The 57,671-nt window shown below is 59.2% G+C and carries 40 protein-coding genes (2 of these 40 only partly in view); 23 read left to right on the forward strand and 17 right to left on the reverse strand.

Annotated features, from left to right (window positions below; genetic code table 11):
- The 7 genes from JAO77_RS16610 to JAO77_RS16635 all read left to right on the forward strand — a co-directional run.
- Window positions 1–381 carry the 3' portion of a MarR family winged helix-turn-helix transcriptional regulator gene (locus JAO77_RS16610; RefSeq protein ID WP_198991531.1) on the forward strand. The gene continues 96 nt to the left of window position 1, outside the view, so the window shows 381 of its 477 coding nt (coding positions 97–477); its start codon lies beyond the left edge, outside the window; the stop codon is at window positions 379–381.
- 127 nt (window positions 382–508) lie between these two features.
- Window positions 509–2,914, forward strand: a complete 2,406-nt coding sequence (locus tag JAO77_RS16615) for a 3-hydroxyacyl-CoA dehydrogenase/enoyl-CoA hydratase family protein (RefSeq protein ID WP_198991532.1) — start codon at window positions 509–511, stop codon at window positions 2,912–2,914.
- Between the two features lie 123 nt (window positions 2,915–3,037).
- The gene (locus tag JAO77_RS16620; RefSeq protein ID WP_198991533.1) at window positions 3,038–4,225 is read left to right on the forward strand and encodes an acetyl-CoA C-acyltransferase; all 1,188 of its coding nucleotides are present in this window, start codon (window positions 3,038–3,040) and stop codon (window positions 4,223–4,225) included.
- 45 nt (window positions 4,226–4,270) lie between these two features.
- Window positions 4,271–4,573: a DUF3861 domain-containing protein gene (locus JAO77_RS16625; protein WP_198991534.1), complete on the forward strand. Its 303-nt coding sequence runs from the start codon at window positions 4,271–4,273 to the stop codon at window positions 4,571–4,573.
- Window positions 4,574–4,669: 96 nt separating this feature from the next.
- Window positions 4,670–5,029, forward strand: coding sequence for a putative immunity protein (locus JAO77_RS24570; RefSeq protein ID WP_370550230.1), 360 nt, complete (start codon window positions 4,670–4,672; stop codon window positions 5,027–5,029).
- Entirely contained in the window at window positions 4,998–5,390 is a 393-nt protein-coding gene (locus JAO77_RS24205) for a 50S ribosome-binding protein YggL (RefSeq protein ID WP_286192473.1), read from the forward strand. Before JAO77_RS24570 ends, JAO77_RS24205 begins: the two co-directional genes overlap by 32 nt.
- A 172-nt stretch (window positions 5,391–5,562) precedes the next feature.
- Window positions 5,563–7,350 (forward strand): acyl-CoA dehydrogenase FadE, encoded by a 1,788-nt coding sequence (locus JAO77_RS16635; RefSeq protein ID WP_198991537.1) that lies wholly within the window; start codon window positions 5,563–5,565, stop codon window positions 7,348–7,350.
- Between the two features lie 211 nt (window positions 7,351–7,561).
- Here the strand turns inward: JAO77_RS16635 and JAO77_RS16640 are convergent, their stop codons facing one another.
- On the reverse strand, window positions 7,562–9,031 hold the full coding sequence (locus JAO77_RS16640) for a hypothetical protein (RefSeq protein WP_198991539.1): 1,470 nt from the start codon (window positions 9,029–9,031) through the stop codon (window positions 7,562–7,564).
- A 346-nt stretch (window positions 9,032–9,377) separates the two neighbouring features.
- On the opposite strand from JAO77_RS16640, the gene JAO77_RS16645 reads away from it, so the two are divergent.
- A complete protein-coding gene (locus JAO77_RS16645; RefSeq protein WP_198991540.1) occupies window positions 9,378–9,608 on the forward strand; it encodes a hypothetical protein in 231 nt (76 codons plus the stop codon).
- Between the two features lie 56 nt (window positions 9,609–9,664).
- Here the strand turns inward: JAO77_RS16645 and recG are convergent, their stop codons facing one another.
- From recG to mutY, 4 genes are all read right to left on the reverse strand, one after another.
- Entirely contained in the window at window positions 9,665–11,761 is a 2,097-nt protein-coding gene (gene recG / locus JAO77_RS16650; protein ID WP_198991542.1) for an ATP-dependent DNA helicase RecG, read from the reverse strand.
- Between the two features lie 108 nt (window positions 11,762–11,869).
- Window positions 11,870–12,463, reverse strand: coding sequence for a gliding motility lipoprotein GldD (gene gldD / locus JAO77_RS16655; RefSeq protein ID WP_198991543.1), 594 nt, complete (start codon window positions 12,461–12,463; stop codon window positions 11,870–11,872).
- 119 nt (window positions 12,464–12,582) lie between these two features.
- Window positions 12,583–13,005, reverse strand: a complete 423-nt coding sequence (locus tag JAO77_RS16660; protein WP_198991544.1) for a single-stranded DNA-binding protein — start codon at window positions 13,003–13,005, stop codon at window positions 12,583–12,585.
- Between the two features lie 149 nt (window positions 13,006–13,154).
- Window positions 13,155–14,261, reverse strand: a complete 1,107-nt coding sequence (gene mutY, locus JAO77_RS16665; protein WP_213019417.1) for an A/G-specific adenine glycosylase — start codon at window positions 14,259–14,261, stop codon at window positions 13,155–13,157.
- 93 nt (window positions 14,262–14,354) lie between these two features.
- Here mutY and JAO77_RS16670 point away from each other — a divergent pair, with 93 nt between their 5' ends.
- From JAO77_RS16670 to JAO77_RS16680, 3 genes are all read left to right on the forward strand, one after another.
- The gene (locus JAO77_RS16670; protein ID WP_198991545.1) at window positions 14,355–14,795 is read left to right on the forward strand and encodes an HU family DNA-binding protein; all 441 of its coding nucleotides are present in this window, start codon (window positions 14,355–14,357) and stop codon (window positions 14,793–14,795) included.
- A 122-nt stretch (window positions 14,796–14,917) separates the two neighbouring features.
- Window positions 14,918–15,853: a tetratricopeptide repeat protein gene (locus JAO77_RS16675; protein WP_198991546.1), complete on the forward strand. Its 936-nt coding sequence runs from the start codon at window positions 14,918–14,920 to the stop codon at window positions 15,851–15,853.
- 440 nt (window positions 15,854–16,293) lie between these two features.
- A complete protein-coding gene (locus JAO77_RS16680; RefSeq protein WP_198991547.1) occupies window positions 16,294–17,910 on the forward strand; it encodes an Rne/Rng family ribonuclease in 1,617 nt (538 codons plus the stop codon).
- 182 nt (window positions 17,911–18,092) lie between these two features.
- On the opposite strand, the gene JAO77_RS16685 is transcribed toward JAO77_RS16680, so the two are convergent.
- The gene (locus JAO77_RS16685) at window positions 18,093–18,785 is read right to left on the reverse strand and encodes a porin family protein (protein ID WP_198991548.1); all 693 of its coding nucleotides are present in this window, start codon (window positions 18,783–18,785) and stop codon (window positions 18,093–18,095) included.
- A gap of 85 nt (window positions 18,786–18,870) precedes the next feature.
- On the opposite strand from JAO77_RS16685, the gene JAO77_RS16690 reads away from it, so the two are divergent.
- The 6 genes from JAO77_RS16690 to JAO77_RS16715 all read left to right on the forward strand — a co-directional run bounded on the left by JAO77_RS16690 (window position 18,871) and on the right by JAO77_RS16715 (window position 24,531).
- Complete coding sequence (locus JAO77_RS16690) at window positions 18,871–19,893, forward strand: gliding motility protein GldB-related protein (RefSeq protein WP_198991549.1); 1,023 nt, start codon at window positions 18,871–18,873, stop codon at window positions 19,891–19,893.
- 53 nt (window positions 19,894–19,946) lie between these two features.
- Window positions 19,947–21,164 carry a glycosyltransferase family 4 protein gene (locus JAO77_RS16695; RefSeq protein WP_198991550.1) on the forward strand — a complete coding sequence of 406 codons (1,218 nt, stop codon included), beginning with the start codon at window positions 19,947–19,949 and terminating at the stop codon, window positions 21,162–21,164.
- A gap of 248 nt (window positions 21,165–21,412) precedes the next feature.
- Entirely contained in the window at window positions 21,413–21,910 is a 498-nt protein-coding gene (locus JAO77_RS16700; RefSeq protein ID WP_198991551.1) for a YciE/YciF ferroxidase family protein, read from the forward strand.
- A gap of 180 nt (window positions 21,911–22,090) precedes the next feature.
- Window positions 22,091–23,188, forward strand: coding sequence for a glycosyltransferase (locus JAO77_RS16705; protein ID WP_198991552.1), 1,098 nt, complete (start codon window positions 22,091–22,093; stop codon window positions 23,186–23,188).
- Between the two features lie 127 nt (window positions 23,189–23,315).
- A complete protein-coding gene (locus JAO77_RS16710) occupies window positions 23,316–24,224 on the forward strand; it encodes an LEA type 2 family protein (RefSeq protein WP_198991553.1) in 909 nt (302 codons plus the stop codon).
- Window positions 24,225–24,273: 49 nt separating this feature from the next.
- Window positions 24,274–24,531 carry a hypothetical protein gene (locus JAO77_RS16715; protein WP_198991554.1) on the forward strand — a complete coding sequence of 86 codons (258 nt, stop codon included), beginning with the start codon at window positions 24,274–24,276 and terminating at the stop codon, window positions 24,529–24,531.
- 858 nt (window positions 24,532–25,389) lie between these two features.
- Here JAO77_RS16715 and JAO77_RS16720 read toward each other — a convergent pair.
- From JAO77_RS16720 to JAO77_RS16760, 9 genes are all read right to left on the reverse strand, one after another.
- On the reverse strand, window positions 25,390–27,585 hold the full coding sequence (locus JAO77_RS16720) for a bifunctional alpha,alpha-trehalose-phosphate synthase (UDP-forming)/trehalose-phosphatase (RefSeq protein ID WP_198991555.1): 2,196 nt from the start codon (window positions 27,583–27,585) through the stop codon (window positions 25,390–25,392).
- 73 nt (window positions 27,586–27,658) lie between these two features.
- Window positions 27,659–28,498: a cyanophycinase gene (locus JAO77_RS16725; RefSeq protein ID WP_198991556.1), complete on the reverse strand. Its 840-nt coding sequence runs from the start codon at window positions 28,496–28,498 to the stop codon at window positions 27,659–27,661.
- Window positions 28,499–28,750: 252 nt separating this feature from the next.
- Complete coding sequence (locus JAO77_RS16730; RefSeq protein WP_235998480.1) at window positions 28,751–29,662, reverse strand: isoaspartyl peptidase/L-asparaginase family protein; 912 nt, start codon at window positions 29,660–29,662, stop codon at window positions 28,751–28,753.
- A complete protein-coding gene (locus JAO77_RS16735; RefSeq protein ID WP_198991557.1) occupies window positions 29,659–30,075 on the reverse strand; it encodes a hypothetical protein in 417 nt (138 codons plus the stop codon). The genes JAO77_RS16730 and JAO77_RS16735 overlap by 4 nt, the downstream gene beginning before the upstream one ends.
- A 227-nt stretch (window positions 30,076–30,302) precedes the next feature.
- Window positions 30,303–31,886 carry a PQQ-dependent sugar dehydrogenase gene (locus JAO77_RS16740; protein ID WP_198991558.1) on the reverse strand — a complete coding sequence of 528 codons (1,584 nt, stop codon included), beginning with the start codon at window positions 31,884–31,886 and terminating at the stop codon, window positions 30,303–30,305.
- A gap of 219 nt (window positions 31,887–32,105) precedes the next feature.
- Window positions 32,106–32,393, reverse strand: coding sequence for a hypothetical protein (locus JAO77_RS16745; RefSeq protein ID WP_198991559.1), 288 nt, complete (start codon window positions 32,391–32,393; stop codon window positions 32,106–32,108).
- Window positions 32,394–32,657: 264 nt separating this feature from the next.
- Window positions 32,658–35,813 carry a T9SS-dependent M36 family metallopeptidase gene (locus tag JAO77_RS16750; protein ID WP_198991560.1) on the reverse strand — a complete coding sequence of 1,052 codons (3,156 nt, stop codon included), beginning with the start codon at window positions 35,811–35,813 and terminating at the stop codon, window positions 32,658–32,660.
- 75 nt (window positions 35,814–35,888) lie between these two features.
- The gene (locus tag JAO77_RS16755) at window positions 35,889–36,056 is read right to left on the reverse strand and encodes a hypothetical protein (protein ID WP_198991561.1); all 168 of its coding nucleotides are present in this window, start codon (window positions 36,054–36,056) and stop codon (window positions 35,889–35,891) included.
- Between the two features lie 190 nt (window positions 36,057–36,246).
- Window positions 36,247–37,221 (reverse strand): AAA family ATPase, encoded by a 975-nt coding sequence (locus JAO77_RS16760; protein ID WP_198991562.1) that lies wholly within the window; start codon window positions 37,219–37,221, stop codon window positions 36,247–36,249.
- Window positions 37,222–37,488: 267 nt separating this feature from the next.
- Here JAO77_RS16760 and JAO77_RS16765 point away from each other — a divergent pair, with 267 nt between their 5' ends.
- Together JAO77_RS16765 and tamL are read left to right on the forward strand one after the other, a co-directional pair.
- On the forward strand, window positions 37,489–42,747 hold the full coding sequence (locus JAO77_RS16765; RefSeq protein ID WP_198991563.1) for a translocation/assembly module TamB domain-containing protein: 5,259 nt from the start codon (window positions 37,489–37,491) through the stop codon (window positions 42,745–42,747).
- Between the two features lie 115 nt (window positions 42,748–42,862).
- Window positions 42,863–45,208 carry a translocation and assembly module lipoprotein TamL gene (gene tamL / locus JAO77_RS16770; RefSeq protein ID WP_198991564.1) on the forward strand — a complete coding sequence of 782 codons (2,346 nt, stop codon included), beginning with the start codon at window positions 42,863–42,865 and terminating at the stop codon, window positions 45,206–45,208.
- A gap of 88 nt (window positions 45,209–45,296) precedes the next feature.
- On the opposite strand, the gene JAO77_RS16775 is transcribed toward tamL, so the two are convergent.
- Together JAO77_RS16775 and JAO77_RS16780 are read right to left on the reverse strand one after the other, a co-directional pair.
- Window positions 45,297–48,101: a TonB-dependent receptor gene (locus JAO77_RS16775; protein ID WP_198991565.1), complete on the reverse strand. Its 2,805-nt coding sequence runs from the start codon at window positions 48,099–48,101 to the stop codon at window positions 45,297–45,299.
- A 3-nt stretch (window positions 48,102–48,104) separates the two neighbouring features.
- Window positions 48,105–48,926, reverse strand: a complete 822-nt coding sequence (locus JAO77_RS16780) for a hypothetical protein (protein WP_198991566.1) — start codon at window positions 48,924–48,926, stop codon at window positions 48,105–48,107.
- Window positions 48,927–49,062: 136 nt separating this feature from the next.
- Between JAO77_RS16780 and JAO77_RS16785 the strand changes: the two genes are divergently transcribed.
- The 4 genes from JAO77_RS16785 to JAO77_RS16800 form a co-directional block, all read left to right on the forward strand.
- Window positions 49,063–50,583, forward strand: coding sequence for a sensor histidine kinase (locus tag JAO77_RS16785; protein WP_198991567.1), 1,521 nt, complete (start codon window positions 49,063–49,065; stop codon window positions 50,581–50,583).
- A 161-nt stretch (window positions 50,584–50,744) separates the two neighbouring features.
- A complete protein-coding gene (locus JAO77_RS16790; protein WP_198991568.1) occupies window positions 50,745–51,434 on the forward strand; it encodes a response regulator transcription factor in 690 nt (229 codons plus the stop codon).
- Between the two features lie 232 nt (window positions 51,435–51,666).
- Window positions 51,667–53,769 (forward strand): M13 family metallopeptidase, encoded by a 2,103-nt coding sequence (locus JAO77_RS16795; RefSeq protein ID WP_198991569.1) that lies wholly within the window; start codon window positions 51,667–51,669, stop codon window positions 53,767–53,769.
- Between the two features lie 366 nt (window positions 53,770–54,135).
- Window positions 54,136–57,671 carry the 5' portion of an endo-1,4-beta-xylanase gene (locus JAO77_RS16800; RefSeq protein ID WP_198991570.1) on the forward strand. Its footprint extends 40 nt past the window's final position, so 3,536 of the gene's 3,576 nt are visible here — the first part of the coding sequence; it begins with the start codon at window positions 54,136–54,138; its stop codon lies off the right edge, out of view.

Here is a 57,671-nt window from a genome sequence, read left to right on the forward strand (position 1 = left end):
ACCAGCATTGGCTTCGTGCTCCTGAACATCGACCAGGAGCTGGGCACGCCAGCCACCAAAATAGCGCCCCTGCTGGGTCTCGAAACCCGCTCGCTCACGCGCATTTTGCGCAGCATGGAGGAAAAGGGCCTCATTTACAAGCAGGCCGACACCCTGGACAAGCGCTCGGTGCGCATCTTCCTGACCGACCTGGGGCTGGAAAAGAAGGAGGTTTCGCGCCAAACGGTGCGGCACTTCAACCAGAAGATGCGCGGCAAGATTCCGCAGGGCCAGCTAGATACCTTCTTCAAGGTAGCCGGCCAGATTACGAGCATGATTGAGGGCAAAACGCTATTTGATGACTTCGAGCTGAAGCCGCTGCGCAAGGAGATACAGCCGTAAAAACGTTTGTCATGCTGACGAAGGAAGCATCTTATCACGGCTACTTTCTCAGCTATTATTTCCCACCCAACCCAGGCGCGGCGAGCGTGATAAGGTCCTTCGCTGCGCTCAGGATGACAAGTATTTTATGAAACGAGTAATCAAGAAAGTTGCCGTGCTGGGCTCCGGCGTCATGGGCTCGCGCATTGCCTGCCACTTCGCCAACATCGGCGTGCCGGTGCTGCTGCTCGACATTGCCCCCAAGGAGCTGACGGCCGATGAGGAAAAGAAAGGCTTGAAGCTGGACGCGCCGGCGGTGAAAAACCGCATCGTGAACGCTGCCCTGCAAGCCACCGTAGCGGCCAACCCCTCGCCGCTGTACCGCAAAAGCGAGGTGAACCGCATCACGACCGGCAACTTCGACGACAATCTCAAAGACATCGCTACCTGCGACTGGGTGATTGAGGTGGTAGTGGAGCGCCTCGACATCAAAAAGAGCCTCTACGAGCGCGTAGAGCAGTTTCGCAAGAAGGGTACGCTCATCACGAGCAACACCTCGGGCATCCCCATTCGGCTGCTGAGCGAAGGGCGCTCCGACGACTTCCGGCAGCACTTCTGCGGCACGCACTTCTTCAACCCGCCGCGCTACCTCAAGCTGCTGGAGATTATTCCGGGCCCGGAAACGCTGCCCGAGGTGCTCGACTTTGTGCAGCACTACGGTGACCTGCACCTAGGTAAGACGGTAGTGCTGGCCAAGGACACGCCCGGCTTCATTGCCAACCGCGTGGGTGTGTGGGCGCTGCTCGATGCCATGCACACCATGCAGAAGCTCGGCCTGACGGTGGAGGAAACCGACAAGCTGACCGGGCCGGTTATCGGCCACGCCAAGTCGGCCACGCTACGCACTTCCGATGTGGTGGGCCTCGACACGACAATCAACGTGGCCAATGGCCTGGCTCAGGGCGTGCCCAACGACGAAGCCAAGGACGTGTTCGCGCTGCCCGAGTTTGTGCAGAAGATGAGCGAGAACAAATGGCTAGGTGACAAAACCGGCCAGGGCTTCTACAAGAAAGTGAAGGGCGAAGGCGGCAAGTCCGAGATTCAGGCGCTGGACTTGAACACGCTGGAATACAAGCCCTCGCAGAAAGTGAAGTTTCCAACCCTGGAGCTGACCAAAACCATTGATAAGCTAGCCGACCGCTTCAAGGTGCTGGTGAGCGGCAAGGACAAAGCTGGCGAATTTTACCGCCTGAGCTTCGGCGGTCTGTTCGCCTACGTGAGCAACCGCGTGCCCGAAATTGCTGACCAGCTCTATAAGATTGACGACGCGCTACGCGCCGGCTTCGGCTGGGAACTCGGGCCGTTTGAAACCTGGGACGCCCTAGGGGTGCCCGCGGGCGTAGAATTGGCCAAGGCTGCCGGGCGCACCGTGGCGCCGTGGGTAGCGGAAATGCTGGCCGCTGGCAACCAGACCTTTTACAAGGTCGAAGGCGGCGTGCGCCAGTACTACGACCAGACTACCAAGAGCTACCAGCCCATCGCGGGCGTCGAGAACTTTATTATTCTCGATAACCTGCGCGCCAGTGGCAAGGTGCTGTGGAAGAATGCCGGCGCCTCGGTTATCGACCTCGGCGATGGCATTCTAAACGTGGAGTTCCACTCTAAGATGAACTCCCTAGGTACCGATGTTATCCAGGGCTTGTTGAAAGGTGTGGAGATGGCCGAAAACGGGTACCGCGGCCTGGTAGTGGGCAACGATGCGCCCAACTTCTCGGCTGGCGCCAACCTGGGCCTGGTGTACATGCAGGCGCTGGAGCAGGAGTTTGACGAGCTGAATATGATGATTCAGCAGTTCCAGCAGGCCATGATGCGGATGCGCTACAGCAGCATTCCGGTGGTGGGCACGCCGCACGGCCTCACCCTAGGGGGCGGCTGCGAGCTCAACCTGCACTGCGACCGCGTGGTGGCCTCGGCCGAGTCGTACATCGGCCTCGTCGAGTTTGGCGTGGGCCTGATACCCGGCGGCGGTGGCACTAAGGAAATGACCCTGCGCACGGCGGCCAAATACGAGGAGGGCGACCCCGAGTTCAACCTGCTGCGCAACACGTACATGACCATCAGCACGGCCAAGGTGTCGACCTCGGCAGCCGAGGCTTTCGACCTAGGCTTCCTGCGCCGGGGCGACGAAATCGTGGTGAATTCGAACCGTGTGATTGCCCAGGCTAAGGCCGCCGCTATTGAGTTGGCCGATGCTGGCTACACCCAGCCCACGCAGAAAAAGAACATCAAAGTGCACGGGCGCGGCGCACTGGGCATGTTTATGAGCGGCGTGTACGCCATGAAAGCGGGCAACTACATTTCGGAGCACGACCAGAAAATTGCCAATAAGCTGGCTTATGTGATGTGCGGCGGCGACCTCTCCTCCCCCACCGAGGTAAGCGAGCAGTACTTGCTGGATTTGGAGCGCGAGGCCTTCCTGAGCTTGTGCGGCGAGCGCAAGACGCTGGAGCGGATTCAGTCTATCCTTACCACCGGCAAGCCCCTGCGCAACTAACTGTGTGTCATGCTGACGAAGGAAGCATCTTATCACGCTGCCTTCGTCAGAAACCAACTTCCCACCCGAGCCTTGCGAACCTGATAAGATGCTTCGCAAGCTCAGCATGACAGAAACAACCAAATGTCTTCCCAACAAGCATATATCGTGGCCGGCTACCGCACGGCCGTCGGCAAGGCACCTAGGGGCGTCTTCCGTTTCACCCGGCCCGATGACCTAGCGGCCGAGGTTATCAAGCACCTTGTGGCCTCGGTGCCCGCCCTCGACCCGAGCCGCGTCGATGACGTCATCGTGGGCAACGCCGTGCCTGAGGCCGAGCAGGGCCTGCAAATGGGCCGCCTTATCTCACTGCTGGCGCTGCCCATCAACGTACCGGGCCTCATCGTGAACCGCTACTGCGGCTCGGGCGTGGAAACCATCGCGATGGCGGTGGGCAAAATCACGGCTGGCATGGCCGACTGCATCATCGCGGGCGGCACCGAAAGCATGAGCATGGTGCCCACCGTGGGCTGGAAAACCGCGCCCAACTACAAGCTCGCCACCCAGCACCCCGACTACTACATTGGCATGGGCCTAACGGCCGAGGCCGTGGCTAAAGACTACAACGTGTCGCGCCAGGACCAGGACGAGTTTTCGTATAACTCGCACCAAAAGGCCATTAAGGCCATCGCAGCTGGCAAATTCAAGCAGAGCATCGTGCCTATCACGGTAGAGGAAACCTACCTCGACCAGGCTACTGGCAAGAAGAAGACCCGCTCTTACGTGGTAGATACCGACGAAGGCCCTCGCGCCGACACGTCGCTCGAAGCGCTGGCCCGCCTGCGCCCCGTATTCGCTGCCAATGGCTCGGTCACGGCTGGCAACTCGTCGCAGACCTCCGACGGAGCAGCGTTTGTGCTGGTAATGAGCGAGAAAATGGTGAAGGAACTGAATCTAGAGCCCATCGCCCGCATGGTGACTTACGCCAGCGAGGGTATCGACCCGCGCATCATGGGCATGGGACCAATAAAGGCTGTACCGAAAGCCCTGCGCCAAGCTGGTATGAAGCTTGAAGACATCGACCTGATTGAGCTAAACGAAGCCTTCGCCTGCCAGTCGCTGGCGGTAGTGCGCGAACTCGGCATCGACATGGATAAGCTCAACGTGAACGGCGGCGCCATTGCACTAGGTCACCCGCTGGGCTGCTCGGGCGCCAAGCTCTCGATTCAGCTCTTCGACGAGCTACGCGCGCGCGGCCAGAAATACGGCATGGTTACCGCCTGTGTAGGCGGCGGCCAGGGCGTGGCGGGTATCTACGAACTGCTAAAATAAAGCCGGCACCCGCGCGTCTAGCAGGACAACCTTTCGTAGAGACCCATGAGCAAACGCGCTTATAAATACCACCTGCGCCTGGAGCAGGTGGCCGGTATCGCTCCCGACAGCCCCCAGCACGCGCCGCTGGAACTGGACTTTGAAAACCACGACGACATTTTCAGCATCGTGGAGCGACTGCAAAGCCGCCAGCTATTTGCCGAGCCGGGCCAATCGACCGAGTTCGCCATTGGTCTGAAGCTGTTCAGCGAGGTGATGCTTAAGAACCGGCAGCATCCGCTGTTCGAAGAATTGGCCCCGGCTTTCAAGACCTTTATGCAGCGGCTAAAAGCGCCGAGTCAGGAGTAATTTTTATGCAAGAAGCCCCGTGAAATCGCGGGGCTTCTTTTTTGGTTTTGGGTAGCTAGTCGTATCATGCATCAGCGTTTGCATACTAACATACGAATGGGTAGCCCTGCTAAAAAGCCGTTTGCTAATCCGCCCTTACCCGTTCACCACGCGCTGGCGCTGGAGGCAGCAGCTTGTGCCGAGCAGGTTCTGCCTTTTTTTGAACAGAACTATCCACAGGATGCTCGCCCTTGCTACGCAATAGCCACCTTGCGCGCATGGGTAGCTGGACAGGCTAGCATGGTAGCGTGCCGACAAGCTGCTTTTGGCGCCCATGCTGCCGCCCGCACTGCCAGCGAACCCGCTGCTGTGGCCGCCGCCCGTGCCGCTGGTCAAGCAGCAGCAGTCGCACACATGTACACGCACGCTCCTCACACGGCGGCCTATGCTGCTAAAGCACGTGCGTTGGCAGCGTAATAATTGCTCACGCTTGGCTGAAAATCTGATAATACAAGCAATAAGAAAACGACTACGCAAGAAGCTACGGCTTCGAGAGTTTCAAGAAATGGGTTTCCACGTCGATTTCAAGGTGGATATTCCTGCTAACTCGGAAGTCGAAGATGCTTTCTTCGATAAGCTCTTTGACTTTGTGGACGAGCGAGAGCTATCTATCGGGGGCAACATGAGCAACTTCTACGTAAGCCGCGGCGAGCGCAATTCCACTACTGACGCTGACCGGGAAGCCTTGAGTCATTGGCTTCAACAGCAGCCGGAGGTTTCGGCCGTGCGAGTGTGGCCGCTGGATGATACCTGGCACGGACCTTTCAAGTGGCTGTAAGCTGGCTGCTGCGCTAGAGCTGCCCCGAAATAATCGGGGTTTTCTTTTCATTAAATACTCGGCACGCCTAACATTTTTTTCTTATCTTGCAACACCAAAACGCCCGGCGCGTTGTTGCCTAAATACTCGGCTAGCCTAACAGTTTCAATCCCACTCAACCGCATAGTTCATCATGGAAGTATCCAACAAAACCGCTCCCAAGGGCGGCGAATTCATCATCAAAGCCACGGAGGCCCAAGACGTATTCACGCCCGCCGACTTTTCGGAGGAGCAGAACATGATGTACCAGACTTGCCTCGACTTCGTAGAAACCGAGGTGCGCCCGCTGGTAGAGCGCCTCGATAACCACGAGGAAGGCCTCATGCGCGGCCTGATGGAGAAAGCTGGTCAGCTCGGTCTGTTTGGGGTGAGCGTGCCGGAGGAGTTTGGCGGCCTGAATATGGACTTCCCGACCGCGCTGCGTGTGACGGAAGGCGTGGGCGGCGGCAACTCGTTTCCGGTGGCGTTTGCGGCGCACACGGGTATCGCCCTGCTGCCGATTCTATATTTCGGCAACGATGCGCAGAAGCAGAAGTACATCCCCGGCCTCACCGATGGCACGCTGATGGGTGCTTACTGCCTCACCGAGCCCGGCTCGGGCTCTGATGCCTTAGGTGCCAAAACCAAGGCCGTGCTCAATGCAGAGGGCACGCACTACGTGTTGAACGGCCAGAAAATGTGGATTACCAACGCCGGCTTTGCCGACGTGTTTATCGTGTTTGCCAAGATTGACGGCGAGCAGTTCACGGGCTTTATCGTGGACAAAGACACGCCCGGCCTGAGCCTCGGCAACGAGGAGCACAAAATGGGCATCAAGGGGAGCAGCACCCGCCAGGTGTTCCTGACCGATGCGCTAGTGCCCAAGGAAAACGTACTGGGCGAGATTGGCAAAGGCCACCTCATCGCGTTTAACGTGCTGAATATCGGCCGTATCAAGCTGGCTGCTGCCTGCCTAGGTGGCGCCAAAGCCACCGCTACGCAAAGCGTGAAATATGCCAACGAGCGCGTGCAGTTCAAGCTGCCCATCTCGAAGTTTGGCGCTATTCGCTATAAACTGGCGCAGCAGGCCATCCGGATGTACGCCGTAGAGTCGGCCATCTACCGCGCCGGCGAGGACATTTACCGCAAAGAGCAGGAGCTAATGGCCAGCGGCATGGGTACCAACGAAGCACTATTGGGCGCCGCCCGCGAGTTTGCGGTGGAGTGTGCCATGCTGAAAGTAGAAGGCTCGGAGGTACTTGACTACGTGACCGACGAGGGCGTGCAGATTTATGGTGGCTACGGCTTCTCGGCCGACTATCCCATGGACCGCAACTACCGCGACTCGCGCATCAACCGGATTTTCGAGGGCACCAACGAAATCAACCGGATGCTGGCCGTGGACATGATTTTGAAGAAGGGTCTGAAAGGCGAAATCGACCTAATGGGTCCAGCCCAAGCCGTGCAGCAGGAACTCATGGCCATCCCGAGCATGGGCGAAAGCGACGACTCGGCCTTTGCTGCTGAAAAGAAAGCCATCGCCAACCTCAAGAAGGCTACCCTCATGGTGGCCGGCACGGCCGTACAGAAGTACATGAACTCGCTCGCCAAAGAGCAGGAAGTACTGATGAACATCGCTGACATGGCCATCAAAACCTACGTGGCCGAAAGCACGCTACTGCGCGTCGAAAAGGAAATTGCCGCCAAAGGCGAAGAGGCGCTGGCTCAGCAGCTCGATATGGCCCGCGTATACCTCTCCGACGCCATTGACCTGGTCGAGAAATCAGGCCGCGAAGCCATCGCTAGCATGACTGAGGGCGACGAGCAGCGCCTGATGAGTATGGGCCTCAAGCGCTTCACTAAGCCCGACCTCTTCAACGTGAAGGATGCTCGCCGCCGCGTAGCTGCCAAGCTCATCGAAGCCAACGAGTACATCTATTAATCGCAGATTGTAACGGATTTAACGGATTACGCAGATACGCCCGCCTTCGGCAGGCTGACTATCTGGCTTCCTCAGTACAAACAGAGAAGGCTGCTCTCACGAGCAGCCTTCTCTGTTTGTAGCTAGTACTAACGAGTTTTCCGATAACTTAGTCAGCCTGCCGAAGGCGGGCGTATCTGCGTAATCCGTTAAATCCGTTACAATCTGCGATTTATTTGAGCTTCACTTCGTTCAGCTGCAGGGCCGCTGATTTTTTGCTGGGGCGGCTGACGCCGATAATTTCCTTGGGCCCGAGCCATGTGGTGAAGTCTTTTACATAAGCCAGTTGTTGGTCGTTGGCTACGTTGAGTTTGAGGCGCTGCAGGGTACCTAGGAAGCCGTTGCGTGCTTGTATATGGCGCAGGTAAAGGTCCGACTTCCCACCAATGGTTTCTAGCGTTAGCAGCTGCACATCTTCGCCAAAGACAGCTGCCCGAAAGCCGATGCCGGTGTAGCTATCAATAGCTGGTGCTACTTGTTCTTTGGGCACTACTAGGTGCCAGGTAGGCGTCACGAATGCGCTGTAGCCGAAGACGTGAAGCTCGCGGGCATGCACTGGCTGGTCGGGGCCGCCTTCCTCAAAATGCCGCTCAGCAATGATGACTAAGTTCTTATTTTCCGATAGGAGCATATCGGCCAAATAGATATCCTCCAGTCGTTTCGGCTCGGTGCCTGTGGCTTTGCCCACTTCGGCGAGGTAAGTAGGGGCAAAGGGCAATTCAGGCGCCAGCTTGAGGCTTTTGTTCTCAAAGTCGAAACGTACTACTTTCAGGCCAGTCAGCTCGCCGGTGTCGTAATTGGCGCACAGCGCGGCGGCGTACAACTGCCCATCGGGCAGCAAGCTGAATTTGGCATCGCGAATAGTAATGGGCTTGCCCTCAAACACGCCGCCCACCGGTGCGCCTAGTACTGGCACGGTAGTAGACGCGCTGGGGCGGTCGGGTGTAGCCGGGTAGCGCCGCACGGTGAGCTTGCGCATGGCATCGCCGAGCAGCGTCACGTATTGCGTGCCATCGTTGGCCAAAATGATATTGGGCGAGAAGAAGTCGCCCTGGTCGCGAAAATCATAGGTGCGGTCCATGATTTTCGTCAGCTTCTGGTCGTAGAGCGAGCCCACCAAGCTGCGTACTTGCTCCTCGCGAGTGGCGTAGCGATAAGCCAGTAGCCGGGTGCCGTCGGGCGAGAGGCGCACGCTGGGCCGGCGCTCGCTGGCACCAGCTGTCACTAGCACTGCAGGGCTGCCTTTTTGGCCACCGGCCAGGGCCACGGGCTGCACGGTCAGGTTCTGGCCATTTTCGTCGGTATGATGAAGCACCACCCAGGCCTGCTCAGCGCTGCGGCCGAAGGCCTCCACCGTTTCGCCGGGCGCAATAGGCAAGGTTGTGCTCCACTGCTTTTTAAGATCGGCGCTGTAGCGCTCGACGGCATAAGCACTACCACTTTGATGAGCTAGAATAACAAACCCGCTGCCATCGGCCAGGGCCAGCGTTTTGTGGGGCACGCGCTGGTTGTAACGGTCCTCCCCTTGCTCCGGCAAGTAGCTAAACGGCGCTGATTTTACTTTCTGCGCGTGGGCCGAGAAGCCAGTGCCTATTAGCCCACCCACCATTAGGGTAAGGGCAACTGTGAAACGACGCATCATGTTAAAATTAAAAATCACCTACCTAGGAGCCCTAGGTATTTCTACTGCCCAAAAGTACCTCCTAAGGCCTTTGTGCAACGCCACTCGTGCCAGCCTCAACCAAGCTACCTAGGCCAAAGGATAATCTTGCGACAATATTTTTCGCTTTATATCAGTTACTTTTGTAATAGAATACGGCTCGCCAAGCAACCTTATTGCCGAGCAGTCGTTTAATCGCCGCGCTGCTCAAGCAGCACTGTATATACTCTATCCTTCTTCTCTCCCACCCACTCTTTAGCTCCCGATAGTTTAGAAAAATCACTTTAAACCCGCTGCTCTCTACCACCCTTCCAGCAGCGCTTCATTCATGAAATCTTTCGCTAAAATCAGCTCGCTCTTCGCGCTTATCATCATTGGGCGCTATTTGCAGCCGGCGGCTATCGCCCCCCTAGCGACGACTCGTCCGTCTACTCCTACCGTGCAAGCCTTGCCTTTGGCGCTCGCTCGCTACACGTCCACTCCGCTGCTCAAGCCGAAGCCCATTCCTGAGCAGGCTCAAACAGCTCAGTCACAGGCTTCGCGCGGCTATTTCTTATAATTCAGCAAGCGGCTTCTTAAAGAGCCGCTTTTTTATTGCACTTACCGGCCAAAAACTTAGCTTATCCGGCTCCAGTTCACGGCCGTAGCAGGCAAGCTCTCGATGTGGCGCCGAATGTTGCCGTGCTCGGGGCGTGCTAGGTCGGGGTCGTTGTTTAGGATGGCCTGCGCGGCGGCCCGGCTTTCGGTGAGGATGCGCCCATCTTTGGCCAGGTCGGCAATGAGCAAGTCGAGCACGCCGCTCTGCTGCGTGCCCATCAAATCGCCTGGGCCGCGCAGCTTCAGGTCGATGTCGGCTATTTCGAAGCCATTGTTGGTGCGTACCATTGTTTCGAGGCGCGTACGGCTGTCTTTGCTTAGCTTGTAGCCTGTCATCAGGATGCAATAGCTCTGGTCGGCGCCGCGCCCTACTCGCCCGCGCAGCTGGTGCAGTTGCGAGAGGCCAAAGCGCTCGGCGCTCTCAATTATCATTACCGAGGCGTTGGGCACGTTCACGCCCACTTCGATAACGGTGGTCGCCACCATTATCTGGGTTTCCTTATTCACGAAGCGCGCCATCTCAAAGTCTTTCTGCTCGGCCGACATACGCCCGTGTACGATGCTAATTTGCATCTCCGGGAAGGCACGGCTCACGCTTTCGTAGCCGTCGGTCAGGTCTTTGTAATCGAGTGTTTCGCTTTCTTCAATAAGCGGATACACGATGTACACCTGCCGACCTAGGGCCACCTGGTCGCGCACAAACTGAAACACCTTCAACCGGTTGGCATCGTAGCGATGCACTGTCACGATGGGCTTGCGGCCAGCGGGCAGCTCGTCAATCACGCTCACGTCGAGGTCACCGTAGAGCGTCATGGCCAGCGTGCGCGGAATGGGCGTGGCCGTCATCACAAGCACGTGCGGAATCACGTAAGGATTTTTCTGCCACAGCTTCGAGCGCTGCGCCACGCCAAAGCGGTGCTGCTCGTCCATGATGGTCAGCCCTAGGTTGCGAAACTGTACCACGTCTTCGAGCAGCGCGTGGGTGCCTACCAACATTTGCATGGTGCCTTCGCGCAGCTGCTCGTGCAACTCACGCCGCACGCGGGTGGGCGTGCTGCCCGTCAGCTTACCTAGGTTAATGCCGAGCTGGTCGGCGTACACTTTGAGGCCCTGGTAATGCTGGTCAGCCAATATTTCGGTAGGCGCCATCAGGCAGCTTTGGGCGCCGTTGTCGGCGGCCATTAGCATCGAGATAAAGGCCACGATGGTCTTGCCCGAACCCACGTCGCCCTGCAGCAGCCGGTTCATCTGCTTGCCAGCCAAGAAGTCTTTGTAAATCTCGTGGATGACCCGCTTTTGCGCGCCTGTCAGGTCGAAAGGCATGATGTCCTTATAGAAGTGCACCAGCGTGGGCACTTCATTGAAGACTTGCCCAGCTAGGGTCACTTTGCGCTGGTCTTTCTGGCGCAAGAGTTTGAGCTGCACGTAAAACAGCTCCTCAAACTTGAGCCGAAACCGCGCCCTATCCAGCAAATCCTGGTTCTGCGGAAAGTGAATTTGCTGCAAAGCCGATGCCTTATCCATCAGCCCGTACTGCTGAATCAGGGCCGGCGACAGCGTTTCGGTCACCTGCGGCAGCGCAATTTTCAGCAGGTCGCTCACCATGCGCATAATAGCTTTGCTATCAATGCGGTGGTAGTTTTTTAGCTTTTCGCTGGTGTTGTATACCGGCTGCAAAAAGCTCTGGCCTGCCTTCTGCTCAGTTACTTCTTCCAGCTCAGGGTGGGCCATTTGGGGGCGGCCATTGAACATGGTGGGCTTGCCGAATACAATGTATTCCTGGTGGTTTTTGATGACCTTCTCCAGGTAGTTCACGCCCTTGAACCACACTACCTCTAGCTCGCCACTGGCGTCGCCTACCTTGGCCACGAGGCGCTTCTTAGGGCCCTCCCCTATCACTTCGCGGCCGCGCAGGATGCCCTTCACCTGCACAAACGACATGTCGTCGTGCAAGTCTACGATGTTATAAAACTGCGTGCGGTCGAGGTAGCGAAACGGATAGCGCTGGATAAGGTCGCCGTAGGTAAACAGTCCTAGCTCCTTGCCCAGCAGCTGCGCCCGCTGCAAGCCCACGCCGCGCAGGTACTCCAGCTTCGTGTTAAAAAAGTTACTCATGTATCCAGCTGTTAGCTTTTGGCTGGTAGCTGCTAGCTTTTCTTATATGATGTTTAATTACTTAGCGCTGACTAGAGACAATACTCCGCTATCAGCAAGAGGCATGTACTATTTTTTGTACTTCAACGAATTCAGCAGCTTAATCATATCGTATTTCACGTACTCTATCACCGGCGCCAGCGAGTCGTTGGCTGTGGCGGTGCGGAAGTAGAGCGCCGCCCGAAAGAAGTGCTTGGTGCTGTCGGTGGTATAAAACTGAAACTGGCTCGGCACCTCGCCCTCTAGCTCAAACACCGAAGCGCGCATGCCATTGGGAGTACGCAGTATTTTCTCTTCTATTGAAGTGGCTTTAATCTGGTGCTTGCCCGTGAGCTTGCGCGCATCCTCCATCATTTTATTATAGAGCTTGCGGTCGCGCACTACATCGGTATAAGTAATCTGCACATTGGCGTGCAGCTGCGGGTAGTAGATATTGAGCCAGTCGGGCTGCGCTAGGTACGACGAATCGCGCAGCACCTTGGCGGCCGTCGAGTACTCAAACTCGTAGGGGTGCCCCGGCCTGAGCACCCGGTAGCGGTGGGGCGGCAGGTCGATGCGGTTGTAGCCCTTGGGCTTGGGCGTGTAGTCGGGCGCCGACGAGCAGGCGACTACCAAGCTGGACACCGCCAGCAGCGGCAACACCCAGAATCGGGAGAAAGTCATGAGATACAAAGCCAGAATCAACCCAAAGGTAGCAGGCGGCTACCCGGCCCAACACCAAAACGCCCCGGCTTGGTGCCGGGGCGCTAGGTAGAGATTCTGATAGGAAGCTAACTCAGCCCTTAGAATGGAAGTTTGTCAAGCTCGGGCTCTTGGCGCAGGCTCACGTTTTCCTCCGTGCTGGCACTGGGCGCGGCAGCGCTGCCCGGGCCTGGCCGACCACCTAGGAGCGATATCTCATCGGCGATAATCTCGGTGATGTAGCGCGTCTGCTGGTCTTTGTCCTGGTATTGGCGCGTGCGCAGCTTGCCTTCTATATATACCTGGGTGCCCTTTTTGAGGTATTTCTCGGCCAGTTCGGCCAAGCCGCGCCACGCCGAAATATTGTGCCACTCGGTACGCTCAACGCGGTTACCCTGCTTGTCTTTATAATACTCGTTGGTAGCCAAGGTAAAGTGTGCCACACTATTCCCGCTCTCGAGGTGGCGTACTTCGGGGTCTTTGCCGAGGTTGCCCACCAGAATTACTTTATTTACTCCGGCCATGTTAGTTGCTAGTCTTTGCTAGTTTAAAAAGTGAAATGCAAGCCGTCGACACCTAGAGTGTTCGACAGTTTAAAATTACAAATAGCGGCCGGCATATGCAAATATTATTGGCAATTTTACCAAAAATAATAGCATTAGTTTATAGGGTGTTAGCCAGCTTTGGCGAGATAGTTACTTATAAGCACTGGCTTAGGTAGGTTTTCTATCTCACCGGCCGAATAAGCCCGCAGGCCTAGGTCGCGCGTGGCCGCTTCGGGGAGGGCAGCGGCTAGTTCTACTGTATGAAAGCGGGCTTCGAGTTTCTGGTGGCTTAGCACCTGGCGCAAGGAGGCGGCGGGCCGGTCCTCGGCTACCTGAGTGGTGGCCAGCACCCCACCTAGGGCCTCCACGTGGCGCAATACCTCGGCCGCGGACATCGCAGCGCCGTCGGTTTCGGCCAGCGCAAAGTCGTACAATCCTTGCCAGATATCGCCGCCCGGCCGCTCTTTTAAATAGAGCCGTTCGCCGTGGCACAGCACGAAGTAGTGGAAGTACCGCGTGCGCACTGCCTTGGCCTTGCTCTTGATGGGCAGCAGCGCCACCTCGCCGTGCTGAAACGCCCAGCACTGGCTTTGCAGCGGGCAGAACAAGCAGTCGGGCTTGAGAGGCGTGCACTGCAAGGCCCCAAACTCCATGATGGCTTGGTTGAACTCGGCCGCGTGGGCCGGAGGCAGGTGCTGGTCGGCCACGGCCTGAAACTCCTTGCGCGAAGCGGGGGCAGCAATGTCGGAATGCAATCCAAAAATGCGGGCTAGCACCCGAAAAACATTGCCATCGAGCACAGCCACGGCCTCGTCGAACGCAAAAGATGCGATAGCCGCCGCCGTGTAAGGCCCTACCCCTTTGAGCTGCCGCAGCCCAGTATAGGTAGCCGGAAACTGCCCCCCAAACTCGCGCACTACCTGCTGGGCCGTATGGTGCATATTGCGAGCGCGCGAATAGTAGCCCAATCCCTGCCAGTGGCGCAGCACCTCCTGCTCGGGGGCGGCAGCCAGGTCTTGTACGGTAGGATAAGATGTCAGAAAATCAAGGTAATATGGCAAGCCTTGCGCGACGCGCGTTTGCTGTAAAATAACTTCAGATAGCCATATAGCATAGGGATTGCGGGTGTGGCGCCAAGGCAAGTCGCGGTGGTGGCGCGGATACCAATTTAGCAAAGCCGAGGCTAGGAACGACGGGGCTGGCGAAGCAGCCGCCGGAGCGGTAGGAGCAAGCAAGAGAATGAGGCAGAATATTTTGACAAAGGTCAATTTTGAGGTCAACCATTGGCCAAACGAAAAAAAAGAAGTACCTTTGTGGTCCGATTTCCAATGGCAACCCCTTACCGGGCAAGGGCTTACGCCGGAAAACGGAGGATTAAGCGTCCGACAAAATCATTTTTTTCACTTCCAGTACCCCTTACCAACGTGACCAAAGCTGAGGTAATTTCCGAAATTTCGCAGAAAACCGGCATCGAGAAAGCCGATGTGCTGACGACCGTAGAAGCCTTCTTCAAAGTAGTGAAGGACTCTATGACCGAGGGCCACAACATTTACGTGCGTGGCTTCGGCTCGTTCGTAAACAAGAAGCGCGCCCGCAAAGTAGCCCGCAACATCTCTAAAAATACGTCGCTCATCATCGACGAGCACTACATTCCGAGCTTCAAGCCCAGCAAGACGTTCGTAGCCAAAATCAAAGGCAGCAAAAAAGTAGTTGGCGAAGATGCCGCTCCTAAAGCCAAAGCTCCTAAGGCTAAAAAGGCTAAATCCTAGTTTGAGTTGAAGTGAAAAGTGATGGGGTGAGGAGGTTAGCGTGGTGATAGCCAGCCCGTTGGGTTTTAGCTATTATCTCCAGCCTCCTCACCCCATTGCTTTCTTACTGCTTTACTTTCCCTATGTCTCTTTCCCGCACTGGTACGCATCAAGCTTTACTGCTGGTTGGCGCTTTGGCGCTGGCCGGGGGACTTTACGCACTGCCCAAGGGTATTGTGAAGCCCAAGGAAAGCAAGGCCGAGTTAACTCAGGATGCCGCCCGCACCGCTAATCGCGACGGTGGCGGCATGGCTACCAACGGCTCAAAGACCGAAGCGTCGTCGGGCCCGCGCACAGCCGCAACGGCCACCGAGGGGCCAGATGAGGCAGGCGGCACAGCCGCCGCGCCGCACACGCAAGCCAATGCTACGCAGCGCCGCGAGCTCAACGAGCTGCTGGCTAAGTACAAAGCGGGTACCGATGCAGCTACTCGCCGCCAAGTATCTCTGGACCTAGGCAGCCACTACGAAGCTGTGCAGCGCTTCGACAGTGCGGGGTACTACTATGCAGAAGTAGCGCTGGCGCAGCCCGCCGAAAAGGCGTGGCAGAAGGCGGCCGATGCTTACTTTCAAGCTTATAGCTTCGCCTCATCGGAAGCGCGGAAAAAAATGCTAGGCGAACGGGCGCGGGAGCTGTATGACAATGTACTAACCGCCAACCCCAACAACCTAGACGCTAAGACTAACCTAGGTATGGCTTACATGAGTAGCGACAACCCAGTGAAGGGCATTTCGCTGCTACGTGAGGTACTGGAGCAAGACCCCAAAAACGAAAAGGTACTGTATAACCTAGGCGTTCTGGCGATTCAAAGCAACCAGTACGACAAAGCGGCTGAGCGCTTTGCACAGCTCGTTCAAGTTAACCCTAATAACGTAGAAGGTCAGTTTTACCTGGGCGTGACGCTGGCTCGGACCAACCGGGCCGCGGGTGCCAAGGCGGCCTTTCTCAAGGCGAAAAGTCTCAGCCAAGACCCGGCCCTGGCCGCGTCGGTGGAAGAAGAACTCGCCAAGCTTCAGTAGGTACGCCTACCAGCCAGCCAGTTATTATGCGTAACTTGCCGGGCTAATTCAGCTTACCCTACTTCTAGATACCTCATTTCTAACTTTTAACTCATCCGAAGATGCCCTGCGGTAAAAAACGTAAACGCCATAAAATCGCCACCCACAAGCGCAAGAAGCGCCTGCGCAAGAACCGTCACAAGAAGAAGTAATCTTCTGACTTCGTGCGGTGTAGGGGGCGGGGCGACTAGCAGCAATGCCAGCCGCCCGCCTATCTCTCACGTAGCCTCCGCCACGCGGACGACTAACGTGGTGTGCCAGCCGGCTTCGCTAAGCGAAGTTGGGGCCGTGGCTCGCGAGGGGAAGCTGGGACACTCTTGGTCCTGGCTTCCCTTTTGCCAGTTTCGGGGCAACCCATGTCGGCGAAGCCGGCCTAGGGCTATTTTAACCAACCTAATACGTTGAGCAATGAATTAATAATCAATTCGACCCCCGAGGGTGAGCGGATTGCCTTGCTCCAGGATAAGCGGCTGATTGAATATCACTTCGACCGCAACGACACCAACTATGCGGTGGGTGACATCTTCCTGGGCACCGTGCGCAAGGTCATGCCGGGCCTCAACGCGGCCTTTGTGGATATAGGCTCCGAGAAGGATGCCTTTCTGCACTACGGCGACCTAGGCGAGCAGTACCCCTCTCTCAACAAGTGGGTAACCAGCGTGATGAAGCACCAGGCTCAAACCGCTGGCCTAGAAAAATTTACCCTAGAGCCGCCCCTCGAAAAAGTAGGCAAGGCCGATAACGTGTTCAAGAAAGGCCAGGCCATCTTGGTGCAGGTTATCAAGGAGCCCATTTCGACTAAGGGGCCGCGGGTAAGTACCGATATTTCGATGGCGGGCCGCTACCTGGTATTGATGCCTTTTACCAATACCATCAGCGTTTCCAAAAAGATAGTTAGCAAGGCCGAGCGCGACCGGCTCAAGCGGCTCATTGCCAGCATTAAGCCCGAAGGCTTCGGCGTTATTATCCGCACGGTGGCCGAGGGCCGCGAAGTAGCTGAGCTCGACAAAGACATGCAGAGCATGGTCGAGAACTGGGAAACGCTGTATGCCAACCTGCGCAAGGGCCAGCCCCGCGACAAGGTATTGGGCGAGCTTGGCCGCACCTCGTCGATGCTGCGCGACATGCTCAACGAGTCGTTCGACTCGATTGTGGTGGACACGCCGGCACGGTTTGAAGAAATGCGCGACTACGTGCAGAAGATTGCGCCCGACCGCGCCGGTCTGGTGAAGCTGCACAACAACAAAGCCAAGGTATTTGAGCACCTAGGGATTGAAAAGCAGCTGAAAACGCTGTTTGGCAAGACCGTGAGCGTGCCGGGCGGCGGCTACCTCGTGATAGAGCACACCGAGGCCCTGCACGTGGTAGACGTGAACTCGGGCTCGAAGAGCAACCAGGAAAACGACCAAGAGGCTACGGCCCTCATGATTAACCTACTGGCTGCTAAAGAGGTAGCTCGGCAGCTGCGCCTGCGCGACATGGGTGGTATCATCGTAGTTGACTTTATCGACATGCGCGCCGCCGAGAGCCGCAAGAAGGTGGAGGATGCGGTGTACCACATCATGAAGCAGGATAAGGCCAAGTTTACCATTCTGCCCATCACTAAGTTTGGGCTGATGCAGATAACCCGCCAGCGGGTGCGGCCAGCCGAAACCATCGTGACCGGCGAGGTGTGCCCCACTTGCGGCGGCACCGGCAAGATTTCGGCCTCCATCCAGGTTACGGATGAGATTGACAATAGCATCGACGACCTACTGCTCAACCAAAACCAAGCTGGTATCACTCTCTACGTACATCCCTTCCTGCATGCTTTCTACACCAAAGGCTTGGTAAGCAGGCAGATGAAGTGGTACCTGAAGTATTACAAGTGGGTGAAGGTAATGAAGGACACTTCCTTAGGTCTCACCGACTTCCGCATCGAGGACGAGCATGGCGAACAGATAGAGCTACACTCGGCCGCCGCTGCCATGGCCCGCGCCCAAGACCGCGAAATGCCGCATATCGAGACCGCAGATTAAAACGGATTTGTCGGATTAAACGGATACGCCCGCCGGCGGCGGGCTGACTATATGAACGCAGGAGCGGCTTCGCCGGCCCTAAACTGATTAGAGGTTAGCCGAAGGCTACCCTGCGTTTCAATAGTCAGCCCGCTGCCGGCGGGCGTATCCGTTTAATCCGACAAATCCGTTTTAATCTGCGGTTAGAATTTGAGCCCTAGGTCGAGCGCGAAGACACTGTTCTTGATGTTTACGTCGCTGAAACCACGGGTGCGCTCGAAGTAACGGTCGAAGTCAACCAGGCCGTGGTGGTAGCTAAGGCCGGCAAGTAGCTTGGTGCTTTGCCCAAGCTGGTACTCTACGCCAGCCCCACCAATGATGTTGGCATCGATGTCAAAAATGTGCTTGCCAGCTTTGGTTTGGTTTTTATTGTCGTAAGGGTCAGTGTAGTATTTATCACCGTTGATGCGCACCTGCACGGGCACAGCCACCGAACCACCTACTTGAAAGTAAACGCGGGTATCGGGGGCCACCTCATTGGTGAAGAGCTTGACGGTGAGCGGCAGCTCTAGGTATTGCATAGCTATTTTCTGCTCGACGCGCACGCCCGTAGTACCACCAGCGGGGGCCGCCGCTCGGTCGTTATACGCGATAGTACCGCCTTTGCCCGTTAGGAACAAGCCCGTGTTGAACGCATAGTTTTCGCCAAAAAAGTAATCCATAAAAATGCCGCCGCCGAAGCTAAGCTTTGCCTTCTCGGACGTAAACGAGGTGGCGCCAGGTGAGTCGGGGCGCAGGTACACAATAGAAGGCGATACCTTCAGGCCAATTTCAACTTGCGCGAAGGCGGCAGGAGCTACTGCCAGGGCAGCTACGGTGAGGAGTATTTTTTTCATAAAGTGAAAATGGAACGGCTATCAGGCACTTGACAGTATAGCACGACGTTGGAAAAGTGTAATTTTACGCGAAATTAACTTAGCCTTGAAAATATCTCTCTATCCGAAGGCCCTCCTTTTGGCGGGCGTGGCCCTGCTGGCTGGCTGCAAGCAAGGCGAAGAGGCTGGCGGCTGCCGCCCTGACCCGGCCGCTAGTGCGCCCGTGGCATCGCTGCCGCTAAAGCATTTGGAGCACGCTTTTTTTCAGATTAAAAATCCGGCCCAAGGGTTGCAGTTTTTGCAAGCTAACCCGGCGTTTGCGCGATATTATTTGCAAGTGGGGCAGGCGCCTTCGCCCAATGCGCTGGCTAACAGCTTAGCTCAGCTTGCTACTAACCCAGATTTGGAGAAGCTAGGGCGCGAGACGGCGGCAGCCTTTCCCGATTCGGCAAGCTTACGGCACGACCTAGGGACGATGTTTGGGAAAGTCCATTACTACTTCCCCGATTTCAAGACGCCGCCCGTAGCAGCCACCTACGTGAGCGGGCTGCTGGGTAAAGACATTTTTGTAAATGATAGCCTGCTGGTACTCAGTCTAGATTGGTACATCGGGCCGAAAGCCAGCTACCGGCCCGACCTACCGGGCTATATGCTGAGGCGCTATCGCCCGGCCAACTTGCTGCCTACCCTTGCCACAGCGGTAGCGGGTAAGTACGTGCCGCGCAAGCTCGCAGCCCCGTCGGTACTCGACGAGATGATAAGCCAAGGCAAGCGCCTGTACTTCGCGGGGCAGGTGCTGCCTTGTGCACCCGATACGTTGCTCATGGGCTATACCCGCAAAGAACTAAGCGGATTACAGTTTAACGAGGCTAAGGTATGGGGGCATTTTTTGGAGAATAACCTGCTGTACTCAAGCACACCTTTTCTGATTCAGAAATACGTGGCTGAGCGACCCAACGTGCCCGAAATCGACGCCACCTGCCCCGGCCGGGTAGGTCAGTGGGTGGGCTTGCAAATTATCCGCAAGTACATGGCTGAGCACCCCGGTGTCACTCTTGCGCAGCTCATGGCTGAAAAAGATGCCCAGCGCATTTTGACTGAGTCGCACTATCGACCTAAGAAGAGCTAATAGGATTGCAGCGCTGGTGAATAACCCCTTATAATTCATAAGTCTCAGTATCCTTGCACGTCACCGTTTTTAGCCAGTACCATACCAGCCCCGACTGCCCGGCCACTAGCCGGCATTACACGCTGCTGACTGAACTGGTGAAGCACCATCGCGTGACGCTGCTAACTACCCCAGCTTGGCGCAGCCAGCAGCTAACCCAGGAGTTTGCCTGGGTGCCGCCGGGGGTGGAGCTGCACGAGGCCGATGTGCCCTATGATAATAAGATGGGGCCGGCGCGCCGAGCGCTGGCCTTTGCGCAGTACGCGGCGTGGGCGGTGCGGGCGGGCCGCCGCCTAGGTCGCCCCGATGTGGTGTGGGGCATCAGCACGCCCTTAACGGCGGCGTGGGCGGCGGCGCGGGTGGCGCGGTATTGGCGCGTGCCGTGGGTGTTTGAGGTGCAGGACTTGTGGCCCTCGTTTCCGGTGGCGATGGGCGCTGTGCCCACCGCGCTGGCCCGAAGGCAGCTGTTTGCGCTAGAAAAACGACTCTATGACAGCGCGGCGCACATCGTCCCGCTCTCGCCCGACATGAGTGCTTACGTGGCCGACCTAGGCTTGCCCGCTTCTAAAATTACCACATTGCTCAATGGCACCGACCTCAACCTGGCGGCCCGCGCCACGCCCGAGGCTGTGGCGGCACTGCGCCAAGCGCACGCCCTAGGTGGTCGAAAAGTAGTGCTTTACGCGGGCACGTTTGGCCGGGCCAACGATATGCCTACCGTGGTAGCGGCGGCCGAAGCGATGGCAGCTGCCGACCCAGCCGTGACGTGGGTATTCTTGGGCCACGGCTACTACGAGCCATTAGTAGCAGCGGCGGCCGCCCGCTGGCCGGGGCGCATCCGGCTGGTGGGCGGGCAGCCGCGGCACGCGGTATTTAGCTGGTTTGCGCTGGCCGATGTGGCGCTGGTGTCTTTTCTAAACCTGCCTGTGCTGGACACTAACTCGCCAGCCAAGCTCTACGACGCGCTGGCCGTGGGCACGCCCGTGGTGGTTACGAACCAGGGCTGGACCAAGAAGCTGGTCGAAGAGCACGGCTGCGGCTGGTATGCCCCGGCTGGCGACGCCGTGGCCCTGGCCACGCAATTGCAAGCGGTGCTAGCCGCACCCGCCGCGCTGGCCGAGGCCGGCGCGCGCGGCCGGCAGCTAGCCCTACGGGACTTTGACCGCCAACAGCTGGCCGCCCGCATGCAGGCTATTTTGCAGACGGCCTCTGGTGCAGCTCCTCCCCACTAGCCTTAGGTTGGGCCCGGCGGCATTTGCTGCATCTGGCGTAAAGGAGACTGCGCATACTACGTAGCTGAGGCCGCAGCCAGCATGCAAAACGCGTAGAAACGCCTACGCACAAATCGGTAATTACGGCTAAATAACAGGTAGTGAGAGGTCTATTAGCTAGCCTTTCCTGAAGTATCTGCGTTAAGAAAGGGAGTGATTTTCTTTTTATGCAGCTAAGTACTTCCTCGCCTCCCTCTTTTGCTACGGTTATGTTCGATACTGTAAAGACCCTTGCTGATTTATTTGAGCTTAAGCTGCAGGGGCTGTATGATGCAGAAATACAGGTAGCAAAAGCACTACCAGCGCTAACAAACGCGGCTACTAACCCGCACTTGCGCCTAGGTCTTGAGCAGTACCTGCGCGAAACCGAAAGCCAAGCAGCTCAGCTAGAACAAGTAGCTGCCAGCCTTGGCCTTTCCCTCCCTGGGCTTGGCTGCAAGGCTATGGAGAGCCTCGTGGAAGAGGGCGACCGGCTGCTGTCGTTCAATGCCAGCGACGAAGTAATAGACGCCGCGGTTATTAGTGTGGCACAACAAATTACACACTATAACATAGCCCAGTATGACACAGTAGTTCGCTTTGCCCAGCGCCTGAGCTACACGCCTGTGGCCTCGCTGCTTGGTAGCATCTTGGCGGTAGAAAAGCATACCTCGGAAACGCTTAAGCAGCTGGCCGGCCACTGGGCCGCGGAACAAGTAGTTGGGTAAGCGTGCACCTGAGTCTAGTTTGGGGCAAAATACTGTCAGTATTTTACGCATGCAATTATTTAAAAATCAGTATTTTGCTTAATAACTAGCGTGCTATATGCCGCCGTAGAAAAGCAGCGACCTAGGGACTAGCCACATGGGCGCTCTGGGTAGCCATCTGCCTTGGTAGAGGCTGCATCTATGGATTGGTTATCACTATTCTTTGGGACGTTCTTTGGGTTGTACGCCCTGATACTGCTGCGCGCAATGTGGCCGCGGCCAGCACTCCCGGCACTCACCGTTTACCCACGAGTAAGCATTCTGGTGGCGGCCCGCAACGAGGCTGCTACCATCGAGCGGTGCCTGGCTGCCCTGGCGCAACTAAACTACCCAGCTGACAAGCTGGAAATTTTGATTGGCGACGATGCCTCGACCGACGGCACGGCCGCCCTGGTGCAGCGCTTCATTCAGGACCGACCGCAGTTCCGGCTTTTATCTATCCGGCAACAACTAGGCACGGCGCGCGGCAAGGGCAATGTGCTGGCCCACCTGTGCCGCGCGGCCACTACCGACTATTTCTTGCTGACCGATGCCGACATGGTGCTTCACCCCGACTGGGTGCGCACCATGCTGGCCGCCGCCCCCGCCGAAGTGGGCATTGTGACGGGCATTACTACTGCCGATGGTTCGCTCTTTGGGCGTTGGCAGGGGCTCGACTGGCTGTTTGGCCTCAATCTTATCCGGCTGCTAACCGACTGCGGGCTGCCCATTACGGCGGTGGGCAACAACATGCTCGTGACCCGGGCGGCCTATGAGTCCATTGGCGGCTACGAGGCCCTGGCTTTCAGCATTACCGAGGACTTGCAGCTTTTCCAGCAAGTAGTAGCCCAGGGCTGGCACTACCGCAACCTCATCGACCCGCGGGTGCTGGGCATTTCGGTGCCGCAGCCTACCCTAGGGCACCTACTGCGCCAGCGTAAGCGCTGGATGAAGGGCGCCGGCCGCTTGCCCTGGCAATTGGGAGCACTCTTCAGCTCTTACGGCATTTTTTACACCGTGCTAGGTTGGCCGGGCCTACTCCCCCTAGGTAGCATCGTGCTGCTCTACGCCGGCAAGGTGCTCTGCCAAAGCCTGTTTCTGGCCATCACGCTACGGCAGGCCGGGCACCGCGAGCGCCTGGGCGTGCTGCTGCTCTACGATGGCTACCTGCTACTAATGTCGCTGGCCGTGCTAGCCTACACGGTGTGGCCCGGCGCTATAGAGTGGAAAGCCCGCCGCTACACCTGGGCCGAAGGATAAAACAAGAGATACTTATCAATGCCTAACGAGCAGCTATATCTTATGCAAGATATTATTAGTCAGCAAAATATATCAATCATTTCAATACACTAAATAATCTCTCACTGCTCACTACGCATTACATCTTATGGCTGATTCCTCAAACGGGCGACACCCTGTTCGCACCACGTTGCTTGTACTGGTAGGGCTGCTACTAGTGGGCGCGGGCATTACCTACTTCGCCACCGACCACGGCAAGGCCCTATTGCCTACTCTCGAGCAGCCTACGCTCAACATCAGCCAGATTACCCGCGAGCGCCTCAAGGGCCAGTTTATGGTGAAGCTGCGCAACAATGCACCCCTAGACCTCCAAATTGACAGCTTGCGCTACGAAGCGCAGGTAGATGGCAAGCGCTTGGCGCAGGGGCACAAATCCCGCCCACTCGTGGCCAAAGGCAATGCGCTCAGCAATCTCGAATTACCTCTTACCCTCAACCTGCCTGAAGTAAAGCAAGCAGCCAAAACCGCCCAGCGCGACTGCGTAACCGTGCAGTTGCACACCGTGCTATACGCCGACCTGCCGGGCGTGGGGCCCAAAGAGATTCCGGTGGATGTGCGCAAGCGCGTCTACATTCCAAAGCTGCCCAAGATAGAGGTAGCCGACGTGGATATTACCAAGCTAGGGCTGAACAAAGGCGAGGCCACGGTGAACCTCCGCGTCACCAATTATGAGTCCATTCCTTTCACCGTGAAGCAAGTAAGCTACCGCTTTCAGGTAGAAGACGACCTCGATGTAAAAGGCCAGGAAACTAAGGATGTCACCTTCAAGAAAAAGGGCATCGAACTGATGCCCATTCACGTAAAATTTCAGCCCAAAAAGATGCCTAAGGTGCTGTTTAAGACAATTTTCAAACCTAAGAAAACAGATTATAAGCTCACGGGCACGGCTACCATCGCCGCGGGCGAAGCCAGCGCCCGCGATGCAACCATGCATTTTAATAGCAGCGGCACTATGAAAGAGCTGAAAGAACTCGCCAAAGGAGCCAAGGACGAGTAGGCGTCCGCTCCTACCCCACCACTATTCTACTCTCTAATTTCTCTCCCCGATGCCTCTACACCCCGAACTAGACAAGAAGCTAAGCAAGATTTACGAGCCCCGCACTACCATCAACGACGTATTCAAGGGCTACGACATCACCTTCGTGACCAACGAAAACGGCGAGCCCACCCTACTCTTTTTTGGTAAGCGCCGGCCCGATGGCCTCATTGCTGGCGAGCGCTTCACGCGCACCATCAAGCGGCAGCCTGGCAGCCTGGAAGTAAAATCCAGCCACTGGGACAACCAAGGTAAGATTAAGTACTAAGGCTCGCCTATAGCCAGACAGCCCCCAGCAGGCCGCTTGGCTTACCGAAGCAACAAGTCCCCGGCGGGGCGCCCTTTCTACCACAAAGGGGCGCCCCGCCGGGGACTTGTTGCTTCAGGAGGCTCACGGGAGCTAGCACCGGCGCTTAGCGCCATTACGTGGCCGGCTTTATAGAACGATACAAAGTTTAGATAGGCTATTACTTATAATCTAAGCAGCACCGTCAGCCTCTTCTTCACTTTATCTTTGAAGCAGAGCTATACCTAATCTCTATTCTTTTCTATTTACAGCAAGTTCTACAAGTTGTTGAGCACCTCCGTGCCCACGCCAACGGCTGGCTGTACACGCTGCCTATGAATACTTTATACTTTACTACTCAGTTTCAGGCCACCCAGTATTTTACTTGGGCGGCAGGGCCACCTCTGCCGTATGCCCGTGTGCCTGGCAGCGCACTTTGCGCTCTTTTATCTAGAGCCTGGCGGCGCAGTAAGCTGCGCCCGCATTAGCAAAGAGTTGCCTTGGCGTAGTTGAATTCTGCCGGGAATAGGCCCTGCCGCAGCTGCCTCGTGGTGCTGGGCTTCGCAAAACCAGCGCCGCAGCGGCTCAAGAGCAGCACCTCCCCTACGCGCCCCTCCTGGCCTCTGCGGCAGCGCGAACGCCCACCTAGGCTAGCTGCTCCGCTACTTATATTGCTAAGCAGCAGACCAAGCATAGTAGTTGATATCCAAACGGGTGCCTATACCATATCCACTATCACGCTACCGCTAGCTACCTCTTACGCCTAAAGTGGCGCAGCCTTAAGCCGCGCCCTAGGGCCATTGATGGTGCTGTCGAAGCAAGCTGCTCCTTCCTCTTCTACTAGGCATTTATCTGTACGGCTGGCAGGCTACGCAGTAGCCGGCGCACCTCGGCGGGGCTTGGTACTGAGTAGCGAGCCAGCGAGCGGGGGGCATGGCCTACCCGCACGGTATAGGCTGTATCAGGCAGCGCGGCAAATGTGTCTTCGTCGGTGCGGTCGTCGCCTAGGGCCAAGATAAAGTCGGGGTGCTCGGTGCTTAGCCAGCGCCCCACGGCGGTGCCTTTGTGCAAGTCGGCGGGCTTTATTTCCAGCACCTTATCTACCTCTAGCACTTGCAAGCCGGTGTTAGAGGTCATGAAGGCGAGGTGGCTTAGCAGCTCGCGGGCGCGCAGGGCACCTAGGCCGGCATCGGCGCGGCGGTAGTGCCAGGCCAGGGAATATTCCTTCTCTTCGATAAATGAGCCGGCCGTGCGGCGCACGTACTGCTCCAGCAGGGGCCGGAACTCACGCTTCCAGGCGGTTTGCATTTCCTGAAACAGGTGCCACTCTTCGCCCGCTTGGCGCAGCCACACGCCGTGCTCGGCCACAAAGTCGAGGCGCAGGTGGCCCATCCACTGGTCGAGCTCAGCCCGGCTGCGCCCGCTGATGATGACCACGCGGTTGTGTGGGTCGGCCCCTAGGTCGGCCAGCAGCGCCAGCAACTCTTTATCGGGCTGGGCGCGCTGGGGCCGCGCATTGAAGCGCTGGAGCGTGCCATCGTAGTCGAGCAGCAGCAGCCGGCGCTCAGCGGCCTCGTAGTCGGCCAGCAGCTGCACAGTGACGGCCTCATCCAGCAGGTCAGTGCTCAGGGTCAGCTGCTTGATTTTGCTATAGGCGAGGCGGTCTAGGAAAAGCTTGGTCCAGGCAAACACGTCGTACTGGCGCACCAGCTCCTGCATGTGGCCTAGGCGCGTGCGTTGCTCGTCGTCGGGCATTTGCAGGGCTTCGTGCAGGGCCGCCACCAGCTGGTCGGTATCAGTGGGGTTGATGAGCAGGGCATCGGAAAGCTCTTGGGCGGCGCCGGCCCGCTCGCTCAGAATAAGCACGCCGCGGTCGCTCCCGACCTTGCTCGCAATGAACTCTTTGGCCACTAGGTTCATGCCATCGCGCACGGGCGTCACCAGGGCTACGTCAGCCATCCGATAGAAGGCCGCCAGTTCCTCAAACGGAAACGAGCGGTAGAAATATAGAATGGGGTCCCAGCTGATGGTGCTGTACTGCGCGTTGATGCGGCCCACCAGTTCATCGATTTCCTCTTTCAGCGCAGCATACTGCGGCACTTGGTCGCGCGAGGGCACCACTACCATCAGCAGGCTCACGCGGCCCACATACTCGGGGTGCGTCTGCAACAGCCCCTCGAAGGCGCGCAGCCGCTGCGCAATGCCCTTTGTGTAGTCGAGCCGGTCGACGGAGAGCACAACCCGCGTAGCGCGGAGCACTTGGCGATAGGTACGCTCGTAGCCGAGGGCGGCCTCGGAGGCCGCAGCCTGCACGTAGCGCTCGTAGTCGATGCCCATCGGAAACGCATCGACTAGCACCGGACGGGTGGGCAGTTCGACCTGGCCATTCTGGGTGGGCAGACCTAGGACGTGGCCTACTGCACTCAGGAAGTGGTGCATGTAGTCGAAGGTGTGAAACCCAATGAGGTCGGCCCCGAGCATGCCGCGCAGCAGCTCGGCGCGCCAGGGCAGCACCCGCATCAGCTCGTACGACGGGAAGGGGATGTGCAGGAAGAAACCGATGGTAGCCTCCGGCCGCGCCGCGCGCAGCATTTCGGGCAGCAGCAGCAGCTGGTAGTCGTGCACCCAAATGGTATCATCGGGCCCGGCCTGGGATAGCACGGCTTGGCAAAACTTTTCATTCACGGCCCGGTAGGCCGCCCAATGCGCAGGCTCGTAGGTAGCCAGCTCGCTAAAGTAGTGGAAGGTAGGCCATAGCGTGCCGTTGCTGAAGCCCTCGTAGTAATCGTGGATTTCGCCTTCTGTCAAAAATACTGGGGCCATGCTGTCGTCGGCCAGGCGCTCGGTTACCTGGGCCTGCTCCTTGGGGTCGGTCACCTCCAGGCCCGGCCAACCCACCCACACGTTGCCATCGGCACGGTAAATAGACCCTAGGCCGGTGGCTAGCCCGCCCTCGCTGGGCTGAAAATGCAAGCCGTCGTCGGCCCGCTGCACCTTAGTAGGCAAGCGGTTAGAAACAATAATTGTCCTGGACATAACTTTATTATTATCAATAAGCAGGCAAGCAAAAGCTGCCATTGCTCACTGTTAATTGCTCATTGCTTATTGGCTAAAATCCCCAACCGGGCAGCGTAAAGCGCTGGCCCTTGGCTAGCAGGTGTAGGCGCAGGTCTCGGATGGAGAAGACCTCGCCAGGGGCGATGTCATAGATGGTATTGCCGGTGCAGTCGTGGCCATCTAGCAGCACCACAATGCCATTGCCCAGCACCTCCACTTCGCAGCCTTTCGTGATGAGCACGGCGGTGTCTTCTTCGAGACCTAGGCCGATGCAGCCAGGATTGGTGGCGATAATCTGAGCCATGCGCACGATGCGCCCGCGCTTGACAAAGTGCGTGTCGATGGCTACATCGCGCAGCAGCTGCAAGCCGGTAGTGATATGAATTTCATCTTTGAGAAAGCCCGCGTCGTTGCGCCCTTGGTATATCATGGGCGTGCTCATGGCCGCGGCCCCGGCGCTGGTGCCCGCAATGATGATGGGCTCGTGCAGGTAACGCTCGCCTAGGCGCGCCAGCACCGCGGTGCCGCCGAGCAAGGCCGTGAGGCGCAGCTGGTCGCCGCCCGTGAAGAGCACCCCATCGGCGCGGTTGATAGTATCAACTGCCTCTGGGCTATTGGCCTGCGCCCGGCTCTGGATGTTGAGCACTTCGAGGTGCTCGACGCCAAGCGCCGTAAAAGCCTCGATGTAGTCTTGGGCGGCTTCGTCGGCTTCTTCGGAAGCGGTGGGGATGATAACGACGGTGCGCTTGCCCCCCAGCTCATCAACGAATCGCTGGAGAATAAAATCAGCTGATTTTTCGTGGGCAGTGCTAGTCTCGCTAGCGGCTTCGCGCTGCTCGTGGCCTCCAATAGCTAGGAGGCTACCTTTGGGAATAGATGATTTGGTAGGCATAGAAACAAAAAATGGGGACCGGCCCGCATAAGCCAGCCGAAGGTTGGCGCCGGGCAGAAGCGCCCTTGGCAGCAGGTAGCTACCGTAGCCTACCGGCCGGTTCCCAGCCCGTCGCTACTTCCAGAGGTAGCCGTAACGAGGGCTCTCTACTTTAAACGGCTAGTCGTGCCCCCCGGCGATGCTATAAATACGGATTTTGTACTTCGGATAACTCGTATTCGGATTTTAAGCCGTGAAGCCCCTCCGAGCTGGCTACTCCTCGCGAAAGATGGCCACGTAGGGGTCAGCTTCGCCCACGCGGTAGGCGCGGCGCATCACGTTGGTATTAAACTCGATAGCGACGCGCCCCTCGGGGTCGAGCGCTATCATCCCCTTGTCGCCGCGCAGGGTCTCATCGTGCAGCCCTAGGGCTTCCCGGCACGCTTCGGCCAGGGGCAAGCCTTTGTACTTGACCAAGGCGCAAACCTCATGGGCCAGCGCCCCGCGCATGATAATTTCGCCATCGCCGGTGCACGACACGGCGCAGGCGTCGTTGGTGGCGTAGGTGCCGCCGCCCAGCACCGGGCTATCGCCCACCCGGCCCTTGGCCTGGCCCTCAATACCGCCGGTGCTGGTAGCCACGGCCAGGTTGCCGGCTAGGTCGAGCGCCACGGCACCTACTGTGTCGTGCCCCGAGGGAGCGGGCTCCTGCTGCGCCAGTTCGAGCCACTGCGCGCGCGTTTTGGCGGTTTGGAAGTAGTCGGGGCCTGCCACTGGGAGGCCCCGCTGCAAGGCAAACTCCAACGCGCCCTCGCCAGCCAGGTACACGTGGGGGCTGTGGTCGAGCACCGCCCGGGCTAGGCTAATAGGGTGCTTCACGTACTTGACGCCGCTCACGGCGCCTGCCTGCAGGGTGCGGCCGTCCATGATGGCGGCATCGAGCTCGGCTTCGCCCTGGCGATTGAGACTAGCTCCGCGCCCAGCATTGAAGTGCGGATTGTCTTCGAGGCAGCGCACGGCCGCTTCTACGGCATCGAGGGCCGAGCCACCCTGATTAAGGATAATCCAGCCCGCCTGCAGGGCTTCGCCGAGGCCTACGCGCTGAAAGGCAGCTTCCTCTTCCGACAGCTCGCCGGGCTTCATAGTCACGGCGCCGCCGTGTATTACAATCGCATACAGACTCATACAGTACCAATGGGGATAAGCTGCCACAGCTGCCCCCCGCCCTGGGGCAAGCACTGCAAGCGGAAGTAGCCGCGCAGCAAGTGGCCATCAAAACAGAGGCGCAGCACGCCTTCTACTAGGTCGGCGCGCAAGTTGGGTAGTAGGCCGGGGTGGGCCGGGGCTAGTTGTAATTCTCCCGTATCGAGGCGCGTGAGTGGGTCGCTAGGCGTAGCCGCTGGCAACTGCCACAGCAACACCGGGCGCTTGGCCAGCTGCTTCAGGGGCAGCGGTATAACCCAGTGCGCCAGGCACCCTTGGGCGTCGCCGAGCGACAACTGGTGGTAGTGCGGACTGGTTTGGGAACGTGACACCTCGAAGGAAACTATAGACGAAGGCTGCGCGCCAGCCACCCTAGGAAAGGAAACAGGGCTCATGGAGTAGGTGGGAAAAGATGAGTTTCTGAGCTTCTAAACGGCCCATTCCCAAACAAGAGCTATTCGATAAACCCTGATTTTTAACTGCGTAAGTCGCGTAGCGACCTACGTACTTTCACCATGGCGCCAGCTTATTTTAACACGTATTTCCTTGTCTTTTTGGCACCTATTCATCTTGTGCGCTGGTGTGTAAAGACCACCGATTTTAGCTATTACCTATGCTAGGCTCACTTGCCTGCCTGGCGGGCGGCCCGAGCTGGGCGGTGCGTATCGGCGTTGCCCACCGCCCTAGGTGTCGCGGACGCCGGGCGGCCCGGCGCCGAGCCACCACCTCGCTGGTAGGTAAACTCCAGGATGCAGCCCTTGCAGCTGGTGCCTTTGGGGTCTTCCTTCGATGGGCCCGATGTGACAGACGCGCTGTCGGTAGCCAGGTAGAGGCGGCGACCATCGGGCGACAGGGCCACGTCGCGGTAGCGCACCGGCGCTTTGAAGTAGGTGAGCGTGTCGCCCACCACGCGGGTACCGGCCGCATCAAGGCGTAGGCGCAGTAGCTTGCCGTGCTTGAGGGTGGGCACCAGCAGCGAGTTTTGCCAGCCCGGAATGGCCGCCGCCGTGTACACGGCCAAGCTACTAGGTGCCTCGGAGGGCCACTCGGGCGCCTCAGCGTGGCGCTTAGTCTTGGCAAAAAAGTCTTTCAGAAACACGTTAGAGTTAGGGTACAGCGTCTTGATGGGGTCGCGGTAGGCGGCACCTAGGGCCTTGGCATTGACGCTCTCGCTGCCGATGAGCGGGTAAGTGGTGTGCCACGGACCAGGTAGCGTGGCGCGGTCCGATACGCTGGCTGCCAGTCCGTCGTAGTTACCATCGTTGTAGCCGATAACGAGCGGGTGGCCGTAGTTTTTACCCGGTTCTACAATATTGATTTCGTCGTCGGAGTAAGGGCCGTGCTCGCTTTCGTAGAGGTGCCCGGCGCCGCCTACCACCGCATAGGCCAGGCCCTGCGGGTTGCGGTGGCCGATGCTCCACACGGCGCTTTGGCGGCTGGCGGCGCCGTAAGGGTTATCGTTGGGCAGCCACTGGTCGGCGGGGGCGGCATCGGCGTCGGGCGCGAGGTTGAAGCGCAAAATCTTGCCCTCATAATGGGTGGCTTGCTGCGCATGGTTGGGCCGGCCGCCATTGTCAAACTGCCCGGCGCCTAGGTCGCCAATGCTGTAAAAAAGATAGTCCTTACCCCCCACCGGCGCAATGAGCAGCCGGCCACCGTTGTGGTCGCTGCTGCCGGGCAGCGTATCGCAGAGCACCACGGGGCGCGTGAGGGTTTGGGCGGCCGCTTGGTACTCGTAGCGCACAATGCGCGTGGTGAAGAAGTAGCCGCCGTAGTTGGGTGCGCCGCCCTTGCCCGGCTGGCCCGCTCCCGCAAAGCGGTAGAGGTAGGCCAGGTACACGTAAGGCTTGCCTTGTAGCAGCTGCGGGTGCAGGGCCATGCCCATCAGGCCGCCCTGGGGCCAGGGCTTACCACCATCCAGCGAGTCAGACAGCTTGTCGTAGCGCGGAAACTGGCGCTCGCGGCTCAGGTCGAGCAGCACGGTTTTGGTGCCGGTGGCGGGGTCGAGCCGGCTGACGCGGTAGCCCTTGGCTTCGGTTATCCAGAGATGGTTGTCGGGGCCGTAGGTAAGCTCCCAAGGGTCGCTGAGCTGCCGCGCCAGCACGCGCCGCCCAAATACTTCGCCCTGCGGGCCAGTCACGGTTTGAGCCCAGGCCCCAGCGCTGCTGGCTAATAAGCTGTAAATCAGAAAAATCGTGGCACGCATAATAAAGAATGTAGCCGAGCCAGCCTACAGGGGCGGCCCAAGCCAGCTCTGCTATACGGAGCCTAGGGATGCGTGAAGTACGGATTTAACCCTTTATAACTACTGAAAGTGGCCACCCAAAGCCACAACCTAGGGCGCTGGTGCAAGGCGTTGAAAAAGTAAACCCCCAGCTGCAACGTGTGCAGCTGGGGGTTTGCTATGCTTTAAAGCAACTAAAAACTACTTGATTTTGATGCGCTTGCCGTTGCTTTTTACCTTGGCACCGGGGGCAGGCTGAATCACCGTTTTGTCTTTGCCTTTGGTATTGGCCTGCATCGTGTTCGCGTCGTTGGTCGTGGTGGTCGACTCCGTGGTGGTCGTAGTCGAGGGGGTTACCGTTTGGTCCGGGGTCATCGTGGCCGGGGTCGAGGTAGTTTGGCGCGTCGTGGTGGTAGTAGTGCCAGTTTGGGCATTGGCCGAATAAGCACCAGCGGTAAGCATAGCAGCCAGAATGAACAGCGTTTTCATATGGAAGGGTTGAGGTTAGGTATAAGCGGTGCCAGCTACTGCCAGCCCCGGCGACTTGTCGCGGGGTCTTAAACGGTAGCTCAACAGCAAAGGTTAAAACCTCGCTTCGCTTGCCCTCCTCACTACTCGCACTACCTAGAGACAACGCCTTCACCTAACCTCCTGGCAACTCGATAGACAGTGATAGGTAGTAGCAAACACTCGATATAAAAAGAGGCCGTACTACTGCACGGCCTCTTTCCTACTTAGTGCTAAACTAGCTACCTAGTCGTGCAGAATAAGCTTGGTGGCTTTGCTCTGCTTGCCAGCTACCAAGCGCACCATGTACAGGCCGGGCACGAGGTGGCCGCGGCTGAACTCATGGGAGAAGCTTTCGCCAGCGTCGCCGGTGCCTTCGGCCACTACGGCTACTAGGGCACCCTGCATGTTTATCACTTCCAGGCGGTAGCTGCTGCTTTCAGTGAGGGTGAAGGCCAGCGTGGTGTGGTCCGAAGTCGGGTTAGGCGAAGCGGTCAGCTGCAAGCTTTCCGCTACGTCTTCGCTGGCTTGCAAAGAAGGAGTAGTCAGCTTGTCGCAAGCGCCCACCATGTCGCCGTGGCCTAGGTGGTCGGCTACACCATCGGCGCCGATGCACAGCACTTTGCCTTTGTGGCACACCGTTACCTTGTCGAGCTTGTTGCCGCAGCGCACATCAATGACGTTGATAGTCACGGAAGCGGTGCGGGTGCACAACGCTGCGTTGACGGCCGTCACGGTGAAGGTGTAGCTGCCCGCCGCGGTAGGCGTAAACACCGGGTTGGCGATGGTCGGGTTGCTAAGGCCCTTGGCGGGCGACCAGGTATAGGTGAAAGTGGGGTCACCGCTAGCCGTCAGAGTCACGCTCTGGGCGCCGTAGCCTAGGTAGATGGTTTTGGCGGCAGCGCCAGTGAAGCCAGCGTTGGCAGGGGCTACTGCGATAGTAGGCGCGGTGCAAGCGAATACGGGCGGCAGGTCAAAGCTTTCGACCTGGTCGGTGCGGCTGGTACTCAGGCCTTGCTTGGCGCTAAAGCCTAGACCGCGGCGGGCGAACACCTTCCAAATCAACTCCTGGTTGGCGCCTTTGTTGAGGGCTACGTCGGCGGCCAAGATGGCATCACGAGCATCCACAAAGCCGGGGCTGCAGGGCTGTAGCTTCAGGCCTTCAATGACGAGGGCCATGGCTTTGTTGTTGCCACCTTTACCATTATAAAGGTCAGTGTCGTAGCCGTATTTGTCAACCAGCGCCCAGTTCATGTCCCAAATCATGGTGGCCCACACGAAGCCGATGCCGTGGGGAGCGGCAATAGCGGCGGTATTGTTGGTGGCGCCGTAAGTGAAGTTGTTCACCGCAAAATCGGTGCTGTAGGGAGCCGGACGGATGCCGCGGCCGGTGGTGGGCTGACCCGAAGCGTAGGTACCGATGCCGCGGGCCTTAGCGCCCGTGTCACCAGGCTTAGTGGTCAGCATCAGGCCGAACCAGTCGCTCCAGCCTTCGCCTGCTTGCTCGGCGTTGCGCAAGCAGGCTACGTTCAAGCCGCCGCCCGTGAGGCGCGTCGAAATACCGTGGCCATACTCATGGGCAATAATGCCGTTGTCGAAGTCGCCATCGAGCTCGGGGCCCGAGCCGTTGTTCTTGAGGGCTACGGTCACAACAGTTTTTGCATCTAGCAGGGTCCGAATGGTTTGGCCATCGGCTTGGCTAATCATCACTGCCGGGATGGTGATAGCCGGCTGGGCTACCGTGGGCGTACCGCCCATGGCAATGGGGGCGCCCGGTGCATTGTTGATAACGACTACGGCAATGGCGCCGGCCTTCTGGGCGTTCTGCACTTTGTCGGCAAAGCCGCAAGTACCACGGTAAACCACCGCGATGTTGCCGCTGATGGCCGCGGCATTCACGTATGCTCCGCAACCTTCTTGGCTAAGGCCGCCTGCCGCCGGCGGGGTGGTTTGGGCCAGCACGAGTTGGCCGGTTACTGGGGTCGGGGTTAGGGGCCGGCTAAAAGTACCCTCGATGGCGGGGTAGCTGCCCGCCACCCCCGCGGGGGTCGTCACGCGGAATAGGTCGCGGTCGGGAATCCCGTTCCACAGGTACATCTGCATGCGCGGCGCAAAGCCTTCGCGGGGCGTCGAGAAATTGGCGTTGTTGCGGGTAGTCGCGCCGGGGGGCGGCACCGGAATATTGCGGCTGTCCTGAGCTTCGGCCAGCACGGGGTCGCCGCCGACTCCTCCTTCGTTGTTGAGGTTCTCGAGCTGAAAGTTGGCGCTGCCTTCATCGAACCCATACTGGTACCACACATCGTGCATGATGTTGCTCCAGTAAAAGAGATTGGTGGTAGCCGCGTCGCGGTAGGTTACCGGCTGCTGCGTAAAGTCTACCGGGAAGTCAAAAACCAGCCCAGCCCCCCCGTCGGGGCTGTAGTTCGTTAGGTAGCTGTTGTCGTTGTTTGGGTCTTCGTAGGCATACACGTTGTTGCCGCGCGTAGTCGTAAAGCTGCCGCCGGGCACGTAGTGCCACCCCTGGGGCGAGGCTACTGGGTCGGCAGCATCGGCACCCACCAGCACGCGCGGCCCGTGGCTGGGGCTTTCTGTCACGAGCGGAAACACGCGGTAGGTACCCGTGGCAGCAGCCGTAGCCACCGCCGCAGCGAAGTTGAACGCGGCAGGCTGCGTAGCCGCTACAGTCTGACCTAGGGGCATGCCGTCGGGCCCGTCGTTGTCAAACTCGCAGTGTAGTACTAGGTTGTCTTTTTCCAAAAGCGCGCCCGTAGCGGCGTCTACCCGCACTTCCCACCAGTTTTGGGCGCTCAGCTCGTAAATAGATACCTCCCAGGCTAGCTGCAGGCCGCCATCGGCGAGGGGCTGGTACACGAGCTTGGCCGTAATTGGCTCCAGGGCAATACCGCCCGTCGAGAAGACTGTTTCGCCATTCTTGGCGCCAGTCTGTTTTTGCACGGCTAGGTCCTGCTTTAACGAAAGGCCTACGTGGCGGGCCGCTGCCGCTACTGCGGCCGAAGCTGTAATGGGGGCACTTTGGCGCGCCGCTACGCGGTGGCTGGCGTCTTTCTGAAAGCGGTCGCCCACGTTCAGCACCTGGTCGTCCTTGGTCATGTTCACGTTGCTTACCGCATTGTGAATCTCGATGCCCTGGTAGCGCTGCTGCAGGTAAAAGTGCTTTACACCGCTGTTTTTAGAAACTGACTGCCCACTCAATACAACATCGGTAATGTCCGTGTCCGTGAGGCGCAGGGCCTGCTTGTTTTTGCGGAGGTGCTCTAGGGCCGCCTGAGGCACCGCTTCGCTGGGCGCGGGGGTTTTGCTCTGGCTATAAGCTGAGTAGCTGCCGCCCAGCAGGACGGCCGATAAACCAAGTCGCGTGGCAATGGGTAAGAGTTTTCTCATGTACTTTATGTGGGGTGAATGGTAACATTGCGCTAAAAGTATAGAGACTTACTAAGATTCGTACTATTTATTTAATCATTTTTTCATAATTGTCAAATATAAAAATTCATATACATATAGAAGAAACGCATGATAACCTAAACCTTGCTGCACTAATAAGTTGCGTGGTAGACGCACATTAGCAACTCCTATGAGGTCTTGAGCGATATTCATTTTTGCTTCATCTTCGATAGCTTGGAACATCAGCTTAAAAACGCTATGATACCCGCAGTAAGCCTGTGCCATTGCGTTTCGAGCAGCACTCAGTCGCGCATTCCTAAACGCAAATAGCCCAGCTTAAAGACTGGGCTATTTGCGTTTAGCTTATTAAAGCGCAATGTAAAATCGCGGTAGGCAAGATTTCAGAGCATGCCCTAAGACACGTAGCGCTGCCTTATGAAATTGGTACCTTCCGAAGAATGCCTTCTATGAGGTCTTGGGTTTTCACGCCGTCGGCTTCAGCCTCGTAGGTCATCAGGATGCGGTGGTTGAGCACATCTTGGGCCACGTCTTTGATGTCTTCAGGCAGCACGTAGTCACGGCCATCTAGGTAGGCTACGGCGCGGGCGGCGCGGTGCAGCGCAATACTGGCCCTAGGGCTGGCCCCGAACTGCACGGCCTGCGCAAACTCGGGCAGGTCGTAGTCGGCCGGGCGGCGGGTAGCGAACACCAACTCGATGAGGTACTTCTCTAGGGTATCCGAAATCGTAACCTGGTTTATCTGGTCGCGGATGCCGAAGATATCTTCCTTGGTAAGCACCGCCTGCACGTCGCCTTTAAACCCTAGGTTGGCCATGCGGCGCATTACCTCCAGCTCGTCGGCTTTTTTGAGGTAGTCCACGTGCACCTTCAGCATAAAGCGGTCGACTTGGGCCTCGGGCAGCGGATAGGTGCCCTCCTGCTCCACGGGGTTTTGGGTAGCCAGCACCAAGAAGGGTCGGTCGAGGATGTAGGTAGTTTCGCCAATGGTCACCTGGCCTTCCTGCATGGCCTCGAGCAAGGCGCTCTGCACCTTGGCCGGCGAGCGGTTTATCTCGTCGGCCAGCACGAGGTTGGCGAAGATGGGGCCTTTCTTGACCTCAAACACCGACTGATTCTGGTTGTAAATCATGGTGCCCACCAAGTCGGAGGGCAGCAGGTCGGGCGTGAACTGCACGCGCTGAAAGTGCAAGTGCAGCACCTGCGCCAGCGTACTCACCGTGAGTGTTTTGGCCAAGCCCGGCACACCTTCGAGCAAGATGTGGCCGCCCGTAAACACACCAATGAGTAGGCGGCTCACCAGCGCCCGCTGGCCCACTACCACTTTTTCCATCTCGGCGAAGGCCTGGCGAATGAGGGGGCGGTAATCGGGGGCGGAAGAGGGCTGCATGGAGCAAAATAACGGCGGAGGGAGAGAAGTAGCTTGGACTTTGCGGTGTGAGCACGCAGGCAATGAGCCTCAATCGTGCGAGCGACCCTAGGGCTGCTTGCTCGTATTGCTCGCGCTCGGGTTGCGCAATTCAAGCGACTTCCACTATGCTACTGTTCAGCCTATCACAAATTAATCTAACCCCAACCCTGAATATTCCGTTTGGGAAGAACATAATTCTGTTCAAACCGGCGTTTGCCCTGGCAGCGCCTAGCCTTTTTTCTGCCTGTGTCCATCTACTTACGCCGCTTTTTATACGTTGTATTTGGGCTGATTGGCCTAGTGCTACTACTAGTAGTGGGAGTAGTCGCGTTTCTGCAATTTCCTAGCGGGCAAGATTTTGTAGCCCGCCGAGCCGAAGGTTACCTGCGCGACAAGCTGAAGACTGAAGTGCGGCTCGGCAAGTTTCGTACCGACTTCTGCCACGCCATCAACTTCGACGATGTGTACCTGGCCGACCAGCAGCGCGACACCCTGCTGAGCGTGGGCCACCTAGGCGTGAGCATCGACATTTTTGCGCTGCTCAAAAAGCAGATTAATGTCAAGGACGTGGAGCTGAACAATGGCCGCGTGCGCCTGACGCGCACCGAGCCCGACAGCGTCAACAACTACGATTTTATCGTCAAGGCCTTCAGCGACCCCACGGCGCCGGTCGATACCACTAGCTCGGGGCTGAAGTACAACATCGGGCGGGTGCGCCTGACCAATATCCTGTTCACTCAAAACGACCAGATAGCCGGCTCTGACCTGCGCGCCAAGCTCGGCGAGCTGCTGGTGAACATGGACGAGGTAGATGTGGATAACTCGGTGTATAAAGTGGATAACGCGGCTTTGCGCCACGCTGCCATCCGGATGGAGCAAACCAAAACCGCACCTGAGCTGGATGACAACAAGCCCGAGGAGCCGCTGAGCCTGACCTTCGGGCTGAACAAGGCGACGCTCGAAGACGTGGGCTTTGTGTATAAAAACGACCCCTCGGCACAGTACATCAACACCCAAATCGGGCTGGCCGACATCACGGCCAAAAACATCGACCTAGTAAAAGAGCGCATCGACCTTGATAAGCTGACGCTCAAAAACACCATCCTCGCCTACTCGCAAAACGAAAACGTGCCCACCGAGCAGCGGGCCATCAACCCGGCCGAGGCGGTGCGCAAGGTGGATGAGGCCGCCGACAAGGCCAACGCTTCGCCCATGAAGTGGCGCGTGACCCTAGGCCAGTCGGACATCAGTGGCGTGGCCGTGAACTTCGACAACTTCAACGACCCCAAGCTGAAAAGCCGCTACCCGGCACTCGACTACAGCCACCTGCACTTTACGGACCTAGTACTGAATACGCGGGACCTCACCTTTACCGAAGCGCGCACTACGGTGAAGCTCGACAACCTGGCGGGCAAGGACCACAGCGGCTTCGCCATCACGTCGGCGCGGGCCAATGTGGTGTACGACACGGCGCAGATTCAACTCGACAGCCTCGACCTCGTGACACCCCACTCGCGCATCAAGCGCAGCCTAGGTATGCGCTACAAGAGCCTGGCTGGCATTGCCGACGACCTACCCAACCTAGGGCTGAGCGGCGACCTGCGCGAGACGCGCCTGGGCTTCCGCGACGTGCTGTACCTAGTGCCAAGCCTGGCCGACACGCCGCCCTTCACCACCGGCCCCAACCAAAGCATCTTGTTGAGCGGACTGGTGAGCGGCCGCCTAGGTGACCTCAACATCCGCAACCTCGACTTTGTGGGCTTCCGCAACACGGTGGTGCAGGCCCGGCGGGCGCACATTGTAGGTTTGCCCAATGTAGATGGGCGGCTGTACACAGACATCGACTTGCAGCGCTTCAGCACCACGCGGGCCGACTTGTTGAGCCTCGTACCCAAGGGCACGATACCTAGCAATATCAGCATCCCCCCTACCCTTTCGCTGAGCGGCACTTTCAAGGGGCGGCCGGTAACGCTGGCATTTGATACCAACCTCAAGCTGCGCTCGACCTACGGCAACGTGGCCTTTTCGGGCAAGCTCGGGGCAGCGCAGGCCAATGGCCGGCAGCCGCTGGTGGGCACGTTTGCGGTGCAAAACTTTGATGCGGGCAAGCTGCTGAAAGACCCGACTATCGGCACTATCACGGGCAGCGGACGCATCAATGCTACCGGCAATTTGCAAGACCCAGCCACGCTGATAGGCAAGGTGACAGCTAACATCCAGAGCGCCCGCTACAACGGCTACACCTACCGTGGCGTGACGGCCGCTGTGGACATCGACCGCAACAAATACACCATCGCGGCCAGCAGCAAAAGCGACCCCAATCTCGACCTCGACTTGAACGCCGTGGTGAACCTGCGCGACGCTAACAACCCGAGCTACGAGGTAACCAAGCTGAACTTGCGCGGCGCTAACCTTACCAAGCTAGGCTTCTACACTGGCGGTGACCTACGCATTCAGGGCAACCTTAACGCCAACCTGCGCGGCGCGAGCGCCAACACAATTAATGGTACGTTCAGCGGCAACAACATTGTTATTGTCAATAACAACCAGCCCATCGCGCTGGACTCGGTGAGCGGGCGCATCGTGCAAACGGCCACCCGCACGGCCGTCAATTTCAACTCGAACATTGCCGATGTCAACCTCGATGGTAACGTACATCTAGGCGACCTGGCCACGGAGCTACAGCGGCACATCAACCGCTATTTCCGGTTGGCGGGCGTACAGCCCTTCACCAATAATGCGGGCAACCAGCAGTTTACGTACTCGCTGCGTGTAAAAAACACGCGGCTGCTGCGCCGGCTGGTGCCGGGCCTGTGGCGCTTGTCGCCCTTCACGCTGGCTGGCGACTACAACCGCGCTGCCGCCCGCCTCACGGCCAAAACCAACATTCCCGTCATTCGCTACCAGAGCTACCGCCTCGATTCGCTGACGCTGAACGTGGATTCGGACCCGCAGAAGCTTGGCTATGCGCTGCGCCTGGCCCGGGCGGCCCAGCAGACGCTGGTGGATACCACCTTCCAGCTGCGCCAGCCCAGCATCGTGGGCAATGTAGCTGATAATAAAGTCAATACTCGCGTCGCTATCCTAGGAGACTCGACTAATAAAGAGCGGCTGGCGCTGGACGGTACATTATCGGTAGTGGACCAGCGCGGCGGCGATGCCTACCAGTTTGCCTTCGACGACGACCAGATTATCAATTACGACACCTGGACGGCCGGCGCGGGCAACTACGTGCGCTACAATGCCGACGGCACCATAGTGGCCAACGCCCTGCGCCTGAGTAACGGCTCGTCGGCGCTGGTGGTGCAGAGCCAGAACCCGGCCGTGAACACCTCGCCGCTGGCCGTGCGCTTCGAGCAGTTCCAGCTCAGCATCTTGAGCAAGGCCATCGGGCAGCCCGATTCGACCCTAGGGGGCACCCTCAACGGCGAGGCCGTGGCCCGCAACCTAGGTACCCCCAAGCAAGCTTTCACAGCCGACCTCAGCATCAAGGACGTGCTCTTTAGCAAGACCATCATTGGCGACCTGGCCCTGCAAGCCAGCAACCCCACGCCCGACCGCTACGACGTAAACGCCCGCCTCACCGGCGGTGGCGGCAACGATGTGACTGTGCGCGGCGCCTACCGCACGGTGGGCAACACGCCGCTCGACTTTGTGGTAGACGTGGCCCGCCTGAATGTGAAAACGGCTGAGCCCTTCTCGGCTGGGCAGGTAAGCCAGGCCACCGGTTTCCTCACGGGGCAGCTGACGCTGGCAGGCACCACCAGCGCGCCGCAGGTACGTGGCCAGCTCACTACTTCGCCCGATGCCAGCTTTGTGGTGCCGCAGCTCGGCTCGCCGTTCCGATTGGTGAGCCAGCCCATTACGTTTGATGCGAAGGGTATCGCCTTCAACAACTTCACGGTGCTCGACTCGGCTGGCAATAAGGCGGTGGCCAACGGCTACCTGCTCACGCCCAACCTAATAGACTACTCCTTTGACTTACGCGTGACGACAGATAAGTTCTTGGCCGTGAAGAGCAAGCGCACGAAGGACAATACACTCTACTACGGGCGCCTGGTAGTAGACTCTGATACGCGCCTCACCGGGCCGCTCTCACTCATCAAGATTGACACCCGCGCCACCGTGGCCAAGGGCTCAGACCTCACGGTAGAGAACCCGGCCGTAGACCCCAGTGTGGTGGCCCGCGAAGGCATCGTGCAGTTTGTGGACAAGAGCGTTAAGATTAACCCCATGCTGGCTAAAAGGCTGGCGGTGGCCGACTCGATAGCTCAGGCTGGCACTATCGGCTACGATATCACGGCCCAGATTACGATTAACGACGATACGCCCTTCACCTTCGTGGTAGACCCCGTGAGCGGTGACAACCTGCGCGTGCGGGCCGCCGGCACCCTGACAACTAACATCGACCCCAGCGGCAACATCACCCTCAGCGGGCGCCTCGATGTGCGCCGCGGCAAGTACCGGCTCTCGCTGTATGGGCTAGTCACGCGCGAGTTCATCATTGCTAAAGGCTCATCGCTGGTATGGAGCGGCGACCCCTACAACGCTGACCTGAATCTCACAGCCGTGTACAAGGTGAAGGCCCCCCCCGCCGACCTGCTGGCCGCGCAAGGCACCAACGACGCGGCTACTAATGCCGTGGCACGCAATGCCATGGACTTTAACGTACTCATTAAGGTAACTGACCAGCTCAGCAAGCCTACCATTGGGTTCGATATCACGATACCGCAGTCGGCCCTTAATAACCCGGCGGCGCCTCAAGTCGATGCCATTCTGGCCAACCTGCGTCAGCCCAACCAGACTTCGGAGCAGAGCAAGCAAGTGTTTTCGCTGCTAGTATTGGGGCGCTTTATTCAGCAGAACCCCTTCCAGTCGGCGGGTGGCGAAAGCTTGGTGGCCAGCCAGTTGCGCGGCTCGGTAAGCCAGGTGCTTACCGACCAGCTTCAGAACCTGACGGGCAAGTACCTCTCGGGCCTGGGCCTCGACCTAGGCGTGACCAACCAGGCCGACTACACCAGCAGCTCAGGCTCGCGCACCGACCTGAACGTAGCCGTGCGCCGTCAGCTCTTCAATAACCGCCTCACGGTGCGCGTGGGCAGCGACATTGCTCTGGCCGGCGGCGGCGGCAACACGGCGGTAGGCGGCAACCAGAACTCGGCCAGCAACCTGGCCGGCGACGTGAGCCTCGAATACACCGTTTTGGCCGACGGCCGCCTGCGCCTGCGGGCCTTCCGTCAGAATGCCTACGAGGACATCGACGGCAACATTGTGCGCACGGGTGCTGCCTTAGTGTTCCAGCGAGATTACAACGACTTTAAGGACCTGTTTGAGAAAGTGAGCAAGGCCGACAAGCAGCGCAACCGCGACATCCGCAAGCAAGACAAGCTGGATAAGGAAGAGCGGAAGCGCCGTGAGCAGCAGCAGGCCGATTCGGCCTCGGCCGTAACCGCTGCCACCACCAGCCGCCGCGACACCACGCGCCGTCCCACCACCAGCCAATAAGCGGCTGTAGCAAAGCGGAGTAGTCTCCGTTTCCGTTCGAATGGCCTACCTAGGGCGGAGTTGGCGTGCCACTCCGCCCTGCGGCCAGCGCCCCGCCCTGCAAAAAGAGTATAGTATGAAGAAAATCTCCTTGTTTGCCTCTTCTAAGTTGCTGCCTGCGGCGGCCCAGCGTTGGGCCGCTGTGTTGGGCTTACTGTTTTTTGCCTCGTGCTCGGGGCTGAAATACGTGCCCGAAGGCGAGAAGCTGTACACCGGCAGCAAAGTCACCCTAGAGTCGCCCACCAAGCTGCGCAACCAGTCGGCCCTGCAAACCGAACTTACCGACCTCATTCGGCCCCAGCCCAACTCCTCGATTCTGGGGCAGCGGCCCAAGCTCTATTTTTGGCACCTAGGGATAGGTAAATCTAAGGGCCTGAAACACTTCCTGGCCGACAAGCTCGGCGAGCCGCCAGTGCTGCTTAGCCAGGCCCAGCCCGCCAACACCCGCAGCCTGATGGTGAATCGCCTTCAAAATCGCGGTTACTTCCACGGTGCCGCCGCCAGCGAAGTGCAGGTAAAGGAGAACACCGCCCAGATAAACTACACGGTGCGGCCGGGCCAGCAGTACACCATCCAGGAAATTCACTTTCCGGACCGCGACACTCTCATCGATGCGGCCATTCGGAGCACTCAACCCAACACGCTGCTGAAAGTAGGCGACCCCTACGACCTAGACGTGTTTACCAACGAACGCGCCCGCATTGACAAGGCACTCAAGAACCGGGGCTACTACTACTTTAACCCTAACTATATCCTGTTTCAGGTTGATAGCACGCTCAATGGCAAGGTGAATGTGTATTATAAGCTGAAGGCCGAGGCGCCCGCCAAGGCCACGCGACCCTACTGGCTCAAAACCATCAGCCTAAATACCAACTACGTACTTACCGACACGACCACCCGCGAGCCCATTCGCTACAATAAATATTTGTACTACCCCGACGAGGACGTGTTTAAGGCAAAGGCCGTTACGCGAGCCGTGTTCCTATATCCCGACAGTTTGTTTCGGCAGTTTCGGCGCGACCAGACGCTCTCGCGCCTCATGAGCCTGAACACCTTCCGCTACGTCGAAATCAAGTTCAAGCCCTCGACCGCCGGCGACTCGGCCGGCCGCGCCCGTCTCGATGCCGACGTACTAATGACGCAGCTTAAGAAGAAAAGCCTGCGCGCCGAGCTCCAGTTGGTAAGCAAAAGCAACGGCTTCATTGGGCCGGGCCTCACGGCGCAGTTTCGCAACCGCTCAGCCTTTCGTGGGGCCGAGCAGCTGCTCGTAAATGCGGTAGCTTCGTACGAAACGCAAACTCGCCCTCCCTCCGGGGTACAATCGACTCGCGGTACCTCGGGCTTGATTTCGACTGAATTTGGCTTGAATGCCCAACTGGTCGTACCGCGTCTCATAGCGCCTAACCTGCCGTTTCTGAACCCACGTCTGGTCAATTCTAACTTTCAGCCGCGCACTAATTTTGGCCTAGGCTTGCGCTATGTCAACCGTACTAATTACTTCAGCACCACCAGCTATAACGCCAGCTACGGCTACAGTTGGAAAACTAAAATTACTAATGAGCAGGAACTGAAGCTGATTGATGCCTCGTACAACGCTGTTTCTACCGACCAAGCGTTCAATGAGGTGCTCAACGCTCGTCCCTTCCTGAAGCAGGCTTACACCTCGCAGTTTATCCTAGCCAGTTCTTACCGCTACACTTACAACCAGCAGGTGCTGGAGAAGCGCCGCCAGCAGATTTTCTTTCAAGGACAGGCAGAGGTAGCTGGCAACGCGGCCAACGCACTCAGCCGCCTCACGGCAGGCACCACCACTGGCGACCAGTACTACAGCATTGCGGGCCAGCGCTTCGCGCAATACGCCAAGTTTGACCTAGAGCTGCGCGAGTACTACCGCATCAGCGCCAACCCTGCCTCGGGCAACCGCATTGTGGGCCGCTTGCAAATTGGAGCGGGCTTACCCTATGGCAACTCATCGGGCGGCTCGCTACCCTACCTGCGCCAGTACGGTATTGGGGGTCCTAACTCCATTCGGGCCTACGCGGCGCGCCAAATTGGGCCCGGTTCGTACCGGCCGGTGGCCGGCGACTTCATCAACAACTACTACGACCAAGTGGGCGACCTGCGCCTCGAAGGCAACCTAGAGTACCGCCAGGACCTGTTTTCCTACGTGAAGGGCGCCGTGTTTGTGGATGCGGGCAATATCTGGCTCGTCAACAATGACCCCCAGCGCCCGGGCGGGCAGTTCAATGCCAGCACCTTCCTCAACCAACTGGCCGTGGGTGCGGGCGCAGGCTTGCGCATCGACGTGCAGTTCTTCGTGCTTCGCTTCGACTACGCCATACCCCTGCGCGCCAACTACGGCACGCCCGCCAGCGACGACCAATCGGGCCGCTTGAACATTGCTATCGGCTATCCTTTCTAGGGTATCTACACAGCAACAAAACGGCTGTCATGCTAAGCGAGGCTCAGCATGACAGCCGTTTTATTTTAGGTCTGCTCCTACGCCACGCTCACCGGCCAAAGTTTCGCACCTGGTAGCTGAAGCTGAGCAGTATATAGCGCGAAAGCACACGGCTGCGCACGTCCTCGACGTAGGTATCAGTGGCGGTGCGCAGCACACTGCGATTTTGGCCCAGCAGGTCGAAGGCGTAGAGCTTAAGCTCGCCTTGCCGGTTGGCAAATAGCTGGTAGGCCAGGCCGGCATTCCAGAGCAGCACGTGCTGATTGTAACCAGCCGCTAGGCCGCTATTATTACTAAAATACGCGTCGGAGGTGAGCACCCAGCGGCCGGGCAGGCGCCAGTACACATCGCCGCTAATGGTCTGGGTAAAGTAAGCCGTATTAGCCGCAGGTGATAGCGAGTAGTCGGCCTGCTGGTACGTAAAGTTGGCGTTCAGCCCCAGCTCTAGGTGCTCACTATAAGCCGAGTTCACACTAAGCGTTTGGCCCAGCAGCCAGGTGCGGGCCACGTTGGGCTGGCCGTTGATAAAGCTTTGGCTGCGGCTGAGGTTAGCGCTGGTGCTGGCGTTTAGGTTGAGCTGGTGGCTGGGCAGCCGCTGGCCTAGCGACAGGTACCCGTTCAGGGCCAGATAGCCGTCGGCATTAACGGGCTGGGTGGTGCGCACGCCGGCCGCATCAAACGTCGTAGCCGACACAATGCGGTGCTGCACCGCCTGCCCAGCCACCAGCCCCATAAGGCTGCGTCCCCGCGCCAGGTCCGACTGGCTATACGTCGCCGTAAGACTGTGGCTGTACTCGGGGCGCAGGTCGGGGTTGCCGAGTCTGATGCTGAGCGGATTGCTATTATCGGGCACCGGCTGGAGCTGGCTGGCCGCGGGCGCCGTAAGCGTGGTGCGGTAGTTGAGGCGTAGCGAGCGGCTGCGGGCCCCGCTGTAGCTGAAGTTGGCCTGCGGCAGCAACGTAGGGTAAGCTCGCCGCAAGCTGGTTTCGGCCGTTTGGTTGTCGAGGCTAAGGGTGGCCTGCTGGGCATCGAGCCCTAGGTTATAGGTATAGCGCAAGCGACGCGTTTGCCAGGTGAGGCCGGCGCGCTGGGCAGCGTAGCGGCTCCTAAATTCGTTGCTGAGCAAGGCATTTACTTGGTCATACTCGCCGGTGGCGGCATTAAAATCGGTAGTAAGGCGGTGGGCTTGGCTAGGTGCAGTAGTGTAGTTGTAGTGCGCCTCTATCTGGTGCCGCAGGGTCAGCGGCTCGGTGTACGAGAAATTAATAGCGGCCTGCTGGCGCGGCGTAGCCTGGTCGATTTGCTGGTTGAGCACCTGTGGTGCACCCGCTCCCGCTGCAAAAAAGGTGTTGGTGGCTTGGTTCAGCGCCAGTCCGCTTTGCCGGTCGAGCCCTAGGTTGAGGTTAGCTGAAAAGGTGCGTCCGGCCCGCTTGAATTTGCGCATGAGCAGCGCGTTGGCGCCGCCCGTGAGGCTGCGGGCCGCGGCGTCGTAGCGGCCGGTGCTTTGGTTGAGCAAGCTGCCGCCCTGGCTGGTTTGCTGGTCGGTGGTGCGCAGTTGGTCGGTGGTTTGCCAGCTGAGGCTGGGCGTGAAGCGCAGGCTGGTAAGCGAATCGAGGCGGTAGTCGAGGCGTAGGTTGGCGCGCTGGCTGGTGGTGCGGGCGCGGCTGGCGGCGCGGCGGTCGGTGAGCGGCACAGCGTCGGGGACGGCCGCACCGGTCAGGTTTTGGCGCTGGGCCTGCTGGTCGTTTAGGGTGGTGGCGCAGGCGGCCAGGTAGCTGCCCGCTACTTCGAGGCGCTTGCCCCAGGCGTCGCGGTAGTTGAGCCCGCCCGACGCGGCCTCCGTCATGCCTACTTGGCCGCCACTGCCCGCGGTGCTGCCTGGATTGCGCGCGCCGCCCGGCGCTTCCAGTACCAGGCCGCCACTGCTGCCACCTAGGCTGCCGGCGCCCCCTCCCCCATCGGTCAGGCTCGTAGTCGGGCCACTATCCGTAAAGCCTTGGCGGTTCACGTTATCGGCCTGGGCTAAGGCCGATAGCTGGCGGCCATTATTGAAGCGGTTGAGACCCAACTTAGTTTGGTAGCGGCCGGCGGTACCTAGGGCGGCTTGCTCGGTACCGAAGTAGCCCTTGCGCTTGTCGCGGCGCGTCACGAGGTTAATGGTGCGCTGCCGCTCGCCGCTGTCGATGCCCGAAAAATTGGCTTGGTCATTTTGCTGGTCATACAGCTGCACCCGTTCGATGATGTCGGCCGGCAGGTTACGGGTTGCCATCTTGGGGTCGTCGCCAAAAAACGGCTTGCCATCGACCAGTACCTTATCCACCGCCTGCCCCTGCGAGCGGATAGTGCCGTCGCGGTCTACCTCCACGCCGGGCAGCTTTTTAAGCAACTGCTCCACGGCCGCATTAGGCTGGGTTTTGAAGGCTTTGGCGCTAAACGCTACCGTGTCGCCGCTCACGCTCACAGGCGCTTGGTGCGTTACGACTACTTCGCCCAGCTGCCGGGCCTCAGCGCGCAGGCGCAGCGGCGGCAGGTCCAAGGTGGGCTGGGCGGCCGTCATGGCCACCGGCCGCTGCAAGGTTTTATAGCCTAGGGCATTCACCAGCACCAAGTACTGTCCCGGCCGCACGCCCCGCAGCGCGTAGTGCCCGCTGCCATCGGTGAGCGAAAACGTGACGTAGCTCGAATCGCGGGCGTGCAGTAGGGTCACCGATACCTCGCGCAGCAGCTGGCCGCTGGCCGAGTCGAGCACTACGCCCTGCACTAGACCTAGGCCGGGGCGTGGCGCGGGCTGGGCATAGCTGCCCCGCCCCACCCCTGCCAGCAGGAGTAGGAACGTTATAATTAGCTGCCGCATACCCTAGGGTCTTGGCTGGCTGGCCATTTGCTCTAGCACGCGCTGGTGCTGGTCGGCGGTAGCCTTGGCGCGTAGTTCTTTGAGCTCAGCTTCGGTCACGGGCCGAGCTTGGGGGCTGGGGCGCACGTCGGCTTCGGCCACCGGCTCGGCCGTGAGCTTGGTGGCCGTGTACTCTTCTTGGTCGCTGCTCAGGGCCAGCACCACACCCTGGGCGGGCGTGAGCTCGCGCACCGGCGAGTAGGCAAAGGGCAGCTCGGTGGTCACCCACAGCGTGTAGGTTTCTTTCTTAAATGGCACCGTGACCTTGTGGCAGAGGTAGCCGGCTATGCGCTTGGTCTGGGGTAGGTCTTGCCAGCCAGCGGGCGGCGCGGGCACAGGCGCGGGCGGCGCCACGTAGTCTTTACCGCCAATGGTAGTCACGGTGGTGGCGGTGCGGGCGCCCAGGTCGAAGTACTGCGCGCTGCTGATGGGTGCCGGGAGGCTGCGAGTGGCAGCAGGAGTCTTACCAGGTACCATGTTGATATTACCGCCCACCATTTGCAAGCCTTGCGGCTGTTCTTCTTTGGCGTAGCGGCTGCTATATACCAGGCTTTTCTGCGCGCTCATCGAAGTTGGCAGCTCAATAGTGGAGCCCGGTCCATCAATATTGATTTCCTGACCATTAGGGTCAAACATCTTGATTTTCACCTTGTCTTTGTCTACTCGCTGCGCAAACTCATAGCGCAAGCGGCCAGTTGCCGGCGCAGTGGATTGGGCGGTAGCTAGGTGGCTAGCCAGGCTGCCGACAAGCACACCAGCTAGGGTTACGCAGAAGAAAGTGGTCATCACAAACGGGGTTAAATAGAACGCCGCAAAGGACGAAGCCGCCCGTGTAAAGCACTGTTATTCTTTGTTAATGAGTGTTAATGCGGCTTTTTGAGACCCTAAGCGGCCGTACTTTCGACCTACGCTATTCTGCCGCATGAAAAGTCGCCTGCGCTTTATTTTCAGTTTGCTAGCTAGCTGCCTGCTCGGCATCTATGGCTTTCAGGCCTATTGGCTTTATGGCAGCTATCAGCTGGCCACCACGCAGTTTGGCCGCTCGACTAGCGAGGCGCTTGAAGCGGTGGTGCAACGCCAGCAGGTTAGGCGCACCAACAAGATGTTCAACATCAAATTCAACAACTACGCCGACGCTAGCTTGCCCCCCGGCCAGGCCTCGCGCTGGCAAATAGAAAAGCTGGATACTGGCCTTACCGCGCCACAAGCGGCTCGGCCCTGGCCCCGGCCGGCGCAGCCACCTAGGGTGTTGGTTTTGCGCTCGTCAGCCGCAAGCAAACGCTCGGTGCCCAACGCGCAAGTCGAGCGCACGCGCGCCGCGCGCACCGATTCGCTGGCCCGGCAGCTCTCCAGCTTTGTTATCAGCAACTGGTACCGCCAGCAACCTGTTGATTTGGGGCAGCTAGCGCTTGCGTACCGCACCGAGCTGCGCCAGCGCGAGATAGCGACTGATTTTAAGCTTGATACAGTCAGCAACACTACTATATCTTTTAAGGCGCACGTGCCTGGCGTCCGCGACACTGTACTTATTCGGATGCTGCCCAACCGCGCCGGCTACCCAGTGCACACGCTAGCCGTGTCGCTCAATCCTGTGCGCGGCCTAGCCGTGGGAGCCTCCTTCCCGGCACCTAGGGCTTATGTACTGCGCCACATGACGGGCAGCCTGGCCGGCTCGGCGGTGCTGCTGGGCCTCACCACGGGCTGCTTTGCGCTCATGCTGAGCACGATACTGCGGCAGAAGAAGCTGGCTGAAGTCAAGAACGACTTTATCAACAACATGACGCACGAGCTGAAAACACCGCTCGCCACGGTGTCGGCGGCTATGGAGGCGTTGCAGGATTTTGGTGCACTAGGTGATGCGCGCAAGACGGACACCTACCTCACCATGGCCCGGCAGGAAGTACGCCGCCTCTCCGACCTGGTCGAAAAAGTGCTGCACATTGCCGTAGAAGACCGCCCCGGCCATGCCCTGGCCCTGCGCCCCGAGACCGTGCGCCTCGCCGCGCTGGTGGCCGAGCTGGTCAGCCGCCACGAGCTGCAAGCGCCCAAGCCAGTGCAGTTTGAAGTAAACATTGCCCCCGCCGCCACGCTGTTGCTCGACCGCCTGCACTTGGCTGGCGCGCTGCACAACCTGCTCGATAATGCCATTAAGTATTCGGGCGAGCGCGTCACCATTCGCATTGGGGGCCAGCTAGCGGCGGGCGGCTACCAGCTCTCGGTGGCCGACGATGGCCCCGGAATCGCGCCCGGCTACCAGGACGCCATTTTTGAGCAATTCTTTCGCGTGCCCACCGGCAACCTGCACCCCGTCAAGGGCTTTGGCCTCGGGCTATACTACGTGCGACAAGTGGTAGCGGGGCACGGCGGCCGCGTCAGCGTGCGCAGCACGCCGGGACGGGGCAGTGAGTTTATCATCTGGTTGCCAGATTCAGTTATTGACTAGTAATAAATAGGTTAGAATAGTAGAGACATCACATCAAGCATCTGTCATGCTGAGCTTGCGAAGCATCTTATCGCGTCAGAGCTAGTAACCCTCGCGTGAGAAGATGCTTCGCAAGCTCAGCAGGACAGGTGTATTGATAATTATAAATGAGTCCTTTGAAAATGCCTACTCTCCTCCTCGTCGAAGACGAGCTTTCGCTAGCTCGTATTGTGCAAGACAGCCTCGAAACCCGCGGCTTCGTGGTGCACCACGCAGCCGATGGGGCACAGGGATGGCAGCTTTTCCAGGACCTAGAGCCTGATGTGGTGGTGGCCGACGTGATGATGCCCGTGCGCGATGGCTTCGACCTGACCGCCCAGATTCGGCGGACCAACAAAGCGGTGCCCATCATCTTCCTCACGGCCCGCTCGCAGCCGGCCGATGTGGTGCGCGGCTTCGAGCTGGGCGGCAACGACTACCTCAAAAAGCCCTTCAGTATGGATGAGTTGGTGGTGCGCGTGCGGGCGCTGCTGGGCCGCCCGCCGGTGGCTGCCCCGCCGCCCGTGCCCGGCCCGCTGACCATTGGCCGCTACCGCTTCGACCACCCCCAGCAGCGCCTGCGCCTGGCCGATGGCAGCCAGCCCGAAACCACCCTTACCCACCGCGAGGCCGAGCTACTCAAGTGCTTGCTCGACCAGCGCAACCAAGTCCTCACCCGTACCGAGGTACTGCGCCAGTTGTGGGGCGACGACAGCTTTTTCAACGGTCGCTCACTCGATGTGTTCATCACGCGACTGCGCCGCTACCTGCGCCACGACCCGCAGGTGCAAATAGTAAACGTGCGTGGCGTGGGCTACAAGCTGCTGGCCTAGGAGGTTGGGCGGACTTTGTAGTATACATGCGCAAGGCTGTTCGTTAACAAACGCAAACTGCAAAGCCCGCGCAACAAATCATTTTTTCCATTTGCGGCCGCCCCGGCAACATAGGACAATGCCGCTACTGAGCTGCACTAAGCCTATTCTACCATAAGCAGAAATTTGCTAGTAATAGGGTAAGTTTGCAAGCTAGCGTTTTTGCGCTACCCTGCCCTTTTACCCCACGTACATGTCTCATTTGCGCAATGTTGCGGCGAGTCTGATGCTCGGCGCTGGCCTAGCTGGCTGCGCCAGCAGCGGCCCCGCCGCACCCACTACTGCTACCACTGCTACTGCCCCCACGGCTACCGCCACCCCCGACCCCAAAGGCGTAGGCCTCGATGTAGCCGACCTAGACCGCTCGGTGTCGCCGTGCGACGATTTCTACGAGTTTTCCGGTGGCAATTGGCTTAAATCTAATGCCATTCCGAGCTACGCCACCAGTTGGGGGCCGCGCAACCTACTGGGCCTGCGTACCCAGGCCACGCTAAAACAGATTCTGGAAGAAGCGGCGGCCAACCAAAGCGCCGCAGCCGGCTCCAACCTTCAGAAGGTGGGCGACTTCTACGCAGCGGCGATGGACACAATGGCCATCGAAAAGGCCGGCATTGAGCCGCTAAAGCCGGAACTGGCGCGCATTGCGGCGCTCAAAACCAAGGCGCAGCTGCCGGCGCTTATTGCCTACGAGCAGGAACTAGGCACAGGTGCCTTCTTCCGCAGCGGGGTGCAAGTCGATGAGAAAAACACCACGCGCTACGTGGTGCAGTTCGACCAGGGCGGCCTCACGATGGGCGACCGCGACTACTACCTCAGGGACGACGCACGCACCCAGAAAGTACGGGCCGCTTACCAAACCTACATGCAGCAGCTGTTTGGCTTGCTGGGCGACAGTCCAGCTGCGGCCCAGCGCAACGCCGCCACTGTCGAGCGCCTCGAAAAGCGGCTGGCCCAGGCTTCGCGCAGCCGAGTGGCGCTACGCGACCCGCAGGCCAACTACAACCAAATGGCCTTGACTGCCGCCACCCAGCGCTACCCCGCCGTGCAGCTTCCCAAGCTGCTGGCTGATATGCAGCTTAGCAAGGCGCAGGAGATAATCGTGGGCCAGCCGGCGTTTTTTGACGAGGTGAATACGTTGCTCAAAACCGAGCCACTAGCCGATTTGCAGACCTACATGCGCTGGCACTTGGTGCGCTCGCTCGCGGCCACGCTGCCCGCCGCGTTCGTCGATGCTAGCTTCCGCTACAATCAGGTGCTGACCGGTGCCCGCCAGCAAACCACCCGCTGGAAGCGGGCGCAAGCTGCTACTGATGCTACCCTAGGGGAGGCATTTGGCCAGCTCTACGTCGAGAAGGCGTTTCCGCCCGCGGCCAAGCAGAAAGCGCTGGAAATGCTCGCCAACATCAAGGCTAGCATGGCCGAGCACATCCAAACCAACACCTGGATGAGCGCGCCCACTAAGGCTGAGGCGCTGAAAAAGCTAAACGCGCTGCGCGTGAAAATCGGCTATCCCGACAAGTGGAAGGACTACTCGGCCTTGCCTATCAGCCGCGCGTCGTACGCCAAAAATGTGCTGGCCGCCCGCCGCTGGGAAAGCCGCCGCGAGGCCGCTCGCTTCGGCGGGCCCGTCGACCACACCGAGTGGGGCATGACACCACCCACCATCAACGCCTACTATAACCCGCCGCTTAACGAAATTGTGTTTCCGGCGGGCTACTTACAGCCCCCGTTCTTCGACCCTAACGCCGACGATGCCGTGAACTACGGCGCCATTGGCGGAGTGATGGGCCACGAAATGACCCACGGCTTCGACGACCAGGGCCGGCAGTACGACGCCGCCGGCAACCTGCGCGACTGGTGGACGCCCCAGGATGCGGCCGAGTTTACGAAGCGCGCCGCCATCGTGGCCCGCCAGTACGATGCCTTTTCGCCCCTCGACTCGGTGCACGTGAATGGTAAGCTGACCCTAGGTGAGAACCTGGCCGATTTTGCGGGCCTCACCATCGTGCACGCTGCCCTCGAAAAGCAGCTGGCGCAACGCTATGGCAATGGCCCGCGGCCTAAGTTCGACGGCTTCACGCCCGAGCAGCGCTTCTTTTTGAGCTGGGCCCAGCTACGCCGCCAAAATATTCGGCCCGAAGCCCTGCGCCAGCAAATCCAGACTGATCCGCACTCGCCGGGCCAGTACCGCACCATCGGGCCTATTATGAACATGCCGCAGTTCCAAGCCGCCTTCGGCTGCAAAGAGGGCGATAGAATGACCCGCACGCCGGCCGACCGCGCTGTTATCTGGTAAGCTGCATGTTGCGCAGACTCTGTAGTCTACGCTTTGGTGGCGGCACACTTGCGAGCGCGGACTACAAAGTCCGCGCTCTAACACGTTAAAAATGCCTCGAAAAAAGGGAATGTTAGCGGCGGCTAGCGTTCCCTTTTTTTATGTCTGCCGCTAGCGCTCAGCTTATCGACTTTATAAAATTCGGGCATTACTGGCTATCGCAAACGTTTGCCCAGACTATCACAAACGTTTGCTGAAAAATACTAAGCTATATATCTAATTAACAGCTGGCTAAACAACGCGAGAGGCCCCTACTTTAGTGTGGCAGGCCGCGGATTATTCCGCGAATTTCTTGCTCTTTCCTTTTCCCACCCAACCCTCTTCCTTATGAAGAAACCTCAACGCCTAGGACTGGCGCTGGTGGCTGCGCTTGGCAGTCACTTTTCGCTCTTTGCCCAAAATGCGCCCGTGCCGTTTGAAGCGGAATCCGGGACCTCGACCACGCCGCCCGTAGCTGGGGCCACCATCGGCGACTGGATTATCGGCAGCACCACGGCCAGCGGCACGGTGCCAGCCGCCACCTACATTACCACCAAAACCGACCAGGCGGGCTATGCCACCGGCAGCTCGGTTCCTACCACGGCGGCCCGCGTGCTCACGTACAGCATTACGTTTCCGGGGGCGGGCAGCTACGACCTCTACGCCCGCATCTGGGTGGGGCCGGGCGGCTTCAGTGACGACAGCTACTACAACGCCACCAGCTTCGGTGTGAAAAGCCCCACTACCAGCGGCGACTGGCGGCTGCAAAACGGCCTAGCTTCAGCTGGCTACGTGGCCAGTTCGACCCAGCCCGTAGATGGCCTAGGTACCGCCGGCTTCAGCGCCAATGCTATGACGCCGCTGTGGAAATGGGTCAATCTGTCCAAATTTGGCAGCGGCGCCTCGTTTACGGTGCCAGCCGGCAACCTCACGCAGACCCTGCAGATTGGGGCGCGGGAGGACGGCTTGTACTTCGATAAGTTCGTGTTTGGGCAAACGGGCCTCAACTTTACAGTAGCCAACCTCGACGCGGGCACGCAGGGCTCGGCCGTCGTGGTAACGCCCGGGCCGGCCCCCACGGGCTCGCCCATTGCGATGGGCAAGCCCAAGTACCTAAGCTCGGCGTATAGCACGGCCCAGTCGCCCTACTTTGGGGTGTATTGGGATGGCACCACGCCCGAAAACGGCGGCAAATGGGGCGTGGCCGAAGGCACCCGCGGCAGCTACAACTGGGCCGAAGCCGATGCGGCCTACGCCCAAGCAGTGGCCACGGGCGGGCCGTTTCGCTTTCACACGCTCATCTGGGGCGCGCAGCAGCCTACCTGGCTCACTACCAGCGGCCTAAGCGATGCCGACAAGCTGGCGGCCATCAAGGACTGGTACCAGGCCGTGGCGACCCACTTCCAGGGCAAGCGCATTGACTTTATCGACGTGGTGAACGAGCCCACCCACCAGCCGCCCACCGGGGCCGCGGGGCCCGATGGCGGCGCCTACCTCAACGCGCTGGGCGGTAGTGGTGCTACGGGCTGGGACTGGGTTATCACGGCCTTCCAAATGGCGCGCCAGTACTTCCCCAATTCCAAGCTAATGCTAAACGAGTACAGTGTAGAAAACGAGCCCAACCGGGCCGCTACCTACGTGGGCATTGCGAAGCTTTTGAAAGACCGCGGCCTCATCGACGCCATTGGTATTCAGGGGCACTCGTTTTCGCTGGCGCCTACCTCTACGGCGTCCATTCAGGCCAATATGGCCACACTGGCCTCGGCCAACCTGCCGCTCTATATCACAGAGTTTGACCTAGATGGCGCAACCGATGCCCAGCAACTAGCCGACTACCAGCGTATTTTCCCGCTGTTCTGGGAAAACCCGGCCGTGCGCGGCATCACGATGTGGGGCTACCGCCCCGGCCACTGGCGCACCAATCAGGGCGCGTACATTGCCAATGCCGACAACAGCGAGCGCCCGGCCCTGACGTGGCTGCGCAGCTACGTGGCCAGCACCTACACCGGCCCCATGTGGACCGGCACCACCAGCGCCGCCTGGGCCACGGCTAGCAACTGGATTACCAACAACGGCGCGCCGGCCAATGCCCTCGTGTCGGCGGCCAGCACCTACACCCTGCCCGCGGCTACCGACGACGTCGTTTTCCCCGGCTACGCCGCCAACCAGCCCACCGTGAGCAGTGCCCAAAGCATTCGCAACGTTACGCTCGGTACCGGCTCGACACTGACCACCAACGCCGTGCTGACCCTGACCGGCAACCTGACCAATAACGGCGGCGCGGTGGCCGGCACCGGCACCGTAGCCCTAGGTGGCAGCAGCGCCCAAACCATCGGCGGCACCACCGCCACCACCTTTCCTAGCCTTACGGTAGGCAGCGCTACGGCCAGCCTAGTTGCCCCCGCCAGCGTGCGCCAAATGCTAACGCTCAACGGCAACCTGACCACCAATGGCCGGGCCTTTACACTGCTTTCGACTGCCACGGGCACCGCTATGGTGGTGAATACCAACGGCGCTGTAGTAGGCAATGCGACGGTGCAGCGCTACATCGACCCGACTACGAACGCCGGCAATGGCTACCGCCATTACGCCGCGCCAGTGGCCAGCACCACCGTAGCCGACCTCGCCACGAGCGGCTTCTCGCCGGTGGTAAACCCGGCTTATAACCAGGCTGCAAACCCTTACGTCGTAACGCCCTTCCCCACGGTATTTGGCTACAACGGCGCGCGGCTAAGCGCGGCCTCGGCCCTGACCAGCGCCTTTGACTACGGCTGGGAATCGCCGGCGGCGCTAACCGACGTGCTGACGCCGGGCCTAGGGTACTCGGTGAATATTCCGGGCACCGAAACGGTTGACTTTGTGGGCGCGCTTAATAATGGTCCCATCAGCCGCACCAACCTAGGGCGCGGGCCGCAGGCCGATGCCGGCTGGCAACTGCTGGGCAATCCCTACCCCTCGCCCCTCGACTGGGACGCCGTGAGCACTACGGGCCTCGACGCGGCCGTGTACGTGTTCCGCTCCACCGGCCCCTACGCGGGCACTTACTCGACCTACGTACCCAACGGTCCCAGCGTGAATGGCGGCACCAAGCAGTTGGCGGCTATGCAGGGCTTCTTTGTGCGCACTACTTCGGCCAGCGCGCCGGGCAGCATCAACTTTACTAATGCGGCGCGCCTGACCACCTACGCCAGCCCCACGTTCCAGCGCATTACCGGCCCCGCCCCCTTGGTGCGCCTAGCCCTAGGTGCCGCCACCGGCCCCGCCGATGAGGCTGTAGTGTACTTCCCCGGCGATGCTACTATCGGCTTCGACCCCGCCGCCGATGCCTACAAGTTGGCCGTGAGCGGCACCCCACTGCTAGCCAGCGAGCTGAGCGCTACTGACCTGCTAGCTATCAACGCGCTGCCGGCCCTAGGTGCCGCTACCGTTACCGTACCTCTGCGCGTGCAGGCTCCGCAGGCCGGCAGCTACACGCTACGCGCCACCGAGCTGCTCAACCTGCCCGCCGGCGTGCAGGCCCTGCTGCGCGATGCCCAGACCGGTACGCTCTTCGACCTGAGCCAGTCCACCGGCTACACCGTGAGCCTAGGGGCCGGGGCCACCGCGGCCGGGCGCTTTGCGCTGGTGCTGCGGCCCAGCAGCCCACTGGCCACCGCCGCGGCCGCGCTGAGCGAGCAAGTGAGCCTCTACCCTAACCCCACGCGGGGCGGCCGCTTGTCGCTAGGCTGGCCCACTACGTTGGGCCAGCAGGCTATCGAGGCACAGGTCCTTAATGCGCTGGGCCAGCCGGTGTTTCACCAAACCCTGGCGCCTAGCGCTACTGCTACCCGGCCGCTCGCGCTGCCGGTGCTGGCACCGGGCATCTACACCGTGCGCCTCCAAAC

It is taken from the genome of Hymenobacter sp. BT559 (assembly GCF_016427535.1).
GTDB lineage: Bacteria > Bacteroidota > Bacteroidia > Cytophagales > Hymenobacteraceae > Hymenobacter.

What these genes read in the sequence shown, in the direction of transcription:
- JAO77_RS16615 (WP_198991532.1), top strand. Translation starts at nt 509, where the DNA reads ATGAAACGAGTAATCAAGAAAGTTGCCGTGCTGGGCTCCGGCGTCATG.
- JAO77_RS16620 (WP_198991533.1), top strand. Translation starts at nt 3,038, where the DNA reads ATGTCTTCCCAACAAGCATATATCGTGGCCGGCTACCGCACGGCCGTC.
- JAO77_RS16625 (WP_198991534.1), top strand. Translation starts at nt 4,271, where the DNA reads ATGAGCAAACGCGCTTATAAATACCACCTGCGCCTGGAGCAGGTGGCC.
- JAO77_RS24570 (WP_370550230.1), top strand. Translation starts at nt 4,670, where the DNA reads ATGGGTAGCCCTGCTAAAAAGCCGTTTGCTAATCCGCCCTTACCCGTT.
- JAO77_RS24205 (WP_286192473.1), top strand. Translation starts at nt 4,998, where the DNA reads ATGCTGCTAAAGCACGTGCGTTGGCAGCGTAATAATTGCTCACGCTTG.
- JAO77_RS16635 (WP_198991537.1), top strand. Translation starts at nt 5,563, where the DNA reads ATGGAAGTATCCAACAAAACCGCTCCCAAGGGCGGCGAATTCATCATC.
- JAO77_RS16640 (WP_198991539.1), bottom strand. Translation starts at nt 9,031, where the DNA reads ATGATGCGTCGTTTCACAGTTGCCCTTACCCTAATGGTGGGTGGGCTA.
- JAO77_RS16645 (WP_198991540.1), top strand. Translation starts at nt 9,378, where the DNA reads ATGAAATCTTTCGCTAAAATCAGCTCGCTCTTCGCGCTTATCATCATT.
- recG (WP_198991542.1), bottom strand. Translation starts at nt 11,761, where the DNA reads ATGAGTAACTTTTTTAACACGAAGCTGGAGTACCTGCGCGGCGTGGGC.
- gldD (WP_198991543.1), bottom strand. Translation starts at nt 12,463, where the DNA reads ATGACTTTCTCCCGATTCTGGGTGTTGCCGCTGCTGGCGGTGTCCAGC.
- JAO77_RS16660 (WP_198991544.1), bottom strand. Translation starts at nt 13,005, where the DNA reads ATGGCCGGAGTAAATAAAGTAATTCTGGTGGGCAACCTCGGCAAAGAC.
- JAO77_RS16670 (WP_198991545.1), top strand. Translation starts at nt 14,355, where the DNA reads ATGGCAACCCCTTACCGGGCAAGGGCTTACGCCGGAAAACGGAGGATT.
- JAO77_RS16675 (WP_198991546.1), top strand. Translation starts at nt 14,918, where the DNA reads ATGTCTCTTTCCCGCACTGGTACGCATCAAGCTTTACTGCTGGTTGGC.
- JAO77_RS16685 (WP_198991548.1), bottom strand. Translation starts at nt 18,785, where the DNA reads ATGAAAAAAATACTCCTCACCGTAGCTGCCCTGGCAGTAGCTCCTGCC.
- JAO77_RS16700 (WP_198991551.1), top strand. Translation starts at nt 21,413, where the DNA reads ATGTTCGATACTGTAAAGACCCTTGCTGATTTATTTGAGCTTAAGCTG.
- JAO77_RS16705 (WP_198991552.1), top strand. Translation starts at nt 22,091, where the DNA reads ATGGATTGGTTATCACTATTCTTTGGGACGTTCTTTGGGTTGTACGCC.
- JAO77_RS16710 (WP_198991553.1), top strand. Translation starts at nt 23,316, where the DNA reads ATGGCTGATTCCTCAAACGGGCGACACCCTGTTCGCACCACGTTGCTT.
- JAO77_RS16715 (WP_198991554.1), top strand. Translation starts at nt 24,274, where the DNA reads ATGCCTCTACACCCCGAACTAGACAAGAAGCTAAGCAAGATTTACGAG.
- JAO77_RS16720 (WP_198991555.1), bottom strand. Translation starts at nt 27,585, where the DNA reads ATGTCCAGGACAATTATTGTTTCTAACCGCTTGCCTACTAAGGTGCAG.
- JAO77_RS16725 (WP_198991556.1), bottom strand. Translation starts at nt 28,498, where the DNA reads ATGCCTACCAAATCATCTATTCCCAAAGGTAGCCTCCTAGCTATTGGA.
- JAO77_RS16730 (WP_235998480.1), bottom strand. Translation starts at nt 29,662, where the DNA reads ATGAGTCTGTATGCGATTGTAATACACGGCGGCGCCGTGACTATGAAG.
- JAO77_RS16735 (WP_198991557.1), bottom strand. Translation starts at nt 30,075, where the DNA reads ATGAGCCCTGTTTCCTTTCCTAGGGTGGCTGGCGCGCAGCCTTCGTCT.
- JAO77_RS16740 (WP_198991558.1), bottom strand. Translation starts at nt 31,886, where the DNA reads ATGCGTGCCACGATTTTTCTGATTTACAGCTTATTAGCCAGCAGCGCT.
- JAO77_RS16745 (WP_198991559.1), bottom strand. Translation starts at nt 32,393, where the DNA reads ATGAAAACGCTGTTCATTCTGGCTGCTATGCTTACCGCTGGTGCTTAT.
- JAO77_RS16750 (WP_198991560.1), bottom strand. Translation starts at nt 35,813, where the DNA reads ATGAGAAAACTCTTACCCATTGCCACGCGACTTGGTTTATCGGCCGTC.
- JAO77_RS16755 (WP_198991561.1), bottom strand. Translation starts at nt 36,056, where the DNA reads ATGTTCCAAGCTATCGAAGATGAAGCAAAAATGAATATCGCTCAAGAC.
- JAO77_RS16760 (WP_198991562.1), bottom strand. Translation starts at nt 37,221, where the DNA reads ATGCAGCCCTCTTCCGCCCCCGATTACCGCCCCCTCATTCGCCAGGCC.
- tamL (WP_198991564.1), top strand. Translation starts at nt 42,863, where the DNA reads ATGAAGAAAATCTCCTTGTTTGCCTCTTCTAAGTTGCTGCCTGCGGCG.
- JAO77_RS16775 (WP_198991565.1), bottom strand. Translation starts at nt 48,101, where the DNA reads ATGCGGCAGCTAATTATAACGTTCCTACTCCTGCTGGCAGGGGTGGGG.
- JAO77_RS16780 (WP_198991566.1), bottom strand. Translation starts at nt 48,926, where the DNA reads ATGACCACTTTCTTCTGCGTAACCCTAGCTGGTGTGCTTGTCGGCAGC.
- JAO77_RS16785 (WP_198991567.1), top strand. Translation starts at nt 49,063, where the DNA reads ATGAAAAGTCGCCTGCGCTTTATTTTCAGTTTGCTAGCTAGCTGCCTG.
- JAO77_RS16790 (WP_198991568.1), top strand. Translation starts at nt 50,745, where the DNA reads ATGCCTACTCTCCTCCTCGTCGAAGACGAGCTTTCGCTAGCTCGTATT.
- JAO77_RS16795 (WP_198991569.1), top strand. Translation starts at nt 51,667, where the DNA reads ATGTCTCATTTGCGCAATGTTGCGGCGAGTCTGATGCTCGGCGCTGGC.